Here is a 56,048-nt window from a genome sequence, read left to right as displayed (position 1 = left end):
CAGGCCCATACGCTGGCCGCGTCCCACCGTCAGCAGGGCGTTAATGGCGCGCACGCCGGTGTCCAGCACATCGGTAATCGGGGTCCGCTGCAGCGGGTTGAACGGCGGGGTGATCAGCGGCGCGCGGTAACCGGTATCCGGTGACGGCAGGCCATCCAGCGGGCGGCCACTGCCGTCCAGCACCCGGCCCAGCAGCTGCGGACCCAGCAGCAGTTGCTTACCGGCCTGCGGGTTTTCACCGTTCTGCAGTGCGTATACCCGCGCGCCGGGTAAAATGCCGTCGACTTCTTCCAGCGGCATCATCAACAGCTTTTGTCCGTTGAATCCCACCACTTCGCTTTCAATCTCGCTGATGGTATTGCCATTATTACGTTCAATGATGCAGGTTGCGCCGAGCGGTAACTGCAGGCCCGTTGCTTCCAGCACCAGACCGGTTGCGCGGGTCAGGCGACCATAGCGGCGCACCGGCTGAACCTGAGCAATTCGCTTTTCAAACGCGTCGAGCGCGCCCAGCCAGCGGTTGAGGCGAGTGGTCATTACACTTCTCCTGGCGCGGCAAGGCGGCACAGTTCCTGCCAGCGCGTCGCCACGCTGGCATCCAGATCGCCATCTTCGGCGCTGAGTTTACAGCCGCCAGGATGCAGGGTGCTGTCCGCCAGCAAGCGCCAGCCGTGCAGGTCAAGCGTCGGACCAAGCGTCTGCTCGATACGTTGCAGATCGTCCGGATGCACCCGCAACTGCGGCTTGCCGTTGAACATCGGTTCCTGCTGCAGTAATCCCTGAATCTGACGCAGCAGGGCGCTGCCATCGACCGCGGTCGCCTGGCCAATCACCGAGCGGGCAGCTTCAAGCGCCAGCTGCATCAGGCGCGAGGCGATAACGCTGTCCAGCGACTCCAGCGTGTTCTGGAACTCGGTGACCAGCTGCTGCATCCGCGCCTGTAACGGCGCCTGCTGCTGCTGAGCATCGGCCAGCCCCTGCTGAAATCCGGCTTCATAACCGCTTTTCTGACCTTCGGCAAAACCCTGCTGCTGACCTTCGTTAAAGCCCTGGGCCTGCGCCTCTTTACGCATCTGCTGTTGCTGGCGCTCAAGCAGCAACTGCTGCTCGTCCACCCCTGAATCAGGTTCGGTGATCTCGGGCAGCGGCTCCGGTTCAGGCTGGTCGAAGCGGCTTAAATCGGTCGGCTGCCACAGTTGCCATGGGCGAGCAGAAAATGCATCAGACATAAGTTTCCTCGCCACCACCAATCACCATCTCGCCCGATTCGGCTAAGCGGCGCACCACCAGCAGGATTGCTTTCTGCTCGTTTTCCACTGCCGACATCCGCACCGGGCCACGGTTGGCCAGATCGTCGCGCAGGATATCGGCCGCACGGGCTGACATGTTTTTGAGGAATTTTTCGCGCAGCGGCTGTTCGGCACCTTTCAGTGCAACCAGCAGCTGCTCGGACTCCACTTCCTGCAACAGGCGCTGGATGCTGCGGTCGTCCACTTCCACCAGGTTTTCGAACAGGAACATTTCGTCGATAATTTTCTGCGCCAGTTCGCCGTCGAAATCGCGTACCGCTTCGATAACCGCTTCTTCCTGCTGTGTTTTCATCAGGTTGATGATCTCGGCTGCGGTTCTCACGCCGCCCATCTTCGCGCGCTTGAGGTTGGTACCGTCCAGCAGGCCGTTGAGCACTTCGGTCAGTTCGGCCAGCGCTGCTGGCTGAACACCGCCAAAGGTCGCGATACGCAGCATTACATCGTGACGCAGACGTTCGTCGAACAGCGCCAGAATATCCGCCGCCTGGCCACGCTTGAGGTGGACCAGGATGGTGGCGATGATCTGCGGATGCTCGTCGCGGATCAGGTCGGCAGCCGCCTGCGGCTCCATAAAGTTGAGCGTCTCCATGCCGCTGGTGGTTTCGCGGGTTTCGAGAATATCTTCCAGCAGGCTGGAGGCGCGCTCTTCGCCCAGCGCTTTGATCAGCACCGAACGCAGATAATCGTTGGAGTTGAGGCTCAGCGCCGCAAACTGCTCGGCATCGGCTTCAAACTCGCGTAACACTTCAGTCAGCTGTTTGTGCGAGACCTGACGCATATTGGCCATCGCGGCGCTCAGGTGCTGCACTTCACGCTGGTTCAGGTGTTTGAAAACTTCCGCTGCGCGCTCTTCGCCGATGGTCATCATCAGGATGGCGCTTTTTTCGGTTCCGGTCAGACTCATAGCTCTTTACTCATCCATTCGCGAATTACCAGCGCAACAACGCGCGGATCGTTTTCAGACATGTCGCGGATGCGTTGACTCATCACTTCTGCGCTCATGCGGTTGTTAGACTTACGTTCCTGATCCAGCTCATCTTTGCTGAGCTGAACGCTATAGGCTTCTTCTTCTGCCGGTTCAGCGGCACGGGCAGCAGCAGCTTCCGCAGCGGCTTTCTCTGCAGCCTGCTTACGCACCAGATGCGGACGGACCAGCTTGCGATACAGAATGAAGGCGACCAGGGCAACCAGCAGCCACTTACCGGCATTCATCAGCTGATCAAAGAACGCTTGCTGCTGCCAGAAGGGCAGGTCACCGGTCGTCGGTTCGGTGGTATTGAACTGCGAGTTCACCACGTTCACGCTGTCGCCGCGGGTCTGGGAGTAGCCCATCGCCTCACGGGTCAGGTCTTCAATCTGCTTCAGCTGCTGTTCGTTCAGCGCAACCGCTTTACCTTTATCGTCTTCGCGATAGTTGACCACCACCGCCACCGACAGACGCTGGACATCGCCGACGTTGAGCTTGGTATGACGAATGGTGCGGTCCAGCTCATAGTTAACCGTGTCATCACGACGTGAGTTGGTCGGCGTGCTGCTGGCCGCGGCGGTGCTGGTGGTCTGGCCGGCATTATTCTGGCCGTTAGCATTCTGACCATTGGCGTTCTGCCCGTTAGCATTCTGGCCGTTAGCCGCTGCTGTATTGACCGGCGCGGTGTTGGCTGGCGCAGGCTGGTTGGACAATGCACCCGGCACGCCGCCCGGATAAGGGCTGCCTGATTGATCGCTGGTGCTGGTCTGACGCGAGCGAATCGCGGTAGCAGACGGATTAGCATTTGGCTGATATTTCTCATCCGTCTGCTCGCTGGTGTCGAAGTTGATCTGCGCGGTAACCTGCGCATGCACGTTGCCCTGGCCCAGAATCGGATTCAGGATCGCTTCGATACGTTGCTGATAACGGGTTTCAACATCCGAGGCATACTTCAGCTGGGCATCGTTCAGATCGCGGCCGACGCTGTCGGAACGGGTCAGCAGGCGACCGGTTTGATCAACCACGGTAACGTTACCCGGCGGTAAACCGGCCACGCTGCTCGACACCATGTGGGCGATGGCCTGAATCTGACCTTCATCCAGCGCACGTCCAGGCTGCAGGGTTAAGGTGACCGACGCCGACGGCGCTTTCTGCTCACGGACAAATAGGGTGGGTTTGGGCATCGCCAGGTGGACGCGGGCGGTTTTTACCGGACCCAGCGATTCGATGGTGCGCGCCAGTTCGCCTTCCAGCGCGCGCTGATAGTTGACCTGCTCGCTGAATTGGCTGATACCGAACTTCTCTTTATCCAGCAGTTCGAAACCGACCGAGCCGCCTTTCGGCAGACCCTGCTGTGCCAGACGCAGACGCAGCTCATGCACCTTCTCATCCGGCACCATCAGCGCACCACCATTCTCGGCGAAGCGATAGGGGATGTTCATCTGCGTCAGCTGCGTGACGATTTCACCGCCATCTTCATTCGACAGATTGTTATAGAGAACGCTGTAGCTGGGCGCTTTGGCCCACAGCACCATCGCAATCACGATAGCGATAACGGCGGCGGCGGCGACGACTAAAGGAATACGCGGATTTGCGCGCAGGCGAGCGAGAAGGTCACCGAAGCCTTTCTTTTCTTGATCTTGTGTGGCGGCTGCACTCGCATTCATGACCGATTCCTGCCTGACGTAATTGACCGGGTTAGTTGAGATGGCAAAACAGACTCCCTGACCTGCGTAGATAAAATTTCCACTTCAATGCCAGGCATTATTTGTTGAAACCAAAAATTCGATGGCTGGATAAGCCGGGTTTTTTGCTGTCATTTAGCGCCTTTGTCTCATTGACAACGTGTTAGATTTTTGAACACAGAAAAACCCACCCGTTTATATGAGGTATCGTTAATGACCATTCAGGCAATCGACGGCGTACTGCAACAGCTTCAGATCACCTCGCTGCAGGCGAGCAACCGCAGCAGCGAAGCCCCAAACCAGATCGATTTCGGCGCCACCATGAAAGCCGCGCTGGATAAGATCAGCGAGACGCAAACCACCGCTCGTAGCCAGGCGCAGGATTTTGAGATGGGGAAACCCGGTATCGCGCTGAACGATGTGATGGTCGATCTGCAGAAATCGTCTATCTCAATGCAGATGGGGATTCAGGTCAGGAACAAGCTGGTGTCGGCGTACAGCGATATTATGAATATGCAGGTTTAGTGGGTAACTGTCTGAAATTGTTAAGGTTTACCATGCTGCCACTTTGGTGGAGCACGTATGTAGCACAACATCGCTCATTTTCGTGTTGATGAGTGATAGCTGGTCCGTGTTGTTCTTTGACATCCAGGCGCCATAAACCCGGTACACCCTCTGCGCATCGGAGTGGCCCATTTGTGATGCGACGTAGTTCGGGTTTGCGCCTGCTGAGAGAGCCCAGCAGGCGAACGTATGACGTGACTGATAGGCTTTCCGGTGACGCAGGCCTGCACGCCTAAGTGCGCCAGTCCATATCTGACCGAGAGACTCTGTAGAGTAATGTGCGCCCGACCGGCCATTGACAGCGTTCACGCTGGGGTTGAACACGAACGTCTTCTGCTCCTCTATCCGCTCACCATATTCCCTGGTGTGAAAGGTGAAGGATGTCTGAGGGTGCATTCGGGTCAGCTCCCTTTGATCACGCAGAATAGCAACGGCTGCATCTATCAGGCATGTGACCCGGTTTCCCGCTTCCGTCTTCGGCGGCGTGAACAAACCCTGTGGTGTGAGGTTACGGCTGACTGTCAGCTTCTTCGCTTCAAGGTCAATGTCCTCCCATGCCAGCGCGCATATCTCCCCGTGACGCAACCCCGTCAGGATAGCGAGTGACCACATGTTGGCCGTCTGACGCGTTGAGCATGCTGCGATGAGGCGAGGGTACTCCTCCCGCGTTATCGGGTCCGGCCGCTTATTTGACTTCTTCAGCGGCTTGATGCCGGTCATCGGGTTTGCCTCTATACCCATTACCGTGAGCAAAGGCGAAAATGGCTTTCAGGTCTGCCATGCTGGAGTTCACCGTGGCCGCTGTCCTGCCTTTCTTTTCTATATTCATCTTCCTGCCGGTAAAGTAGCTGCCGCTGAGAAGCTCAATACGCAGATTAAGCAGGTGCTTCTGCATAATTGACCTGATCTCCTTTCCGCTGCCGATGATATCCAGCGTCACTCTCACACGACGTTCTGTCGTGACATAAGAGCTATTGGCCCAATCCGGCTTTTTGAGTTTCAGTCATAAATCAGCAACCTCCCTGATAGCTAGCGACTTTAACTAGCCAGTCTGGTTCTTAAATAATGGTGAATCCGGAAACTCACTTCGGTAATCAAACGTCCCTGTCTTAAAGCGGTAGACGATATTGCTACGTAACTCGCCAGCCATCTTTCTGTTTTTGGGTGTATCAGGAACACCGATCGTCTCCCACCTTCTTTGCCGCTCATACATGAACCAGATTCTCAGGTGGTTCTTGTTGGGGGCCACTCCTGTCAGATGGCGGTGGTGGTATTTATACCTATACCTATGCCGGAGCGAATGGAGGGAATGGCGACGCAGGCTCTTGTGGAATTGCGATAATTTAATGATGATAAAAATAACCAAAGAATTAAAAGTTATGCACTAATTAACAAAAAAATACTGTCTGGAGCTTGTTAGTTTGGGATGGTAGTTCTTCAGTTAATTTTGGCGAAGAAGTAACTGCCGTTGAAGTGCAAGAAGGAATGTTTATTAATACAGGATTTACATAGAGTAACGGAGGGTTTGTCGCTCCTGCGGCTACCGAAGAAAAACAGCAGCAGACAGAACAACAGTTAATTACGTCAAACTTAGGTCTTAACAAAAATATGATCGAAGAAGCCGTCTTACGCATCAGCTTTTTGCAGGGTGCGGTTGATCTGGATATGGCAACGTCGGAAGAAGTCGAAGCACTAACAGAATGGGAGAAGTTTAGAGCTTTGCTAAGCCGGAGCGACGCCAATACGCCTGACAAAATCGAGTGGCCAATCATGCCATAATTTTAAATGGCTGATAGTTCCCAAAAATACGCCCGCGGCAAAGCGGGCTATCCAATCATTGTTACTTCATCTCTAATCCTGATTGCGACAATACCTTCTTAAATTTTGGTCCTAAGTAAATGGCACCCTCACGCGTAAGGTGAACCTGATCAAAGAAAATAGGATCGAATTTATCAGTAACAACTTCACAAGAGTTTTTTTTCTGACAAACAACTTTCATCATGTCGACGAATGTATATCCACTCATTTGAGAGATTTTTTTATTTATCTCTTCCGATATAAAATCTCTGTTTTGTGCAGCAAATTCACTTATGCCACTCACTCTTCCAAATGTATTGACTAAATCAATACTGCTTTTTGCCAGGTTTTTATTACCAAACAGGAATATTTTTGCGTTAGATCTTTTTGTTATAACTTCAATAGCTTCCTTCATTTTTGGTAATGACTCATCTCGCCATTTCATAGCAATGAAGATCACATCAGATTCCTTTAATATATGAGGATCTGTCGCTTCGTTCATTTGTTTGTCGCACATCGGAATGAACTCCGGAAGAGCCATTGTCCCTCCATTCTCTTCATTCCAATACCTTTCTCTCTCATTTTGATTTACGAAAATTGCCCTACATCGCGTATTGACCGGTCGGGTGATTGCATCAAATTTATCGAGAAAACCGTTCTCTTTCATGATGTTTGAGATGTCAGCAGACTGTGAATCACCAATAATGAGCAATCTTGGTTTCCCATTGTTTGCAAAATCACTATGTGCTTTCAGCACATTTTCAGTGTTGGCAACATATTGTTGCATTGAAGTAATGTCCAGACTGTTGATTTTCTGTATTTGCTCAGGAAGACGCCATACCCAACCTTTGTCAGCCCAACTTGTTGAAGCCGGCACCATAAAGGCCATTGCTATACCTGAACATGACAGACAGAACGCCGCGCCCGATAACTTCAAGGCATCAGGCTTGCGCAATGGTTTTTCAATGAAACGGTGCATAGGAATTGCGAGAACGAAGGAGGCTGCAATAAGCAGTAAACCTGAAGCACCAGAGAATTCTTTAACGAGAATATACTGGGAAAATACAACAACAGGCCAGTGAACAAGATAAAGCGAGTAACTGATTTCGCCAATATAGCTTGCCGGACGTGATGCCAGCACATTCCCGGCCAATGTTCTATCACCAGACAGTATTATCATCATTGATCCAATCACTGGCATAATGGCATTTAATCCAGGAAATGTCGTACTGGTGGAGTATGTAAATACTGGATACAGAACGAGGGCGATGCCCATCAGACAGATCAATCCATGAAGCGATGACAGCCTGTTAAAAAAATCGGAACGTCTGAAAAGGAATGCCAGACCACCAGCTGCAAACTCCCAAAAACGATACTGAGTTAAATAATAAGCACCAGTAGAGTCGTACATTATGGCGTATAAAGAAAGTGCAAAGCCAGCCGCCGTCAAAAGTATCACACCTGTTGCTACTGCTATACGACCTAATTTGGCCAGCAGAATGATCGCAATAGGCCAGACAAGGTAAAACTGCAATTCTACGCTTAACGACCAGGTGTGCAGCAAAGGCTTCAGGATTGATGCTGAATCGAAATAGTCAGCGCTCATCCAGAAATAAAAATTTGAAATTCCTGTCAGCGCAAAGACAGTCGATGCCGACATCTTTTCAAAATCTGTAGGCGAAAACGCCAAAAAAGCGACTGCATATGAAATAGCGATGGTGCTTAACAGCGCCGGGAACAGCCGCCTTGCTCTTCGGGTATAGAATTCAGAGAAGCTAAAATCATGATGTGAGTTTTCTTTTAATATCCCACCCGTTATCAAATATCCACTGATAACAAAAAAGACATCCACTCCAACAAAGCCACCAGTGAACGGCCAGACAGAGAAGTGATACATCATTACCGAAATCACTGCTATAGCACGTAGTCCATCAATGTCACCACGGTAAGCTTTTACCGTCTTTGCGTTATTAACTTCACTTAACATTGCTTAATCCATTCACGTGGCTGATTAGCCTTTATCTGATTGTATGCCTTGCCGGGCATGAGTATATGACAGTTTCTTTTAAGCATTCCATACAAAACCCATTAAAACTTTTTCCCCGCCAATCTCTTTGCAAAAACCTACCTTAATCGGCTTGATCAAAACCACTGATTGATATTGCTGTTTATCCATACAGTGTTTGTTAAGGTAGGATTTAGCATGCCACGCGACTACGAAATCAAAGGTGCCTTTTTACAGGCCATAAGCAGAGACGGCAGGGGCCGGCAGGTAGTAACCACCGGAACATTCCTGCGAAAACTTGAGGCGTTCAGCCACATATGGACGCTGCAACAGTGCAATCAGTGGATACGGCGCGAACAGCACATGTTCAGAGAGCTGGTAACTATTGGCGGCGATAACCGCACTTACGCACTGATAAACATGGGATATGTGAGGTAACTATGGGCTTTCCATCTCCTGCGCAGGACTATGTTGAGCAGCGGCTTAACCTGAACGATATTCTGATGCCGAACCCGGCCAATATGATACGTATTGAAACGCCGGAGGGGTTCGTGCTGATTGACCGTTCCGCCCGGATGAAGCCAGGTGTAGTGGCACACTGAATTTGGCCATCTGAACAGAGGTGATTTTCTCACCCCAGAACAACACAGGTGCACTAATGAAAAGAAAAAGTTGTAGTCCAGAATTCAGACGTGCATCAGCCCAGTTGGTTATCGATCAAAATTACCCAGCCGCTCAGGCAGCGAGGTCATGCACGTTGGCCTTTCTACGATGCCGAAGGGGCTGGTCAGTTGCCAGCAGCTGACTCATCGATATAAACGTGGCGGTCATGAACACCTCGCTATCCCGAATCATCCTGAGCGGCAGTTTGCAATGACAGAATCAAATCAGGTGCGGTGACGTGACGTATATCTGGACAGGTAAGCGCTGGGCATACCTTGCAATTATTCTCGATCTGTTCGCGAGGAAACCGGTGGGCTGGCAATATCGTTCTCTCCGGATAGCAAACTGACGGCTAAAGCGCTGGAAAACTCGCGGCAAGCCAGACGGCGTGATGTTCCACTGCGATCAGGGCAGTCATTATACAAGCAGACAGTGCCGGCAGTTACTGTGTCGATTTCTGTCAGCAATTCGCGCCTTGATGGGGTAGCTGATCACAAAAAACTTTCACCGGCAATGGCTCTTTTACGGTTCCCTGGTGGTATCAAAACAATCTATGTCTCTGGCTGCGCAGGTGGTGGTGATGGCGCTGGGCAAGCAAATATCAAGGTTCCTTACAACGTAACACCCGATCAGGCTATTTCTGTTACTGTTGGTTTGGCGGGAACGGCGGGGGCTAGAAGTTCATCGGGCTGCACTGGAGGCCATGGTGGCAATATAATAGTCGGTAGTCTTGTCGCATTGACCGGCGGTGCAAACGGTAGCGGAGGCGCTAACGCAACTGCTGGAGCTGGCAAAGCCGCGGCAGGCGGCGACTCTGGCGCTGGTGCGCCTGGGGGCACATCAGGTCAGGATGTCATTGCAGGAACGCCTGGTGGTTCCGGTGGTGCCGGCGCGTCAGGCCCATTCGGTGGCGGGGCTGCACGATCCAGCAATGCTGAAGCAACCGCCGCCGACGGCAGGTCGGCTTATGGTTATTGAGGTGGCGGGCGGTATACCACTTCAGACAGCACGACTGATGGTAATGGCAGCGCTGGTTCAGGCGGGATTGTAATTATTGAATGGTGATTGAAATGGGTGATGAAGCATAAGTGCGAAATTGGGCGCTGATTAGCAAAAAAACAAATATTGTTGAAAATCGGGTGATTTGGGATGGTGAACCCAGGTTGATTTTGGCGATGAGTTGACTGCTGTTGAAGTTCCTTAAGGTGCATATATCAGCACGGGATTCACCTTCAGCAACAGTGAGTTTGTCGCACCACCGCCGACCCAATTAGAACAGCAGCAGAACAAAGAACAGTTAATCGCGGCCAATGTGGCAACAAAACAAATGCTATTTGATACTGCTACGTTGCCATGATGAATACTCCCCTCCATGAGGGGAGTATTTTAGAGAGAATAATGAGAATGATCTTGGGCGCTATTTTTTATAGATAAAATTCCAATGCCAATTATTCGGGCATCGTTGTTTAATCCTACGCTACGAGGTGTAATCGCATCAGGGGTCTCAATAGTTAACATGGAAACCTTTTGGGTTGCCTTGTTTGCCCACTCAAGATTTACTTCATCGATTCCACTTGAAATCTTTTCTTTTATTAGCTCCCCATCAACTTTGAATATAACTCGTTGTGTTGGGTTTTTTGAAGTAGTAAATACATTATATTTTAATGATACTTTATTTGTTTCCGTTTTGCTATTAATAAGCACAGTGGTGAATCTGGCTCCATTCCAATAGCCTAATGGCTCGGAAACTCCCCAGAACCTCGGGAATATAACATATGAATTTAAATTTTTCGGTTTGATTAATTGGCATTTTTCGCAATTTTTCAAATGAGGAGCAAGGACATTTAATCCATCTATCCTATACACATTGTCACCCTTTTTTAGGTGAGCCATATTTACAATATCATCCCGGATAATATATACAGTATCATCATCATACTCGCCATATACAATATCATGAATAATAGATTCATTCATTTCATCCGCTTTAAAATTGCTAAAGCGCGCCATGTAAACTGCGTCTGTCGGGATCTTGTTTTCTAAAGCAATCAATGACACAGTTTGCCAGTGACGACCTCTGTTTTCAAAGGGCACATACCTTATGGCTTTGTAAGATTTAATACCTTCTTTCCAAAAGCTATTGGATAGGTTTTGTTCTGAACCATGCTCGCGATGAAAGTAAAAGTTTTCGCGGGAATAACCCTTACTAATGTCTACAATTTGTAGTAGAGCAAACGATGTAAAAAGAATCATGGCAGTCTTATGACTACATTTCTTAAGAATAACGATCATTGAAGCTGATATCGCAATATAAGTGACGCCCCAAAAAAAACGTGCAGAACCCCGCAATATGGAAAGAGAATCTAGTAGTTTGTAAGGGAGTGGGACAAAAAAAGAATATTTTCCCAATTCAATATTATTTGTTGTTGCTATAACTATAAGTGTAAAGCAAGATGCAGATAATGCGGCTTTCTTCCTGTTTAATTTGGTTCTCTTCACCTCTGGCAGTATTAAAAAAAATGCTATTAAAGCTAGCAGTATAACGCCCAAACCCCAATAATTCATTGACTCAAAAGGCGATGAACCTAGCTTGTTAGTTGAAAGGAATAATGACCAACCAGAGGTCATGATTGGCGAGAGTAAATTATTGTTATATGCACCAAAACCTCCACGATCAGAAACATCATCAACCGTAAAGTAACCCAATGTAAACAAAGTTAGCGCTACCATCACAAAGGTTAAAAGCGCTTCTATTGCTACTGGCTTTAAGGATGTCTCCTTAAAAGCTAATTTTGAAATTAGGTTGTAAAACCATATGATCATAACCATCATTGCTAAATAAAAATGTATGCTGCATGCCAGGCAAATCAGTAAAGGCCACTCAAAAAGATTATTTTTATTCCTTTTCAGTGTTAAATATAAAGCAGCAAGCAATAAGAAATGAGCCATAAGATTTATGTGCGCAACACGATTAATCCATGCTGGAGTAAACATAAAAATAAGAGTTCCAGCTATGCATATAGCATTACTGGATGTATAGATCTTTATTATATTCCATGCAAACAAGGATTGAAGTAAGCAGCAAGTTAATAGCCACACTCCGAAAAACTGAAATGTGTCTGGGAGTATGCCTGAAAATATTTTAAAAAATATTGAAAGTAGTGGGTTGGAGTCCGTAAAAACTATTGAGCTACTAACATCTAAGCCATAGTTCTTTGACAAACCAACAACCGGAAAATTCCAGCCTGAATACCTAAAGAACTCCCAGCCTATATAGTTTTGAAGCCCGTCACCCCCACCAAGCCAGGATATGTTTGTAACGCCTAGCGGCCTAAATCCATAGATATACAAAAAGAAAAAAACACCAAGTAGTACAGGTATAAAATTCATAAATTTAATTCTGTGAGAACTTTTGTAATCAGGTGGAGTACAAGGCTTTCTTAATATTGAATTATTTTCCATTTTTTAAAATATATCTCGGTCTTTGTTTGATCTCAATGTAAATTCTGCCGACATATTCTCCCAATACACCGACCCCAATTAACTGTACACCGCCTAAGAATAATATTGACGCCATTATTGATGGGTATCCTCTGACTGGGTTTCCAAAAATTAATGTGTCAGCAATCAAGTAGGAAGCATAAATAAAAGACATCCCAGCTATGATTAAACCTAAATAAGTCCATACCCTTAGAGGGAACGTCGAGAATGATGTGATCCCTTCCAGTGCCAGATTCCATAGCTTCCAGCCATTAAATTTTGAAGTTCCAGCAACACGTTCTGCTCGCGTGTATTCTACAACGTCTACTTTGCCACCAACCCAAGAAAGAATACCTTTCATGAAAAGGTTTCTCTCTTGAAGCAGTTTTATGCTCTCAACGACATCACGGGACATGAGACGGAAGTCCCCTACATTTTCTTCAATTTTCGGGGAGCTTATTTTATTGTGAAGGTGATAGAACCACTCCGCACTTTTTCTTTTAAGATGACCATCACTTGTACGGTCAGTTCGTTTCGCTAAAACCATATCGGCCCCATTTTTCCACGCCTCTATCATGCGAGGAATAACATTGATAGGGTCCTGCAAATCAACGTCAATAGGGATGACTGCATCACCAGTCGCGTATTCTAGCCCGGCAAAAAGAGCGGGTTCTTTTCCAAAGTTTCGTGTGAAAGATATTGGCTTCACAGAAGGATCAGATATTGCGAGTGCATTGATTATTGCCTCTGTGCCATCACTGCTTCCATCATTCACGAAAACGATTTCAACATCCCATTCTTCAAGAGAGTTCCGGACTTCTCGATAAAAAATTGGAATTGCTTCTTCCTCGTTAAAAACTGGAACCACAAGAGAAATTTTCATGATTTTTCCTTAAAAACAATAAATTTCGAATATATGAATCCGCACAAAAGACTTATGAAGGAGAAAACAACCAGCGTCATGATGGGGTTTGCTTTGGTGCGATCTGCATACAGGCCGACAGCTGACGCCATGCCACCCATGAAGAAGAGGTAAAGCAGGTAACGAATAGTGGTTGCTTCAGCATTGAAGGTCCATTTTGCGTTTGCGAAGAAGGAAAAAGTGACGGCGCAGCAGAAAGCGGCAAAATTCGACAGCGACTGAGACTGCCCATGAGTGTAGAAAGCAGTGAATACAACCCAATGGATTAGTGTGTTTACCACACCTACAGAGGCGTATCGGGCAAAAAGCTTAATCATGTGATGACCTATATTTCAGAATGCGCCGGATCTTGTCATCCAGTTAAAGCTAAGGCAAGTATTGATAAGAGATGTAACAGCATAAAAAAGCCCCGGCGACGGGGCTGAGGTAACCCGCACCTCTCTCCGTAGGCTGCGGGGTATGCCTAAAGCATAGCCACTTTCCGCGGCATCCATCAAAACAACCTGCTTCCATATCAACATCTTAGCTTATGTCTTTTCCGTCTATTTTGGTCGAATTCGTCGATCGATACCGTTGTGTATAAATACAGTATTCATCAGGGGCATCATGCCACACGACTACGCAATCAAAGGTGCCTTTTTACAGGTCATAATCAGAGTCGGCATGGGCCGGCGAGTAGTCACCACCGGAACATTCCAGCGAAAACTTGAGGCGTTCAACCACATATGGACACTGTAACCGTGCAATCAGTGGATACGTCGCGAACAGAACATGTTCAGAGAACAGGTAACTGATGGCGGCGACAACCGCACTTACGCACTGATGAACATGGGATATGTGAGGTAACTATGGGCTTTCCATCTCCTGCGCAGGACCATATTGAGCAGCGGCTTAACCTGAACGATATTCTGATGCCGAACCCGGCCAATATGATGCGCATCGAAACGCCGGAAGGATTTGCGCTGTTGATCGTTCTATAACGCCCAGCCCAGGCGACACAGTTGCGTACCAGCTTGAGGATTACCTGCAGTTTGGGAAACTCTTCCCCTCGGGCATTATCACTCAGGACGGCGCGACGATCGACGGTCAGGGGCTTGATGGGGCAGTGGTGCCCGGGAAGGTGACGACGGAAGTGTTGGCTGTTCATGAGCTATACCGGCCGGCTATCTAAACTCTGTCTATGGGACAAAAAATTGCCGCAACCTTACATAATTTGCGCCAGCGAAGCAGTAATGAATTGCGGCAATGCTCTGTTGGTACGCCATCCTGGCTATCTCTGTGTTAGCTCTAAAATAACTACCAGCGCATTATGAATATGCAGGTGTAGTGGGGCTGGTTGAGTCTGCAATCGTGGGCACCATAAGGCTGGCAGGATGGAGCAGGGCGCTAAGCGCGCTGACCTGCTCACAGCTATTATCGCATGCTGACGGCTGTCGGGCGGAGCAGATGCTGTAGCGGATCGCGTGGCGAGTCGATGTGTAACCGCGACATCCACAATAACATTCATCAGTTATACTGCTGGCAGACGAGGAGCGAGTCGACAGTATGCGCAAACCCACTGCCTGCTGCTTCCCAGCGTTCAGATTTCATCAGCCATCAGCAGGTCGCCGCGACAATGATAAAAACGTTCATCTGGTTACTTTCATTAACATCTCTTTCTGCTTCGGCATTTACCACACTGCAATGCGGACCGTTCGACCTGAAAGCCGACCAGAAGGGGACGGTTACGGTTAACGGCAACAGTGCGAAGATTAACAGCTCCACCTTTCTCAAGGCTAAAGACGATTACGATAACGTGAAGCAGCACTGGCGGGTCAAAAACGCCAAAGCGCCAGGCATGATCGATATGGATCTGGTGACTCGTGAGGGAAAATCGTTACTGGATGCGGAGATTGTCCGCACCAGTCAGAGTCAGATAAGGATCCGCGGCAGCTACGATTGCGAAAAGAAATAACGGGGCGGCAGGCAGTAAAAAAATAGCATTGCCGCCTGCGAGAATGAGCTGTTCGCATAAGACGGTAGCGGTGATTTTTCATCGCCAGCGCGGCCAGGATTGCGGTATTTCATGATAGGTTGCAAACAACCACCTGAACCCTACGCCAGGGAACTGAGGGCAGACAGAATTTAATCGGCGCTTTTACACTCAGCAATCATCGTCGCTACTGCAGCGCGGATATTTGTCGCCTGTACGTCATAGTAAAAATTCACGCTGGTTTCGCGATGATTGAATTTATCTGTTTCGATCCAGGCAATAACGGTTCCGTCACCTTGCTCAAGGTTATAGCGTTGCGCGCCACCGGGCAGCGGATCATCCCGTTCAAGCGAAAGATGCTGATTAATCGCGGCTGAAAACAGGCAGGACTGCACCTGAGAAGGCTGCGCATCAAAATAGGCGGTTTGCAGATGCGGCTGTAAACCAACCCGGCCGGTATCTACGCAGCCGGCTGTCACGACCATTATGAGCAGTAATATAATTTTCTTCATCGACGCAAACCCTGTCAGTTTCTTAAACATCTCATTTCTTTTTACAGGACGATCCGCAAGCGACATGCGGCGCGAAAATAAGCGTGCCCGCCACGGCGCGAATTCCGCTCAGGGTAGTCTGAACTATACTTATCTTTTTTTCTGACAGGAGGGCGAAATGATCAATCTTCGAGAGATGAATGAGAAAATTCATCAGGTGCTGCAGGCTGACGAACCGTCCGGATTCACTGAGCAAACCGCTGAGCGGGTGTTAGCGGTAGTAAAATCGTACTGGCAGGACGGCGATGAGACGATAAGAAACGACATCACGCAGAAGCTGTCGCGACTGGAACATTCTGGCGTGCCATTCCCGGAAAATTATCTCGATACGCTGTAACGTGGTCACGATAGCAGTGCGCCCCTGAATGGGGCGCGTTGCCGCAAATTAACTCGCTTTATACGGATCTTTTTTATCATCCTGACTGTCGTCATTCTTGCGTGGCACTTCGCCGTGATCTTTTGGCGCGTCTGTGGCGGGATGATCATCCTCTTCATACGCATTGCCAACGTGCGGGGCCGCTTCCGGCAGGCTTTTGCTCACTTCACCTTCGTGTTTACGTTCTTCATTGGTTTTATGTTTAAACATGGTTAACTCCTTTTGTTCAGTGTCTTAAGTCTAGACCAGCCGACGCAACCCGGCAGGGCTGAGGTTTCTGAAATAAAAAAAGCCCGCGCGAGGCGGGCTGAATCGGAGTTTTCTCTCGTGTATTGCACGTCATTATTCGTTGCGTGTCTGTGTGTAGCAGGACCATGCTAACGGTGCCAGCCGAAGGCGTGAATGGACAATTCTGTTATCTCGCGTGCGGCAGGTCACAAAATAATCGATTAATAAATTCGATTGAACGGATTAATAAAAGGCATATAGTGACCTGCGTTACCAGGAGATAGAAATTATGTTACGAGACTATTTAAAGATTGAAGCTGAAGATCGACTGATTAAAAACGGCACTGTGAGCCTGAAAAATCGCGGACAGGAAGACGTGACCGAGTGGACCATCGTTAACCCGCACGGGGTTAAAAAAGGCGGCGTGACCCTGTTCGACAAACTGAGCAACCGCCGCTCATGGTGTGTCGGCTATCGCATCACACAGACCGATCTGCACGGCAACGTGGTAGTGGATAAGCTGACTGACGCATTGTAAGTTGCCTGACTTTCGCCGTAGTTATTCGCCGTAGTTATTTGCCGTAGTTATTTGCTGTAGTGATTGGTGAAGTTAAGAGCCTGATTTGAATGGATTGACCCGCCTCGCAGCGGGTTTTTTTATTCAGCGCTGACGGTAACGGCGAAGTTCAACCAGTGTGCCGGCCAGCCTGATGCCATCGCGACCGGAATGCAGCAGGGGAAAATCGACGTTAACCGGTGCCAGCTCAAACTGCATAATATTGCCTTCAGGCGCGCGCTGCCGGTAAGTGCGCAGCAGCGCAACGTTCTGCTGCAGCGCCAGTACGCTGTCACCGGGCAAAGGTGACACCGCCGGATCAACGATCACCACATCGTCACGCACAATGGCAGGTTCCATTGCCAGCTCCCCGACCCGCACAGCAAAACTGCGCTGAGAAAGTGCCATATCGTTATGCATCAGAAAATCGCATTTCACCGTGCTGGCATCTTTTAGCCACGACACCACGTCGTGCTGGTTCAGCAATGGAATCTGATGCAGTCCGGCAAATCCGCTTTCGCTGAAAACAGGTCCATCGCCATCTATCAGATAGGCCGGTGCGCAGCCCAGCGATTCTGATAGCCGCAGCAAATTCTCACCGCGCGGTAAGGTCTCTTCTTTCTCCCATTGCGAGATTGCCACATGGGACACTTTTACCTGCTCCGCCAACTGCTTCTGCGTTAATCCCAGGTTTTTCCTTCGGTGGCGAATGCGGTCGCCCAGCGTTTCGTTTTTCATCTGCTTGACATTCAGGTTAAGAATGACTTAAGTATACTTAACCCTGGTATTTAAGCAATCTTAAATTTCAGGCAGGGGACGTGCCTGTTGTAGCACGCCGTGGTGTTCCAGTGACCTTACCGGGTAGAGGGGTGCGGCATGGAAAGTAGTTTAATTACCAGTATGGGTGCGTTGGTTTTGGGTGGGGGCGCGGCGGCACTGTTCTGGAAGCCGTTATTAGCGGGCATTGCGTCAATCGTGACCAGTAATCGGGCCGGCGGCGAGATTATAACCAGTTACAAAGAGCAGGTGGTGTTGTTAAAGGAGAGCAACCTGTTGATACGTGAGGAAAATGATGAACTACGCGAGCGACACGATAAAAATTTGCGGCGTATCTCAATGCTCGAAACCGACCTTCGGCTGATCAAAAATGCGTTAGGCATTTTGCTGGCCATGACCGAGACCGATCATAGCGATAAGTTCCGTAATGAAGTCGATCGCCTTATCTCAACTCTGGAGGATCGCAGCGATGGTAACGATAAATAGTCCGGTGACACCCATGCTACACAAGCGCAAGGTTATTCTCGGCAGCGTGATGCTGGGCTGCTCAATGATCTGCGTGCTGATGACGATTCTTTTTCTCTACGTGAATAATGCCGCCAACAAGCGGGTGGAGGAGATCCGCAAGGATTACCGCAATGTCGCCGCTAAGCGTGATGCCCGGGTCGATTTGCTGACCGATCAGGTGAGTGCTTTACAGCATAAGCTTGATGCGTTACCGGACCGCACCGCGATCAAAACGGTCGATAAGGTGAAGGAAGTGGTGATTGAAAGTGAGGGGCCTGCGACGCATTCCGGACGTAAACCGTAACTTCCGATTATTCTTAGTGCGGCTTCGCTATTATCGACTAGATTTAAATCTCCGGGCGACATTTTCTTTCGAGGTTTTCGCAGGAAAGGCGCCCGCAGGTTGGCCGGTTGATGAACCGCTACGCCAAATCACTTTGGATAACTGACCAGAAGGACATTTAGCATGAGCGATTCAACAGAAACCAAGACCAAAAACGATTATCTGCGTGACGTGACCTCTCAGCTAAAAGAGATGCGACACTACGCGCAAACCAACACCGAGACCCTTTCAACGCATTGGTTAGCCTTCGATGCGGGTGAATACAAAGATAAGGTCAACGCCGATCGTATCGATGCGCTACTCAACAAGCAGGGTAAGATGCTGGAAGATCTGGATGCCGCTATTCAGGACATCGAGATCGAAATTAATCACAGTGAGCAGGAGAGTTAATTGACCTCCCGCTAACTGATGCGGTGGCCGTTAAGGGATTAATCGGCCACCAGCCACATTTCCGCTTCGTCGAACATCTCTTCAACTATCCGCGCAATCGTCGCTTTATCGTTCTTACTCAAATCAGTATCAATCGCGTTACGTTCCATCGGCTTGACCTTAACTTCAATGTCAGGGAACACCCGATGCACCCGTTTTTCCAGCTCTTCGAGAATCATCTCGCGAGCACCCGGCAAACCGGCTACGTTTCGCTTGTCATAAATCAACTCAACAAACATGATGGCAATCCATTCAGGGCAAAATCGCAGGGATATAATACTGTAAATAAAAACAGTGGCAAGGCGGTGCGCCCGATTCTGGCTAATTTTTTTATGTCACGCCGGACTGAATCCTGCTCTGGCTTATTTCGGCATCATCGCGACATAATGGCACTCCATACATCAGGAGAAGTGCGATGCGACAACTGGTCATTGATATTCTGCTAAAACTGGCAAAAATGGACGTCGACGCGAAAGAGCTGACCGCGCAGCTTGAAGCGCAATCGCTGCTGGTTGCTGCGTTGCTGGTGCAGGCCAAACAGGACAATACGCTGACCATTACCGAGACGGTACAGGATGCGATTGTCACCGCTTCACGTTCATCGACCGAGTTTTTGCAGTCCGACGTTGACCTGCTGCTGACGCACATTAATCGTCTGCTGGCGGTGGCGCAGTATGTGGAAGTTAAAGGAAAGATGGCAGAAGAAGAGTAGCGACGGGAAAAAAAATCGCCTCTGGAGGTGGAAATCCAGCAACACCTCCAGAGGCAGTGCAAAAGCACTATTCGTTCAAGGACAATCACGACCGAAGTCGTAGAATGAAGTTATACACTTTCCTCGTCCTTGTACAACTTTATTGGTGGTAAAACCACTGGTTGGAGGTGTATGAAAAATACACCTTACGGTTCCAGCCGGTCAGAGTTCGTTTTTAATGCAAAACTCTTCCCAGCTCATCCCCAGCGATTCAGCATGTGCTTTGAGATAGCTCTCGATTGCCTCGGCCGCCACGGCTTTGTCGGGCTCAGCCAGCTGAATCGAAAAGATCATCCCATCCAGATTCTTCTGACGTAAAAAGGCCGCATAGATGCGTTCAGCGTGCCATTCACGCAGCTGGCGCAGGGAAAGATTGGCAGCGCGGGCATCGCTTTCGGTCAGCTCATCAAGCGCCGCCTGGAAATCGGGGTGGGCGGTAAAGAACATTTCGCGCGCCTGCGCGTAATACGCTTCCGGAGTTTTCATAGCCAGGTTCCTGAATGTCTGTTGCAGCGCGCCAGTGTAGCGGGTTGCGCCTGACTTGTCAGGACGCGCGCAAGCAGACAGGCGCGTTAGCGGATAAATGTCGCTTATCATCGGCTGAGATTGCGTGAGTTGCGCGGCAGCGCTAAAAAAACCGCGCCCGGCGCGGTTGGATCAGCCAGATACCTTGCGCACCTCAGGGGAAAAATTATAACGTAGCCGCCATTGATGCGATCTTAGGGATTAAACATGAAAAAGTGGATGCTGATGGCCGCGCTGGCGCTGAGCGGATGTGCACAAATCAACGACTATGACAGTGCGGTTCAAACCCCGGCGCCGGCTAATCTGCAGGGTAACTGGCAAACGGTCGGTCCGCAGCGTGGCCTGATTAGCGATCAGGCGACAGGCAGCCTGATTATCAACGCGGATGGCAGCACACTGGATTGCCGTCAATGGCAGCGGGTTATCGCCAAGCCGGGCAAACTGACCTTGCTGAGCGGCGATTATGTCAACGTCACGCGTCAGGTTCGGGTGATGCCGCTGGTAGTTGATAACGGTGAACTGAATTATGACGGGCTGACGCTGCGTAAAGTGGCACGTCCAACCGTGGAGTGCCAGCAGGCGCTGGACGAAGTGGCGAAGCAACCCAAGGCCAGTGTGATTCAGAATATTGAGCCTCAGCTGTTGCACACCCGCATCACTGAAAACAATGCGGCGGCATTAGCGCAATAAGTGACGCTGGCAGGGCGTCAGCCCTGCCAGATCCTCTGTTTTAAGTCTTAGTCTGCGACCACCCAGACGCTGACGCTGCCGGCGTTACAGACAAACACCGCATTACCCTGATCATCGGCGGTAATGGTCTCTTCGCGGTTCGCCAGATAATCGCGCCACACCTTACCGGCATAGCCTTCGCCCATCGCCACGCTTTTCTCACCCGCATCGCCATTCGACATAATCACCACACAGCCGGGCTGGGTTTCGGTGCCGCTACGGCTAAAGGCGACGCAGTTGGGATGGTCGAAATAGTCGGTCTGTGCGCCCCAGCCATACTGCTGACGCGCGCGGATCAATCCTTCCAGCTCCGGGATCACCGGCATCTCAATCTTATGTTTCTCGCCGTCGCCGCCGGTATCTTCATAACTGGCACCGAACAGATCGGGATAGAAAATGGTCGGCACTCCCTGTTCACGCAGCAGAATCAGCGCGTAGGCCAGCGGTTTAAACCAGGCTTCTACCGGCGCTTCCAGCGACTGCAGCGGTTGCGTATCGTGGTTGGCGACGATCGTTACCGCATGCCAGGGGTCGGCGACCACCAGCGAGTTAGCAAAGATCTGGCTCAGGTCGTAAGCGCTGCCGGCGGTGGAGGCCTGATGGAAGTTCATGTGCAGTGGGGCATCAAACAGCATGGTTTTGCCTTCCACCTGATGCACATACTCCTGCAGTTTATCGGTTTCGAACGACCAGTATTCAGCGACGATAAACATCGGCTCTTCAGCCACTTCCTGTATGTGATCGATCCAGTCTTTATAGAACCAGGCCGGAATGTGTTTAACCGCATCAAGCCGGAAGCCGGTGCACGGCACCTGTTCCATCACCCAGCGCGCCCAGTACTTCAGCTCTTCGCTTACCGCGTTATTACGGAAATCGATGTTCGCGCCCATCAGATAGTCGAAGTTGCCCAGCTCATTATCGACCTGATCGTTCCAGCCTTCGGCGGTGTAATCGTTGATGATTTTGAAGACGCCGTTTTCATCCGGGTTTTCAATATGGTCTACGCCGCTAAAGCATTTATGATCCCAGACGAATTTTGAATATTTTCCGTTGCGCACCGGAAAGGTGAATTTGGTCCAGGCTTCACATTCGACCACCTCGTCATAGATTTCGTCGCGATTGTCCGGGTTGACGCGGTTGATGCTGATCTGCTCTTTTTCATCGGCACCCATTTTATGGTTAAGCACCACGTCCAGCACTACCCCGACGTTGTGGCTGCGCAGCGCCTCGGCGGCTGCCAGTAACTGCTGCCTGTCGCCATATTTGGTGGCAACGCTGCCTTTCTGATCAAATTCACCGAGGTCAAACAGGTCATAGCTGTCGTAACCGACAGAATAGCCACCCGATTCCCCTTTATAGCAGGGCGGCAGCCAGGCCATGGTTATGCCAATTTCACTGAGCCAGGCCGCACGATCGGCGATTTCCGGCCACAGTTTGCCGCCATCCGGGTAATACCAATGGAAAAACTGTAATAACGTCGGGTTTTGCATCTACTGCACTCCAGGGGAATGATGAGAATCAAGTATGGAGTAAGCGGCAAAAAAGAGACGCCGCGCTGAAAAATAAATCTCAACGCGGCGGGAGAGGGCAGATTATCAGGAGAGGGTTTCGCGTGGCACCATCACCACACCGCCCTGGTTACCGTAGGCGGAAAGCACCGATTTCTGGCGGGCGTTCTGGCCGACCAGCGAAGCCAGTTCATCCATCCGCGCCTGCAGCAGGCGTTTCACTTCACTTTCGTTATCCAGAATATGGCGCAAGACCGGGCGAAGTTGCTCCTGAACCTGAACCGATGGGGCGGCAGCCTCTGTCGATTGCGCTAATGATTGCACCGCGCTGACATACTCCATCTCCCGGCTGATCAATTCATCCCATTCGCCCTGCGCCGCGTGACGCAGCATTCCCTGGCTGAGATCGAGTAACTGTTGGTAAACGGCAATCAGATGCGGTGCAATAATCATTAAACGGCGTCCTGAATCAGGTTAGGTTGAACCACTTCTTTCCACGCGTCCGCGATGTTGCGCAGTAAGCCTTCGACTTCTTCGACAGCTTCAACATCGTTGTGCAGGTTGGCCTGCAACAGGCGGCGCGTCATGTAGTTGTAAAGACCCAGCAGGTTATCTGCCAGTTCGTCACCACTGTTTTCACTGAGGCCCTGTTTCAGACCTCCTTCAATGATATTGATGGCTTTAGAGATGGAATTACCTTTGCCTTCAATATTGCCATCCTGCATAAACAGACGAGCGCGAATCAGCGCGCTGAGCGCGCCGTCGAACAACATCACCACCAGCTGCTGCTGGCTGGCGCTCATCACGGCGCTTTCCACGCCGATTTTTGCATAGGCTTTGGTGCCTGTAGCACTGTACATGGTCACTCCTTACGATTTGGAACTGCTTGACGTCATATTGTCAAACTGCTGGGTCAGGTAGCTACTGGTGCTGTTGAGTGAACTCATCGTCACATCGAGCTGGGTAAATTGCGCCTTATAGCGGGCAATCAGGTTGTCGATGCGAGTGCTCATTTTGTTGTACTGATCGGTCAGGCTGTTGAGCGTCTTGCTCACGCCATCCTTCGCCGCCTGAATGATGCCGGTTGATGAGAGCCAGCCGGTCAGGTTGGTGGCGATTTTGGTGGTGATGCCGGTGGTTTTCCCATCGCCGATCATCATCTCTTTAATGCCTTCCGGATCCTTATCCAGCGCGGTTTTCAGCGCTGCAGAGTCAAGTTTAAGTGCACCGGTGGTCGGGTCAGAAGAGATACCAATCTGCGACAGGGTTTTATAGTTGGATGAACTCGCTGCATTGGTCAGCAGACCTTTTAACTGTGTCTGGATGGTGCGCAGCGTACTGTCGCCGACCAGCGCGCCGTTGCTGGAGTCCTGCGCATCCGCACCAGCATCAACTGCGGTATATTTGGTCAGGCTGTTGAACTGATCGAGCAGGGTATTGTAAGCATCAACAAAGTCAGACAGCGCAGTCGTCACCTTGCTGGTGTCTTTGGCGACGTTCAGGGTCTGGCTGCTGCTGGTGACATCCTTGAGATTAAGGGTAATGCCTTCTAATGCATCACTGATGGTGTTGCTGCTGCTGGTGATAGCAACATTATTCACCGTCAGTTGAGCATCCTGCGCCGCCACGCTCAGATCCATTGGATTGTCTGCATCGCTTTTGCTGGCATCGAAGCCGACAATGCTTTGCAGCGTATCGTCGCCGGTCACGGTGACTGAAGAGACCGCATATTTCTCACCGGTCTTCGCCGCTGTTAATGAGAGACGATATTCACCATCACCCGACTTAATGATGCTGGCGTTTACTCCGGCACCCGCTTTGTTAATTGCGTCACGCATACCGGTCAATGAGGTCTGATCGCTGGTCAGCGTAATGTCTTTACTGGTGCCATCTGCCAGCTTGATAGAGAGCGTACGGCTGGCCGTTGAGCTGTCGCCGAGTATGGCAGTATTGCTGCTTTGCACGCCGGAGGTCAGAGTCTGTGCCTGAGCCAGTTTCGACACGCTAATAGTGTAGCTTCCGGCAACGGCACCGGCAGTGGTGGTGGCGCTAAATGCGCTGCCAGTACTGGTGGCGGTGGTGGAGCTAAACAGATCGGCGCTGTTCAGTGCGGTATTCGCAGTCTGAAAGGTCGTCAATGCGCTGGAAAGCGTGCCGTAAGCGCTGAGCTTTGCGGTATAGGCGCTCTGCTGCGTAGAGATAGGTTTTAAGGTGGCTTTTTCTGCCGTTTGCAGACTGTCGAGAATATCGCTTAATTTAAGACCTGAACCGACACCCAGGTTAGAGACGCTAGCCATGTTGTTTCCTTTATATGGTCGACACGGAGTTTGAATACCTGAGTTATCGGCCTTGATTAACTAAAGTTTAAAATTATTTGCCTTAGGGTAATGAGGTAAATAAGCACTATAGAGAAGGGTATTTCAGCGACTAGAAAATTAATCAATTAAGTCTAAAGAAGTGCGGCAGGGTGGCGATAACCAAAAGCGTGACAGGTTGAAGCAAAAAAATTCGCCTGGTACTAAAAAAATTCTAAAGGTTGTTTAACGGCAGACGATAACAACTTTGACGGCGCTGAAGCCGGCGGGTTGAAGCCCACACCTTAACCGAAAGACTTGATTAACAGGAAAATTTATCATGGCCCAAGTCATTAATACCAACAGCCTCTCGCTGATCACTCAGAACAACATCAACAAGAACCAGTCAGCTCTGTCTACTTCTATCGAGCGTCTGTCTTCTGGTTTACGTATCAACAGCGCAAAAGATGACGCTGCTGGTCAGGCGATTGCCAACCGTTTCACCTCTAACATCAAGGGCCTGACTCAGGCTGCGCGTAACGCCAACGACGGTATTTCAATGGCTCAGACCACTGAAGGCGCACTGTCAGAAATCAACAACAACTTACAGCGTGTTCGTGAGTTAACCGTTCAGGCCACCACAGGTACTAACTCAGATTCCGACCTTACTTCAATTCAGGATGAAATCACTTCTCGTCTGGATGAAATTGACCGTGTGTCAGGTCAAACTCAGTTCAACGGCGTGAACGTACTGTCGAAAGACGGCTCCCTGAAAATCCAGGTCGGTGCCAATGATGGTCAGACTATCTCAATTGACCTGCAAAAGATTGATTCTTCTACTTTAGGTCTGTCCAAGTTTAACGTACAGAACGCACAGACCATTGGTAAGACAACAATAACTAATACCTTCGCTGACAGTGCTACCAATATCGATACCTCAGGCTTAGTTACTGCTCTGGATACTGGTGCTACTGCTGCCCCTATTACTTTCGATAATACTAGCGGTAAGTACTACACCACCGTTTCGGGTTCTGCTACCGGAAGTCAAAACTCTTCATATGAAGTGAACGTTGCTGCTGGCGGTGCTGCTACTCTGGGCACGGCTGTGGGAAGCATTCCGGCAACCGCTAATGCGAATGTTACTAAAGTACAGACTGGCACAGCGATCGACACTACTGCTGCAGCAGCAAGTTTGGCTGCAGCTGGCGTAACTGGGGCAACTGCAGGTAACACCTCATTGGTTAAACTGACCTCAACTGATTCAAGCGGAAAAGTGTCCGATGCGGGCTATGCCATTGCTAATGGCAATAAACTGTACAAGACCGACTATAACGGAACTACCAATACAAACGTTGATGCAACAACTGTTAACTACACCGATAAAACAGGTGCTACCGCAAAAGGTGCCGTAGAACTGGGTGGTGTTGATGGTCAGACCGCTATCGTTACTGTTGATGGCAAAAGCTATGCCGCGGACAAAGTAAACGGTCACGATTTTAAAAATGGTTCAGAGTTGAGCGAAGTTGCCAGCGCGGCTAGCACAGATCCACTGGCTAAACTGGACGCAGCTATCTCCCAGATTGACAAATTCCGTTCAAGCCTGGGTGCGGTACAGAACCGTCTGGATTCAGCGGTTACTAACCTGAACAACACCACCACTAACCTGTCTGAAGCACAGTCTCGTATTCAGGATGCTGACTACGCAACTGAAGTTTCAAACATGTCTAAAGCGCAGATCATCCAGCAGGCGGGTAACTCAGTGTTGGCTAAAGCTAACCAGGTTCCACAGCAGGTTCTGTCTCTGCTGCAGGGCTAATCGCCTTACCTCTGAACATAAACCCCGCTTCGGCGGGGTTTTTTTATGCCTGCCATATATCCTTTTTGCCGTTAGCTTGACTGAATCAATCTACAAAGAATCCAGCCAAAAAGTAGCTAAGTCAGCGCTAAGCATTCGTTACTTTTTCAGCCACAGCGCGATGAGCCGTTTCTGCCAGGCAGTGTTTAAAAGTAAACAAGACAAACTTTAACCCATGGTTATCACCTGGGTGTGCAGCCTCTGTTGCGCTTTTGATTTGAGTTTCTGATGAAGAAAAAGGTATCATTTCATTCATGGAAATATTTTGTTACCTGGATGAAATGAATCTACATGCAAACTTTCATTATCAATCTCGATTCTTCAACTGAACGGCGCGCAACGATTGCTAAACAATGTGAAACTGCAGGGATTCCCTATCAGTTTATTTCTGCCGTAAATGGTAAGCAGCTGAGCCAAAAGGAAATTTCTCAGCATACCCGCTCGGTCAACTATGCGTTTAAACCGGGTGAAATAGGCTGTGCGTTGAGTCATCTGAAAATTTACCAAAAAATAGTTGATGAAAATATTGCGCAGGCATTGATTCTGGAAGACGACGCCTTATTAACCGAACAGTTACCTGAAGTCTTATCCAGCCCTGCAATGCAACTTCCTGTAGATAAGCCTGTGGTGGTGCTTTTATCGCAGGTTAATAAATTTGTTAATAAGGTTGTCGCACCAATAACGCCAACCACCGGTCTTTATCCGGTATACAGTGCCACTACCTCTCATGCCTACGTGATTAATCTCGAAGCCGCCAGACGACTGCTGAAGCTGCTTTACCCGGTCTGGATGGCCGCTGATAAATGGTGTCTGTTCGAGGAGCATGGCGCATTCCGGTTATTGGCTGTCTATCCTGCGCCGGTGTTACTGCATGACGTGGCGCAACATACCACCATTCAGCAGTTTGATGATGTTGACAATCACAACAAACAAAAACGGGCGATTTGGACCAGCATAATGGCGAAACGGCCACTCAGCGCAAAAGTCCGTCAGCGTTATCGCCGGGCGGTGGTACCGCTTCTGAACCCGATTGTTGATGTCAAAGCCCGGCTAAAAGAGTCGGGCCAGTAACACCCCCAGTTTTCAGAGGTGCAGGCATAGCTTTCCAGCAGAATTAACCCCCCGCGCCACTATGTAGCCATGCCGGCACAGTTGCTGAGATCCCTGAAAGCAGAGCCGGCGCAATGTCTGCAAAAAATACACTGCGCTGCGCTTATTCACCCCCCCGGTTACAGTTCCCCTCCAGCCTGCCGATAACTCCTTGCAGAACAACATCACTTTTGATCCATTTTCCTTATTTTGTGGAGTGTCTATGCGCTTCAATTATGACTTGTTACCGGGTGAGCGGCTGACCTTTGAGGAGATCGCGCTGCGCTATGCCCAGCAATATCCTGAGGAGAAGGAGCTGACGGCGCGCGCGCTGCTCAGCCCGTCAACCAGCTTTCGCACCCTGAAAATCCGTGCGGTGTTCGCGCAGGAAGAGAGCAACAGTCCGCTGGAGGATCTGCTGTTCATCGCCAATGATAACGAACGTAAAAATTACCTGCGCCGCTTTGAGCACTACCTCAAGCAAAACCTCTCTTTCCTCTATTTTCGCCGAAGCGAAAAGGAGAAACGCGACAATCTGTGGAAGGTGATGGGCAGCAGTCAGGTGTTCGCGATGATCGATCCCCATTCTGCTACCGCCCAGAACCTGCTCAACAGCCGCGGCTATAAGCTGGTGCTGATGTATCAGGATGAGGAAGAGACCTACTGGCAGCTGTTCAACCCGCAGGCTAACCCCTGTTTCCCCCAGTCACGCCGCATCCAGTTCATCGTGGTGCTGAGTACGCCGCAGCACAAAGTGCCGGCCGCAGTGATGCCGGGCACTGAAGTGGGACGGCGGGTGAAGGCAAGAGTACTGCAACGCGCCGGGCAGGCGGAGTTCAGCGCCGGCGTCAAAGCGCGCTACGGTGCCTGCGTGATGACCGGAACCCGGCTGACCGATCGGCATAACTGGCCGTGGGTAGAAGCCTGTCATATCGATACGCAGGAGAACGATGAAGGGGGGCTGGCGGATAACAGCATCGACAACGGCTTATTTTTGCGTAGCGACCTGCAACGGCTTTTCCTCAACCGACTGATAAGCATTGATGGTGAGTCAGGGCAGATCCAGGTGCACCCCGGCGACGAGGCGCAGGCCAACATAAGCCCTTATTATCAGGAGTTAAATGGCCGTATCTGTAGCCTGTGGTCGGCGGTGCCACCCGCGACGCGCCAACGGCTGCGGGCGCGACGTTAGCCACGGTGAAGGGAGGCGAAGGATCGGCTCCCCTGACATCACAAAAATGAAATAACCTCGTTTTACCCCGCCTATTCCCCCAATCAATAACCCTACAGAATTGGATAATCATGCCGATAACTTCATTAACGCAGGGTAGTCAACGTGAACGATCTCTATACCGCCGAAGGCGTGATGGACAAGCATTCGCTCTGGCAGCGCTACGTGCCGCTGGTGCGCCATGAAGCGCTGCGCCTGCAGGTCCGTCTGCCAGCCAGCGTTGAGCTGGACGATTTGCTGCAAGCCGGAGGTATCGGTCTGTTAAATGCCGTGGAGCGTTATGACGCGCTCCAGGGGACAGCCTTTACCACCTATGCCGTGCAGCGTATTCGCGGCGCAATGCTGGATGAGCTTCGCAGCCGGGACTGGGCACCACGCAGCGTTCGTCGTAACGCGCGCGAGGTGGCCGGGGCAATGCATAAGGTGGAACAGACGCTGGGTCGTGCTGCCTCCGAGCAGGAAGTCGCGCAGCAGTTGAATGTTTCGATGGAGGAGTACCGGCAGATCCTGCTGGACACCAACAATAGTCAGCTCTTTTCCTACGACGAGTATCGGGAAGAACATGGCGACAGTGCGGAACTGGTGACGGAAGGGCATGAAGAGGCCAACCCGCTTCATCAGTTGATGGAAGGGAGTCTGCGTGAGCGCGTCATTGAAGCGATCGAAGCGTTACCCGATCGCGAAAAGATGGTGCTGACACTGTACTACCAGGAAGAACTGAACCTGAAAGAGATTGGCGCGGTGCTTGATGTGGGGGAATCCCGTGTCAGCCAGCTGCACAGTCAGGCGATTAAACGCCTGCGGGCCCGGCTTACGGGAGCGCGCTAGCAGTATCAGTTCCTGGCGATTCAAAAATATAAGAAACCGGGGACTCAGCAATGGGAGCCAAGACCAAGGCCAGACCGTTAAGTCGTTATCTTAAAGACTATAAACACAGCCAGAGCAACTGTTCACACTGTGGCAAGGTATTAGATCGAATGGCGCTCGTTTTTCGCGGCCAGATCATCAATAAAGAGGCCATCGCGCGGATGGACCAGATGATTGATGAGCAACTGTGGCTGAAACTTCAGCCAGAACTGACTGCGCTCTGTCGCTTCTGTAGCGATATTTTTTGTAATACCCATCCTAATTATTTCGACATTATGGCGTTCAAACAGTATTTGTTCGAACAGACAGAGATGAGCCCCAGCACCATACGGGAATACGTGGTGCGGCTGCGTCGGCTGGACGACATGCTGAAAGCAAAAAATTTCCCGGCCGATCGGCTGCAGGGCAATAGCTGGCATCAATGTCTGGAAAGCGACCTGCCGGATGCGGGCAATAATAATTACCGTATTGCCCTGCGCAAATACGATCAGTTCTTAGGGTGGCAACAGGGCTAACGCCCCGCTGTGCACCCATTGCTCCCCCGCGTACCGTTGGTACGTCCCCGCCAATTTCACGCTGCTGAAAAGGGCGGGACGGGGGAGCACGCCTGTTTTACACGTTACCGCATCTCCCGCCACCTGAATCAGGGTGATCCTTTTCGCATCTTCTGCAACACTGTAAGGATAATTTCCAATGCCCGAATGGAGGCAGCGTTGTCTTTACATCTTTTACACCAGTTTCCCCGCCTTGAACTGCTGGGCGCGCCAACCCCGTTAGAGCATCTGCCACGACTCTCCGACTATCTCGGCCGCGATATTTTCATCAAGCGCGATGATGTCACGCCGGTGGCGATGGGCGGCAACAAGCTGCGCAAGCTGGAGTATCTGGCGGCCGACGCGCTGCGCGAAGGGGCCGATGTGCTGCTGACTGCCGGGGCGATTCAGTCCAACCATGTGCGCCAGACCGCAGCCGTCGCGGCCCGTCTGGGCCTGAAATGCGTGGCCCTGCTGGAAAACCCAATCGGCACCCATGCAGAAAACTACCTGAGCAACGGTAACCGGCTGCTGCTGGATCTGATGGACGCCGAGGTGATTATGGTCGAGGCGCTGTACAATCCGGCTGAACAGCTGGCGGAACAGGCAACACGGCTTGAGGCGCAGGGTTTCCGGCCTTATATCGTGCCGGTCGGCGGCTCGAATGCGTTGGGTGCGCTAGGCTATGTCGGCTGCGCGCAGGAAATCGCCCATCAGAGCGAAGAGGTGGTCGATTTTGCCGCCGTTATCGTCGCCTCAGGCAGCGCTGGCACCCATGCCGGGCTGGCGGTTGGACTTGAACAGCTGTTGCCGGATACCGAGCTGGTCGGGGTGACCGTTTCCCGTCAGGCTGAGGCCCAGTTGCCGCTGGTGGAGCGCCTGCGCCAGTCGCTGGCGACCCAGCTTGAAGTGCCCGCTACCGCGCCGATTACGTTGTGGGATGAATATTATGCACCACGCTACGGTGAACCGAACGACGAGGGCATGGCGGCGGTGAAGCTGCTGGCGCAGCTGGAAGGCATTCTGCTGGACCCGGTCTATACCGGTAAGGCGATGGCGGGGCTGCTGGACGGCATCAGCCAGAACCGTTTCCGCCGGGAAGGCCCGCTGCTGTTTATTCATACTGGCGGCGCGCCGGCGTTATTTGCTTATCATCCTTCGGTCTGAGACAAGCAAAAAAAACAGTTTAAAATCTTGCCGTTATCACGATGGACCGGCAGTAATGTAGCGGCGTTGCCGTTATAAAATACACACAACACAATCAATAATGGGGTGAATATGACCTTTTCTCTGGTACGTCGCCAGTTGGTGATGGGCGTAATGGCCGTGGCGCTGGTCGCGGGCGTCAACGTTAAAACCTTCGCAGCTGAAAACCTGCTGAATAAAATCAAAGAGCGCGGCACGCTGCTGGTGGGACTGGAAGGCACCTATCCGCCGTTCAGCTTCCAGGATGAGAACGGCAAGCTGACCGGCTTTGAAGCGGAGTTCGCGCAACAACTGGCGCAGCACATGGGCGTTAAGGCCAGCCTGAAACCCACCAAGTGGGACGGCATGCTAGCCTCGCTGGATGCGAAACGGATTGATGTGGTGATTAACCAGGTCACCATCTCTGACGAGCGCAAGAAGAAATATGACTTCTCTACGCCGTACACCATCTCGGGCATTCAGGCGCTGACCATGAAAGCCAACGCCGCTAGCATCACCAAACCTGAAGATCTGGCAGGCAAAAAGGTCGGCGTCGGTCTGGGAACCAACTACGAACAGTGGCTGCGTGAGAACGTGAAGGGCGTTGATGTCCGTACCTATGATGATGACCCGACCAAATATCAGGATCTGCGCTCAGGTCGTCTGAACGCCATTCTGGTTGACCGCCTGGCGGCACTGGATCTGGTGAAGAAAACCGGCGATACCATGGCCGTCGCGGGTAACGCTTTCTCCCGTCAGGAGTCTGGCGTGGCGGTGCGTAAAGGCAATGACGACCTGCTGAAAGCGATTGACCAGGCTATTGCAGAGATGCAGAAAGATGGCTCACTGAGCAAGCTGTCTGAAAAATGGTTTGGCGCGGACGTGACTAAATAATGCAGGAAAGTCTTCAACTGGTGCTGGATTCAGCACCTTTTTTATTAAAAGGCGCGCTGTTTACGCTGCAACTCAGCATCGGCGGAATGTTCTTCGGCCTGGTGCTGGGGTTCATTCTGGCACTGATGCGGCTGTCACGCTTCTGGCCGGTTAGCTGGCTGTCGCGGATCTACGTTTCGATCTTCCGCGGTACGCCGTTGATCGCCCAGCTGTTTATGATCTACTACGGCTTACCGCAGTTTGGTATCGAGCTGGACCCGATTCCCTCCGCCATGATTGGCCTGTCGCTGAATACCGCGGCTTATGCGTCGGAATCACTGCGTGGCGCGATCTCGGCGATTGAGCGCGGCCAGTGGGAAGCGGCGGCCAGTATTGGCATGACGCGCTGGCAAACGCTGCGCCGGGTGATATTGCCGCAGGCGGCACGCACCGCGCTGCCGCCGCTGGGTAACAGCTTTATCAGCCTGGTCAAAGATACCTCGCTGGCGGCGACCATCCAGGTGCCGGAGCTGTTCCGTCAGGCGCAGCTGATCACCTCGCGTACGCTGGAAGTGTTCACCATGTATCTGGCTGCCTCGCTGATCTACTGGGTGATGGCGACGGTGCTGTCTGCCCTGCAGAACCGGCTGGAACAGCATGTTAATCGTCAGGATCAGGAGTCGAAATGAGTGCCATCGAAGTCAGAAAGCTGGTGAAATCCTTCAATGGCCAGACGGTGCTGCATGGTATCGATCTCGACGTAGCGGCAGGCGAAGTGGTGGCGATTATCGGTCCAAGCGGTTCGGGTAAAACCACGCTGCTGCGCAGTATCAACCTGCTGGAAGTGCCGGACAGCGGCACCATCCGGGTGGGGGATATTACCGTCGATGCGGCGCTGGCGCAGAGTAAACAGAAAGAGCAGGTGCGTCGTCTGCGTCAGCAGGTTGGCTTTGTTTTCCAGAACTTCAATCTGTTTCCCCACCGTTCGGTGATGGAGAACATTATTGAAGGGCCGGTGATCGTCAAGCGCGAAGACAAAGCGGATGCGGTGGCACGCGCCCGTGAGTTGCTGGAGAAAGTCGGACTGCATGGCAAAGAACAGAGTTACCCGCGCCGTTTGTCAGGCGGTCAGCAGCAGCGGGTGGCCATCGCCCGTGCGCTGGCAATGCGGCCGGAAGTGATCCTGTTTGATGAGCCGACCTCGGCGCTGGATCCGGAGCTGGTTGGCGAGGTGCTTAACACCATCCGCGCCCTGGCCGAGGAGCAACGCACCATGGTGATCGTCACGCATGAGATGAGCTTTGCCCGCGACGTGGCTGACCGCGCTATCTTCATGGACCAGGGCCGCATTGTGGAGCAGGGTGAGGCGAAAGCGTTGTTCAGTAACCCGCAACAGCCGCGAACCCGTCAGTTCCTCGATAAATTTCTGAGTCAGTAAATCCGCCGCCTTCCTGCAGGAAGGCGGCGTTACCTGCTTAAAAAACGGTTTTTTTTAGCTAAATAATCCACAGCTAAGGTTTGTACGCGCTGAAATTAATCGCTAGCATATATTTTTAAATCTCCGTTAAACCTTTTGCCACATCTGACAAAACTTTTCCCTTCATCGTTTATTAAATGGTTTTTATGATTGCCACTTCCTCTTATTTAAGTCTCTGTGACTCTCCAGTAATATTATCTTTTACGGCTCTGTCGGGGTAAATAAATCCACTGGCTGGGGCTTTATTGATAAGTGTAAGGAAACGTTCGGCTCGGTAAATAACTGTAGCATCAGGGCCATGCGCTATTTTTTAAGACTTTCGCTACATTCACCATCGGTTCAATGACGAATAATCGCTGGATAACCATAAAAGCAATACTGATTTCCTCGCTTTTACTTTCAGCATTCAGACCTACACAGCAGGAGTCATTGAATGAACAACACCAAGCCAGAGCAAATAATGTGGGTGAATACCCTGAAGGGGGCCTGTATATTACTGGTGGTCCTGTACCACACGGTGCTGCCGGGTTTTGAAGGGACGCTGAAGTATCTCTCTGCCGGATGGCTACCCGCTGAAATATGGGTGCAGTTTAATACGGTCCTGTCGCCATTACGTATGCCAGCGTTTTTCTTTGTTTCAGGCCTGCTGGCTACTAACGGTATTATTAACCGACCGTGGAAGCAGGTATTTACCAGCCGGATCACCAATCTCTTTTATCTCTATATTTTGTGGGGCTTTATTCAGTGGTGGTCAATTCTTGGCATCTCCACCGAAATTACCGGTCAGCGTATTTCTCAGAACCTGAATGCGGCCTATGCCGGCTCGCTATTTGAATTCCTTAAACTGACGTTTATGGCCATGAGTACTTCATGGTATCTGTACGGGCTTGGCCTCTATTTCCTCTGCGCCAAACTGTTTCGCCAATATAAACTGGTGCTGATGGTGGCGGCGATTGTGCTGAACTATCTGGCGGTTGAGAAAATAATTCCCTACTGGGGACCACAAAGTCTGGCGCAATACTTCCTGTTCTTCCTGTTGGGGGCTTTCTGGAGTCAGGCCATGCTGCGCCTCAGCGAGTGGCGGCGTGAAAATCTGATGCCGTGGGCTGTGCTGGCCGCACTGGCGGGTATTCACATTATTTTTGGTCTGGATAAGAGCCTGTTCCTGTGTATTCTGGCGGTGCTGTTCAGTATTGCGGCCTGTCGCTGGCTTAATCAGCATTTCAGCATGCGTTATATGAACTGGATCGGCCGCAATACCCTGCAGATTTATGTGATACACCGCATTTTCATTGAGTTTTTCGGCATGTCAGCGATTCTGTTCGCCCAGCGTCACCACCTGTTTAATCAGGCGTGGTTTTCATTCCTCTGGGCCTGTTTCTATCCGGTGGCGATTGTCGGGATCTGTTCGCTCTGTTCGGTAGCGCTCTGGTCGCTGACTAATCGTGGATTGGGGCAGTCGCTGTTTGTGTTCCCGACGCTGATGAAGCGGGAGCGGGCCAGTGGGGCTTGATGAATGCGCTTAGCAGGGGGAGAGGGTGCGCCCGGCGGCTAAGTCTCGCAGCCGGCACGGGCGGTGCAGAGGGGATTACGCCTGGCGGCGGGCTGGTATGGAGCGAGTTACGCTTGCTGCGGGCTGGCATAGAGCGGGTTACGCCCGCCAGGCGGTGGGGAGTTTCAGGTTGCCTGAGCAGGCGGACGCGTCAAGGGGCGGACGCTCGCCCCTTAACAATCCCGGCGTCCGGCGGCCTGCGCGCCACGCTTCGCGCGGTGCCTTCGTCACTCCCTGCGGCCGACGGACCGGCCGGACGCGCCTTCCCTGGCGCGATCCATCCTTTCGCCGACCTCCTGTCGGCTCTCCTGGCCTCCGCTCACTCCTCAGCGCTGCGGACGCCTCTGGTAAAACCTCGCCTGTAAACTTTCTTTCTTGTATATGGACTGGTGTTGCCTGATGGCTGGCGGCGGTGCGCTTGCACTGGGTATACACTGTGCAGCGTTACGCCTGCTGGAGTCTTGCAAAGGGAGCAGGTTACGCCTGGCGGCGGGCTGGCATTAAGTGGGTTACGTCTGGCGGCGGGCTGGTATGGAGCGGGTTACGTCCGCCAGGCGGTGGGGAGTTTCAGCCTGCCTGAGCAGGCGGACGCGTCAAGGGGCGGACGCCCGCCCCTTAACAATCCCGGCGTCCGGCGACCTGCGCGCCACGCTGCGCGCGGTCCCTTCGTCACTCCCTGCGGCCGACGGACCGGCCGGACGCGCCTTCCCTGGCGCGATCCATCCTTTCGCCGACCTCCTGTCGGCTCTCCTGGCCTCCGCTCACTCCTCAGCGCTGCGGACGCCTCTGGTAAAACCCCTGCCTGCAAACTTTCTTTCTTGTATATGGACTGGTTTTGCCTGAGGCAGGTGGCTGATGGCTGGTGGCTGGGATTACGCCTGACGGCTGTATGGATACTTTCTTTTTTTTCACGACTAACGGTCCTGAATGCAGAAAAAGCGCTAACAGTGATAGTGCTCACTCATCACAGCGACGAAGCACTAAACAAAGAAAAAAGAAATAACAGCGAGAAGTTAAGAGGCCGTCAGAACCGCTGAGCGGATGAGGGATTTCAGGACGAGCGACAGGGATGTCGCGAAGAGGCGGGATCGCGCCAGGGATGGCGCGTCCTGGCGGTCCGTAGGAAATCCGGAAGAGGTGAAGGGACCGCGAAGCGGCGGTGAAGCAGGCCGGAGCCCGGGGTCAAGGGGGCGCGGCGACTGGCGGCCCCTTGTCGGTCGCCGGCAGCGGCGAAACTGAAACTGCCGCTACCGCCCAGCGAACGAAACCTTCTCAGTGCCCGTTCGCGCAGCGAACCCCAGCCCTGACGGGCCAGCGAACGAACCCCAGCCCTGACGGGCCGGCGAGCGAATATCCAGCCCTGACAGGCCAGCGAACGAAACCTTCTCAGCGCCGTTCGCGCAGCGAACCCCCAGCCCGCTGCCAGGGCAGCCCCTTACCCGATCGTCATCAGACTGGCATTCCCGCCGGCAGCGGCGGTATTCACACTCAGCGAACGCTCAATCAGCAACCGCTCCAGCAGCAGATTGGTCTCACCGCGAGCGAAGCCCTGCACCGAAACAATCGCGCCTTCGCGTGCGGCAATTTGCTCACACAGGGTGCGCAGCTGATCGGCATCACCGTGATAAATCACCGCATCAAATTCTGCCGCTAACGGATCACGCGCCAGGGTAATACGCGCTTTCACCGCGTCTGGCAGGGAAGTCAGCAGGCGACGATGCAACTCATCATCCTGCCACAGCGCCTTGCTGCCCACGCTGGTGACGGCGGCCAGCTGCACTAATGCATCCTGCTCATTGTCAGCAAGACAGAGCACCTGATCACGCGGCAACAGTGAGAAGGTGTTGCGCTCGCCGGTCGGACCGGGCAGCAACCGCACCACGCCCGCCTGTGCCAGATCGGCATAGTGCTGACATAACGCCGCCAGTTCAGGCTTCTCTTTAGCCCAGCCCGTCAGCGCCTGATGAGGCGCCAGCAGCGCCTGACGCAGGGTGCTGTCGGCAGGACGCTCGGCATCCTGACGATCAAACGTCAGTCGCAGCGCGCCGTCCGGACGATGCGCCAGCAGACGATAGAGATAGAGCGGTCCGCCGGCTTTCGGGCCGGTACCGGATAATCCTTCGCCACCAAACGGCTGCACGCCAACCACCGCGCCAACCATATTCCGGTTGACGTAGAGGTTGCCGACTCTGGCATTCGCCGTCACCTGAGCAATAGTCTCGTCGATGCGGGTATGTACACCCAGCGTCAGGCCATAACCCGAGGCGTTAATCTGTTCAATTAACTGCGGCAGATTATTGCGGGTGAAACGCACCACGTGCAGTACCGGGCCGAACACCTCTTTATCCAGATCTTTAACCTGATCCAGTTCAATCAGGGTCGGTTTGATGAAGGTGCCGCTGCTCCACTCTTTGCTGTCGTGTGGATTCTCCTGCACCGCCTGATAGACCGTGAAGCCTTTATTGCGCATCGCCTGAATGTGACGCTCAATATTGGCTTTGGCTTCAGCATCGATCACCGGACCAATATCGGTCGACAGGCGCTCCGGATTACCCATCCGGCATTCCGCCATCGCACCGCGCAACATCTTCAGGGTGTGGTCGGCAACATCTTCCTGAATGCACAGCAGACGCAGGGCAGAACAGCGTTGACCGGCGCTGTCGAAGGCCGACGCGACGATATCAATCACCACCTGCTCAGTCAGCGCGGAAGAGTCGACGATCATCGCATTCATTCCGCCGGTTTCAGCAATCAGCGGCGTCGGGCGACCCTGCGGATCGAGACGACCGGCCAGATTACGTTGCAGCAGCGTCGCAACCGCGGTTGAACCGGTGAACATGACGCCGCGCACCCGATCGTCGCCGGTCAGCTGCGCGCCAACCGTTTCACCCAGACCCGGCAGCAGTTGCAGCACGCCAGCAGGCACACCCGCATCCAGCAGAATCTGTACCGCCTGCGCCGCAATCAGCGGTGTCTGCTCCGCCGGTTTGGCCAGCACGCTGTTACCCGCAGCCAGCGCCGCAGCAATCTGACCGGTAAAGATCGCCAGCGGGAAGTTCCACGGGCTGATACAGACCACCGGACCCAGTGGGCGATGGGTTTCGTTATCGAAATCATCCCGCACCATGCCAGCATAGTAATAGAGGAAATCGACCGCTTCGCGCACTTCAGCGATGGCGTTGTTGTAGGTCTTACCGGCTTCACGCACCAGAATGCCAATCAGCTGCTGCATCTGGCCTTCCATGATTTGTGCCGCGCGTTCCAGAATTGCAGCACGCTCCTGAGGCGGCGTGGCGAACCAGATCGGGCCGCTGTTAACCGCCGCGTCCAGCGCCTGAGAGACTTCCTGCTCAGTCGCTTCGCGTACCTGCCCGACAATATCGTTCGGCGCAGCGGGGTTAACCAGAGTGCGGCTTTCGCCTTCGCCCAGCTCACCTTCAATCATTGGCTGGGCCAGCAATGGCTGCGCGGCACTGCTCAGCAGGGCGCTGGACAGTGAGGCCAGACGGTGTTCATTGGCCATATCCAGACCGGCCGAGTTGACGCGGTTAGCCCCATACAAATCGCGCGGCAGCGGAATTTTAGGATGCGGCAGGCCAATCGCCCCTTCGCTGGCACCCAGCTTCTCCACCGCCGTCACCGGATCGGCGACCAGCTCATCAATCGGCAGCGAGGTATCGGCGATACGGTTAACGAAAGAGGTGTTGGCACCGTTTTCCAGCAGGCGACGCACCAGATAAGCCAGCAGCGTTTCGTGCGTACCGACCGGCGCATAAATACGGCAGGGACGGTTAAGTTTGCCGTCCGCCACTTTGCCCACCACCTGCTCATACAGCGGTTCGCCCATGCCGTGCAGGCACTGGAACTCATACTGCCCCGGATAGTAATTGTTGCCGGCCAGCTGATAAATCGCCGCCAGCGTATGGGCATTGTGGGTGGCAAACTGCGGGTAGATCAGGTTCGGCACCGCCAGCAGTTTACGGGCGCAGGCCAGATAAGAGATGTCGGTGTAGACCTTGCGGGTATAAACCGGATAGCCCTCCAGCCCCTCCATCTGGGCGCGTTTGATTTCGCTGTCCCAGTAGGCACCTTTAACCAGACGGATCATCAGGCGACGGCGGCTCCGTTGCGCCAGGTCGATCAGTTCGTCAATCACAAACGGACAGCGCTTCATGTAGGCCTGGATGACAAAGCCGATACCGTTCCAGCCTTCCAGTTCCGGCTCGAAACAGAGTTTTTCCAGCAGGTCGAGCGACAGCTCCAGCCGGTCAGCTTCTTCGGCATCAATGTTGATGCCGATGTCATAGGAGCGAGCCAGCAGCGTCAGCGATTTCAGAATAGGGTAGAGCTCCTCCATCACCCGCTCATACTGAGCGCGGCTGTAGCGCGGATGCAGCGCCGACAGCTTGATCGAGATGCCCGGACCTTCATAAATGCCGCGGCCATTGGACGCTTTGCCAATCGCGTGGATCGCCTGCTGGTAGGAGACCAGATAGGCTTTGGCATCGCTGGCGGTCAGCGCTGCTTCACCCAGCATGTCGTAAGAGTAACGGAATCCTTTCTCTTCCAGCTTGCGGGCGTTAGCCAGCGCTTCAGCAATGGTTTCGCCGGTGACGAACTGCTCGCCCATCAGGCGCATCGCCATATCCACGCCTTTACGGATTAGCGGCTCGCCACTCTTGCCAATAATGCGGTTCAGCGATCGCGACAGATTGGCTTCGTTATGGGTTGAGACCAGACGGCCGGTGAACAGCAGGCCCCAGGTGGCGGCGTTAACGAACAGCGACGGGCTGCGACCGAGATGCGACTGCCAGTTGCCATTGCTGATCTTATCGCGGATCAGCGCATCGCGGGTCGGCTTGTCAGGAATACGCAATAACGCTTCGGCGAGGCACATCAGCGCCACGCCTTCCTGCGAGGATAAAGAGAACTCCTGCAGCAGGCTTTGCACCATGCCAGCGCGTCCGGTTGCTCCTTTTTGGTGCCGCAGCTTGTCGGCCAGCTGGTAAGCCAGCTGATGGGTTTTCTCCGCCAGCCCCGCAGGCAGGCGTGCCTGCTCCAGCAGCATCGGCACCGCGTCGGTCTCCGGGCGACGCCAGGCGGCGGTCACGGTCGAACGGGTCACCGACTGCGGCAAAATCTGCTCTGCGAAGTCAAGGAACGGCTGATGCGTCTCGTCGGTCAGCGCCTCATCAGCCTCCACTGTCGCCAGGCTGGATAACGGGATTTCAGGCAGCGAATCGCCCGACTCAAGCTGGCCGAGGTAGTTAAAGATCGCCTGTTTAATCAGCCAGTGTGGCGTGCGATCGATACGCTGCGCAGCCAGTTTGATGCGCTCACGTGTCGCGTCATCCAGTTTTACCCCCATGGTGGTTGTACCCATGACTCCAGTGCTCCTTATAGTGGTTCGATACGGCGTGGCTGCACTATCACTTAAGTTGCAACTTTGTGCAACCGTGTTAAATGTGAGCCAGTTAACACCCTTTTAACGCCGTTAATTGTTAATTTTTGCAATGCGGCACGGATATTGCTGCAAGATCCTCGCCAACCTGACGGACCTGGCAATGCGCGGTTTATGTGAGGTTGCGCCGGGTTGCAACCGACGTTATGTGAGCGAGTGCAACCTCTGAACACTTTTTCGCAATCGGTTAGTGAAATCGCTGTAACGCCTGTGTTAAATCCATTGTGCGCCGAACGCCTTTCCGGCAGGATACCGCGCCGCAGGGAAATGGCTAACGCCCTGACGAGGATAATCGGTCCGTTTTGCCCCGTTCCGGCAAGCAGGCAGCTGGCGATTTCTCTGGGATATCAAATAATAAGTGGAGAGACAGATGAGTCTAAGTACACCGATGCTGGTGACCTTTGTAGTTTATATTCTTGGGATGGTGCTGATTGGTTTTGTGGCATACCGCTCAACCAAAAACTTTGATGACTATATCCTCGGCGGCCGCAGTCTCGGCAGCGTGGTTACGGCGCTGTCTGCCGGTGCGTCAGACATGAGCGGCTGGCTGCTGATGGGATTACCCGGTGCCATTTTCATCTCCGGCATCTCCGAGAGCTGGATTGCCATCGGCCTGACGATTGGTGCCTGGCTGAACTGGAAAATTGTTGCCGGTCGCCTGCGGGTACAGACTGAGCATCACAATAACGCGCTGACGCTGCCGGACTTCTTCACCAGCCGCTTTGAAGATCACAGTAAAATCCTGCGCATCATTTCGGCCATGGTGATCCTGGTGTTCTTCACCATCTATTGTGCTTCTGGCGTGGTGGCCGGCGCACGTTTGTTTGAAAGCACCTTTGGCATGAGTTACCAGACGGCGCTGTGGGCGGGCGCGGCTGCGACCATTCTGTATACGCTGGTTGGCGGTTTCCTTGCGGTGAGCTGGACTGACACGGTACAGGCCAGCCTGATGATTTTTGCGCTGATCCTGACGCCGGTGTTTGTCATTATCGCAGTCGGCGGCTGGTCCGATTCATTGGCGGTGATTGAGGCAAAAAGCCTCGAAAACCTCGACATGCTGAAAGGTCTGAACTTTGTCGCGGTGATTTCACTGCTGGGCTGGGGACTGGGCTACTTTGGCCAGCCGCATATCCTGGCGCGCTTTATGGCGGCCGACTCCCACCGCTCAATCCGCACCGCACGCCGTATCGGTATGACCTGGATGATCCTCTGCCTGGCCGGTGCGGTCGGCGTGGGTTTCTTCGGTATCGCTTATTTCCAGAACAACCCGACCCTGGCGGCGGGCGTCAATGACAACGCGGAGCGGGTATTTATCGAACTGGCGCGGATCCTGTTTAACCCGTGGGTGGCCGGTATCCTGCTGTCAGCGATTCTGGCGGCGGTGATGTCGACCCTGAGCTGTCAGCTGCTGGTCTGCTCCAGCGCCCTGACGGAAGATCTGTATAAAGGTTTGCTGCGTAAAAACGCCAGCCAGAAAGAGCTGGTGTGGGTCGGACGTCTGATGGTGCTGCTGGTGGCGTTAATCGCTATCGCGCTGGCATCTAATCCGGAGAACCGGGTGCTGGGCCTGGTAAGCTACGCCTGGGCGGGCTTCGGGGCAGCGTTTGGTCCGGTGGTGCTGTTCGGGGTGTGCTGGAAGCGCATGAACCGCAACGGCGCACTGGCAGGCATGATCATCGGCGCGTTAACCGTGCTGGTGTGGAAGCAGTATGGCTGGCTGGGTCTGTATGAAATCATCCCGGGCTTTTTGTTCGCCAGTATCGCCATCGTGGTGTTCAGCCTGCTGGGACGTGAACCTTCAGCCGCAGCGCAACAGCGTTTTGCCGCAGCGGAAGCGGAGTTCCAGACTAAATAATCCGGCTGCCGTCAGAAAAGCCCGCCCGTTAATCGTGGCGGGCTTTTTTTGTTACAAAGATAAACCACTCAAATGCGAAATTATCTCATCCGGCAACTTGTTTTTTTCGTGGCGATAATGATAATCGGTATCGTTTACATTTTACCTGATTTTACTTTTATTGACGCTGCTTAACATTCAAGAGGTTGGCGATGTTCGTTCCGTTTCTCATCATGCTGCGCGAAGGCTTAGAAGCCGCACTGATTGTCAGCCTGATAGCCAGCTACCTGAAGCGCACCCAGCGCACCCAATGGTTTCCTGCCATGTGGGCCGGGGTGGTTATCGCTGCGGCGCTTTGCCTCGGGCTGGGGCTGTTCATCAACGCCACCACCGGCGAGTTTCCGCAGAAACAGCAGGAACTGTTTGAAGGGCTGGTGGCGCTGGTGGCGGTGGTTATCCTCACCTCAATGGTGTTCTGGATGCGCAAAGTGGCGCGCAATATCAAAGTGGAGCTGGAGCAGGCGGTAGACCAGGCGCTGCAGCGCTCAGGGCGCGGCGGGCTGGCACTGGTAGTCATGGTGTTTCTGGCGGTGGCGCGCGAAGGGCTGGAGTCAGTGTTTTTCCTGCTGGCGGCTTTTACCCAGGACGTTGGCTATGCGCCGCCGATTGGCGCGGTGCTGGGGCTGGCGACCGCCGTGGTGCTGGGCATGCTGCTTTACTGGGGCGGCATTCGCCTTAACATGGCCCATTTTTTCCGCTGGACCAGCATTTTCATTCTGTTTGTTGCGGCGGGCCTGGCGGCCGGAGCAATTCGGGCTTTCCATGAAGCAGGACTGTGGAATCGCTTTCAGGATGTGGCGTTTGATCTCAGCAACACCTTATCGACCCATTCGCTGTTCGGTACGCTGCTGGAAGGGGTGCTCGGCTATCAGGAAGCCCCCAGCGTCAGCGAGGTGGTGGTCTGGGGCCTCTATCTGGTCCCCGCTCTGATTCTGTTTTTTATGCCCGCGCGTCCCACCGCGTCGGCCACTGTGCGCTAAGCCATTTATCGGGCGCGCCTGCCGCGCTCAACAACGTGATAGGGAAAGAAACATGACAATGCGTTTCCGCCGCAAGGCACTGCTGGTTCCTTTGCTGGCGATCTCCGCCTCCGCTGCCGCGGCGGTGCCTCAGGTGACCGTCAGCGTTAACGACAAGCAGTGTGAACCGATGACCTTAACCGTTAAGGCCGGTAAAACTCAGTTCCTGATCAAAAACAACAGTCAGAAAGCGCTGGAGTGGGAGATCCTGAAAGGGGTGATGGTGGTTGAAGAGCGCGAAAACATCGCACCCGGCTTCAGCCAGAAGCTGACCGCCACTCTGCCGGCAGGCGAATATGAGATGACCTGCGGCCTGCTGAGTAACCCGAAAGGTAAGCTGGTGGTTGAGGCCGGTGACGCCGCAGCGAAAAGCGCACCGTCCGAGCGGATGCAGCTGGTCGGCCCAATCAGCGCCTATAAAGTCTATGTCACTGAGCAGGTGAATCAGCTGGTGAGCGGGACTCAGGCCTTTACCGATGCGGTTAAAGCTGGCGATGTTGAAAAAGCCAAAGCGCTGTTTGCCCCGACGCGTCAGTATTATGAGCGCATCGAGCCGATTGCTGAACTGTTCTCCGATCTCGACGGCAGCATTGATGCCCGCGAAGATGATTATGAGAAGAAAGCGGAAGATCCAAAATTCACCGGTTTCCACCGGCTGGAAAAAGCGCTGTTTGCCGATCACAGCACCGAAGGGATGGCGGGCTACGCGGATCAGCTGAATAAAGACGTTAAAGATTTGCAGACCCGCATCAGCGAGCTGGCCTTCCCGCCAGCCAAAGTGGTCGGCGGCGCGGCAGGGCTGATTGAAGAGGTCGCCTCCAGCAAAATTTCAGGTGAAGAAGATCGCTACAGCCGCACTGACCTGTGGGACTTCCAGGCCAACGTAGACGGCGCCCAGAAAATTGTCGAACTGCTGCGGCCGATGGTCAGTCAGGCTAACCCGCAGTTACTGGCAAAAATCGACGGCAACTTTAAGAAAGTGGATGCGATCCTGAGCAAATATCGCACTAAAACCGGTTTCGAATCGTATGAGAAACTGACCAGCGCCGATCGTAATGCGCTGAAAGGACCGATTACCGCCCTGGCGGAAGATCTTTCATTACTGCGTGGCACCCTGGGTCTGGATTAATCATGAGTCGTCAGGAAGATGACGCGCAGCCCGCGCGTCGTCGTTTATTAAAAGGTCTGGGACTGCTGGGTGGGGCGGCCGCGCTGGGTGGCGGTTGTCCGTTTCACGCGGCCGCCGCCGACAGCTTTTCACCGGGCACGGTAACGCCGCAGGCGCGGCAACAGGCGCAGCCCTTTTATGGACCGCATCAGGCGGGCATCGTGACGCCACAGCAGGCGTCAATGATGCTGGTGGCGTTTGATCTGCTGAGCAGCGATAAAGCAGAGCTGGAGCGGCTGTTTCGTCTGCTGACCCAGCGCATCGCTTTTCTGACCGCGGGCGGTCCTGCGCCGCAGGTGACCAATCCGCGTCTGCCGCCGATGGACTCCGGCATTCTGGGTGCCACTATCGCCCCGGATAACCTGACAATTACCGTGTCAGTAGGGGATTCGCTGTTCGATGAACGTTTTGGTCTGGCAGCGCACAAGCCGAAAAAACTGCAGCGGATGACCCGTTTTCCGAATGATTCACTGGATGCTGACGCCTGCCACGGCGACCTGCTGTTGCAGCTGTGCGCCAATACCCAGGATACGGTGATTCATGCCCTGCGCGACATCATCAAACATACGCCCGATCTGCTGGGCGTGCGCTGGCGTCGTGAAGGGTTTATCTCCGATCACGCGGCGCGCAGTCAGGGGGCGGAGACGCCGATCAACCTGCTGGGATTCAAAGATGGCACGGCCAATCCGGATACCCACGATCGCGCCCTGATGAATCAGCTGTTATGGGTGACGGACGATCAGGATGAACCGGCCTGGGCGCGGAACGGCAGCTATCAGGCGGTGCGGCTGATTCGTTTTCACGTTGAGATGTGGGACCGCACGCCGCTGGGCGAGCAGCAAACCATTTTTGGCCGCGATAAGCTGAGCGGGGCGCCGCTGGGGATGCAGCATGAACGCGACATTCCGGATTACCACAACGATCCGGATGGTGAGGTGATTGCGCTGGATTCGCACATTCGTCTCGCCAACCCGCGAACCCCGGAAACCGCCAGCAGCCTGATGCTGCGTCGCGGCTACAGCTATTCGGCAGGGATTTCCGCTTCAGGTCAGCTGGAGATGGGGCTGCTGTTTGTCTGTTATCAGCACGATCTGGAAAAGGGCTTTATTACCGTCCAGCAGCGTCTGAATGGTGAAGCGCTGGAAGAATATATCCGGCCGTTTGGCGGGGGATACTTTTTTGTTCTGCCCGGCGTCGCCGATGCCAGCCATTATTTAGCCCAGCCGTTACTCGAAGCCTGATTAAATTTCATCCACTTCGCTCTGCCTGGCCTCAGGCGGAGCGTTTTTTGGTCTGATAGCGGCCAGAAGCATTTTTTCGCTCAGTTTTAGCTGAAATTTTAACGCGATTTTAAGTGTGACAAAATAAAATAAATTATTGAAAAATAATAAATAATTGGTGTTTCTCTGCTGAGGCGTTAACACCCGATTCGCAATTACTTTGCCATGAAGTAAAATTACTGTTGCAAAGCGCCAATAAAATGGTGCACTTTATCCAGTAAGCGTAATCAGACGTGTTGATGTATCACACTGGAGTTCGCGCATGGGTCGATTCTTTTATGGAAAGTCTGTCTCAGTAAATAGATTGCGCTTAACCGCGAGGGCTATTCTGCCTCGTAACATCCTCCTCTCTCCAACGTTCTCTCTGGTCATTTCGCATCCCTTTTTTACCGGTATACAGCAACGCTGTGCTGCTGCTGCATGCCTGATTTCATGGCCTGTCACGGCTCTAAAGGAAGCCAACTGAAACCTCTAAAGCGTTCACGTAATCGCAACGGGCCACTGGCCTGACGCGGGAAATGAAACCAACTGTAAGGTGCCACTATGGGAAGACAGAAAGCAGTGATCAAAGCGCGTCGGGAAGCAAGACGAGTGCTTCGCAATGACTCCCGGAGTCATCGTCAGCGTGAAGAAGAATCGGTCACTTCGCTGGTGCAAATGGGTGGGCTGGACTCGATTGGCATGGCGCGCGATGTGCGCGACCGGGGACCGATAGAAGCCCGTAATGAAGCTCAGGCACACTATCTCACCGCCATAGAAACGAAACAGCTGATCTTTGCCACCGGTGAAGCCGGTTGCGGCAAAACCTGGATCAGCGCTGCGAAAGCGGCAGAGGCCCTGATTCATAAGGATATTGACAGGATTATCGTTACGCGCCCGGTGTTACAGGCCGATGAGGATCTGGGATTCCTGCCCGGTGATATCTCCGAGAAATTCGCCCCTTATTTCCGACCGGTTTACGACATTCTGGTTAAACGTCTTGGCGCGTCTTTTATGCAGTACTGTCTGCGTCCGGAAATCGCCAAGGTCGAAATCGCCCCGTTCGCCTATATGCGCGGCCGGACCTTTGAAAATGCCGTGGTTATTCTGGATGAGGCGCAAAACGTGACCGCCGCCCAGATGAAAATGTTCCTGACCCGACTGGGCGAAAACGTCACGGTCATTGTGAATGGTGATATTACCCAGTGCGACTTGCCCGCTGGGGTGCCTTCCGGTCTCGCAGACGCGCTGGCGCGTTTCGAAGAGGACGAGATGGTTGGCATCGTACGTTTCGGCAAAGAAGATTGTGTGCGTTCTGCGCTGTGTCAGCGCACCCTGCACGCCTATAGCTAGCGTTTGATTGAGTAGCAGTGTAGCGCCCAAACCCGGCTTCGGCCGGGTTTTCTTATGGTGGGGCGGGGCTTCTTACCGTCGCTGAACTCTGCACAAAACTCTGCATAAAACTATGCATAAAAAAAAGCCTGAACTTTCGTTCAGGCTCTTCTTTGAATGTGGCGGTGAGAGGGGGATTCGAACCCCCGATACGTTGCCGTATACACACTTTCCAGGCGTGCTCCTTCAGCCACTCGGACACCTCACCACATTTTTTCCATTGACCGCGCCGGGTCAACGGAGCGCTACTATAGGGAGTCGGCTGAAAAGGGTCAAGCACTATTTTTCTCTTTTGTTCTATTCGCTTAAGCTCTGAACGAATCGATTTAGCGTTGCCCACTCCGCCGGTTTTGTCATCAAACTGAAATCTCAGTGACACAAAAACATCACCCGATCGTCGCAAAATTAACGCCTGAAATCATTGGTATTTTTTGCTTACAAGGATCGAATAATGAAAAAGCTTCCTCTGTTTACCCTCTCTCTGCTCGCCTCCGTGATCGCCACCCCGGCCCTGGCGGATGTCGACCTCGTTTCCCGTGCGGCGCAGGGCGATCTCAGCCAGCACGGCGGAGCACGTCGGCTGACCGGTGACCAGACTGAGGCGTTAAAAGCCTCGCTACGCAATAGCACCGCCAAAAACGTTATCCTGCTGATTGGTGATGGCATGGGTGACTCTGAAATCACCGCGGCGCGTAATCTGGCAGAAGGCGCAGGCGGCTTTTTTAAAGGTATCGATGCGCTGCCGCTGACCGGCCAGTACACCCATTATTCGTTAGATAAGAAAACCCACAAACCTAATTACGTCACCGACTCGGCCGCGTCAGCCACGGCCTGGGCAACCGGCACCAAAAGTTATAACGGTGCCATCAGCGTCGATGTTAATGGTCAGGATCAGATGACGCTGCTGGAGCTGGCGAAAGCAGCGGGCAAAGCCACCGGCGATGTCTCAACCGCTGAACTGCAGGATGCGACGCCCGCAGTGCTGTTCTCGCACGTAACCTCGCGTAAATGCTACGGACCGGAGAAGACCAGCGAACTCTGTCCGACCAACGCCGCAGAGCAGGGCGGTAAGGGATCGATTAGCGAACAGTTATTGAAAACCCGTCCCGACGTAACCTTAGGAGGCGGGGCAAAATCGTTCGCCGAGGTAGCGAAAGCCGGCGAATATCAGGGTAAAACGCTGAATGAGCAGGCGCAGGCGCTGGGCTATCAGCTGGTCAGCGACTGGCAGGGGCTTAACGCCGTCACCGTGGCCGATCAGCAAAAACCGCTGCTGGGTCTGTTCTCTGCAGGCAATATGCCGGTGCGCTGGCAGGGGCCGAAAGCCAGCTATCACGGCAATATTGATAAGCCGGTGGTGACCTGTGAAGTCAATAAGGACCGCCCGCTGTCAACGCCTACGCTGGCGCAGATGACCGCCAAAGCGATCGACCTGCTGCGTAACAATCCAAATGGCTTCTTCCTGCAGGTAGAAGGCGCCTCGATTGATAAGCAGGATCACGCGGCCAATCCTTGTGGTCAGATTGGTGAAACGGTGGACCTGGATGAAGCGGTCCAGCAGGCGCTGGCTTTTGCCCGTGAAGAGGGCAATACCCTGGTGGTAGTGACGGCAGATCATGCCCACAGCAGTCAGATTGTCGAGAACGGCACCAAAGCGCCGGGGCTGACGCAGGCGCTGACCACCAAAGACGGCGCGGTAATGACCATCAGCTACGGTAATTCAGAAGAGGATTCGCAGGAACATACCGGATCGCAGTTGCGGATTGCAGCCTATGGCCCGCATGCGGGTAACGTGGTGGGACTGACCGATCAAACCGATCTGTTCTTTACCTTAGGCAATGCCATGGGGCTGAAGCTGCCTGGCCAGTAAAAGACGATGCGGGGCGGTTGACGCCACCCCGCACACAACCTTAGCTCTTCACTTTATTGGCGAAGCTTTTGCGCAGCTTTTGCAATTTCGGTGGGATCACTGCCAGGCAGTAACCGTTACGCTGACCGGCACCGTCCCAGTAATCCTGATGATAGGCTTCGGCCGGATACCACTCTTTCAGCGGCTCGATGGTGGTCACCACCGGCACATCGTGATCGGCCTGGACGCGTTGAATCGCCGCACGGGCTTCTGCTTCCTGTTCGGCATTAGCCGGGAAAATCGCTGAGCGATACTGGGTGCCAATATCGTTGCCCTGACGATTAAGCTGGGTCGGATCGTGGGTCACAAAGCTGATATCCAGTAAATCGCCATAGCTGACTTTCTCCGGATCAAAGCCGATGCGGATCGCTTCTGCGTGGCCGGTGGCACCGCTGCAGACCTGTTCGTAGGTCGGATTAGGACGGGCACCGCCGGTATAACCGCTTTCAACGGACTCCACGCCGATCACATCCTTAAATACCGCTTCGGTGCACCAGAAACAGCCACCCGCGATCACTGCATATTCGATTGCCATAATGATTTACTCCTGTCAGGTCGAAAGAGGAAAATGGGGACGAAACCCGCCGCTTTCAACTAAATCAGCATCTCTGGTTTAAAGTCTTTGCTTTTATCCAGCAGTTTATCGCTCATCACGCTGAAGCGGCCTTCACCGGTGTAGTGCAGCGTAGTGGGATATTCCGGCTGTTCAGCGACGTGGGCTTTGACAATTTCAAAGATGAACAGGTTGTAATTATCGACCATTGAATCGTCATACAGCTGGCATTCGAAGCTGGCGAAACATTCGGCGATCATCGGTGCGCGTACCACCTGCGCCGGTTCAGCCGTCAGGCCAAAAGCCTCAAATTTATCCAGCTGGTCGCCGTGGCTGTTACCAATCGCCACCACCTGATCAATCAGCGAGGCTGAAGGCACGTTGAGCACGCACTGTCCGCTGTTGCGTATCAGCTCATGGCTGAAGTTCATGCCGGCAATCATACAGCCGACCAGTGACGGGGAAAATTCAAGCACGGTGTGCCAGCCGAGGGTCATGATGTCGTGCCGATCCTCAAACTGCGAGCTGAGCAGCAGCACCGGGCCCGGCTCGAGATATTTACGCGCTTTGCTGACCGGAAAAGCGTATTTGTGCATGCGTTGACTCATGGCGGAACTCCCTGAACGGAATGTAGCCATTAAGTGTAGAGCACCACGCCGACGCAGCGCGGGTGTCAGTCCGCAGAATCAGCAAAAGCGCTGCCGGACGCGGTTCAGCGCCCGGCAGCCGCGGCTCTTAACGGCCAACCCGCGCCTGTAGCGCCGCAGGATAGCGGTCGCCTTGTACCTCAACAGCAGCCAGCGCCTGGTTGATGCGCTGCAGATCTTCGGCGCTAAGTTGCAGCGCCGCAGCCTGCAGGTTTTCCTTCAGGCGGTGCAGTTTGGTGGTGCCCGGAATCGGTACAATCCACGGTTTTTGCGCCAGCAGCCAGGCGAGCGCGATCTGTGCCGGGGTGACGGCTTTATCCTGAGCGATAGTGGCGAGCAGATCGATCAGAGCCTGATTGGCGGCCAGCGCCTCAGGAGAAAAGCGCGGAACCTGACTGCGGAAATCGTCGCTGCCAAAGGTGCTGTCAGGCTGAATCGCGCCGGTCAGGTAGCCTTTTCCCAGCGGGCTGAACGGCACAAAGCCGATACCCAGCGCCTCCAGCGTTGGGATCATCTCTGCTTCCGGCTCACGCCACCACATCGAATATTCACTTTGTAGCGCGGTAACCGGCTGGACCGCATGAGCACGTCGCACGGTCTGCACCCCGGCTTCGGATAAGCCAAAGTGTTTCACCTTGCCTTCAGCGATCAGATCGCGGATGGTGCCCGCGACATCTTCAATTGGCACTTCGGGATCAACCCGGTGCTGATAATAGAGATCGATCACCTCGGTTTTTAATCGGCGTAGCGATCCTTCTATTGCCCGGCGAATCTGCTCCGGCCGGCTGTTAAGGATCTGCTGTTTGTTATCCTCGCCAAAGGTGAAGCCAAACTTAGTGGCGATGACCACCCGATCGCGAACCGGAGCCAGCGCCTCGCCGACCACCTCTTCATTCAGCCACGGGCCATAAACTTCAGCGGTATCGAAAAAAGTGACGCCCTGATCGACGGCGGCGCGGATTAGCGCAATCGCCTGCTGCTTATCGGTTGCCGGACCGTAACCGTGGCTCAGTCCCATGCAGCCGAGACCGAGGCTGGAGACTTCAAGCCCTGACTGACCTAATTTGCGGGTTTGCACTGTTGCTCTCCTCTGAAAACGTTGCGGGGAATGCCTGAGAATAGAGCACGGCGCGCGGGCTGATTAGTGGCTTAAAAAGAGATGGGTTTATGAGCACTGCTCATAAATAGCCGGGGAGAGGGCGTTTATCTGATGCGATCAACACGAGCTTAAGGTTTCCTTAATGTGGCGCGAGGATACTCCGGTTTCAACATGAGGAGAATGCCATGAAATCTGCTACCACTGCGGTAATTACTGCCCCTGTCCGGCCTGTCAGTGAATATGCCGCGCTGCTGATCGCCGCGACGACGGTGATCCTGTTTCTGGCGGCATGGTTTAGCGCCTGATTCGGCAGCCATCAGAATTTAATTACCGCCCGGCAGCCACTGCGGTCGCGGCGGTTCTCTAAAAAGAACTGAAAACGATGCAGCTGCACAATGCGGCTGACGATGCTTAATCCCAGCCCAATCCCGCCGTAACGACTGTCCATGCGGATAAACGCTTTACTCAGTTCACCACTTTTACTTTCGTCAATGCCAGGACCTTCATCTTCTACCGTCAGGGTCGGTTGTTCGCCCGATGCCAGCCGCAAAATGATTGCACTGTTTTTAGGGCTGTAGCGATGGGCGTTCTCGACCAGGTTACGCAGCAACATTTTCAGCAGCGTTGCGTCACCGCGCACAAACACGTCCTCTGGCAGATCGAGCGTCAGGGTTTGCTGGTGTGCATCCAGCATGCTGCTCAGTTCCGCTTCCATCGGCAAAATCACATCTTCAATCAGCGCCACGTTCTGATAGGTGCCGGAGGTGAAGGACTGTCCGGCGCGCGCCAGCTGGAGCAGCTGCGACACGCTGTTGGTCATCTGATCGAGCCGTTGCAGTAATGGCTGAACCCTGACGTCGCTGTTGCGTTCAATCAGTTCCAGATGCAGCCGCAGGCCGGCCAGTGGCGTACGCAGCTCGTGCGCCACATCGGCGGTAAACAACCGTTCGCGCTCCAGACTGTTATTCAGCCGCGCCACCAGCTGGTTAATCGCCTGGGTCACCGCATCAATCTCCTGTACCGGACTGTGGCAGGCTATCGGGTCGAGGTTCTCTTCGCTGCGGTTTTCCAGCTCACGCTGCAGCTGATACAGCGGGCGGGTAATCCATTTTACCGCCTGATAGCAGAGCAGTAGCGTCAGGCTGATCATCACCAGGCTGGGCACCGCCAGGCTGGCCACCGCTTCATGCACCTCGCGTTCGACATGACGATCCATGTTGCGCTTTTGCAGCTGCGCTTCGACCAGAAACTGAATTTGCTCTTTGCTCTCATGCCACAGCCAGGCGACGCTGATCACCTGGAACACCAGCAGAATCAGGCCAATGGTCAGGATCAGGCGAAAGCGCATACTGCGATGGTCAATGCGGGATTTCATGGTACCTCGCGAATCACGTCAGCCGTCACCAGCGCATAGCCAAAGCCGCGCACCGTGCGGATGGCGCTTTTGCCAATTTTGTCACGCAGGTTGTGAATATGAACCTCCAGCGTATTGGTAGACGGCTCGGTTTCCCAGTTATAGATATCCTGATAGAGGATTTCGCGGTGCACCGGATTGCCCGCTTTCAGCATCAGGCGGGAGAGAATCGCATACTCTTTCGGCGTCAGGTCCAGCAGCGTGCCGCCCAGCGTTATCTGGCGATGTGTCATATCCAGCGCCAGTGCGCCGACCATCAGCTGGCTGTCGCCCTGGTTCACGTGACGGCGGATCAGGGCGCGAATGCGCGCCAGCAGTTCATCCAGCGAGAAGGGCTTGATCAGGTAATCGTCGGCACCGGCGTCCAGCCCGGCGATACGTTCGCTGATGGTGTCGCGGGCGGTAAGGATCAGCACCGGCGTCATTTTCTTCTGCCGGCGCAGGCGCAGCAGAAAATGCAGTCCGTCTTCATCCGGCAAACCCAAATCCAGCACCACCAGGCTATACAGGCCAGTGGAAAAATGCGCTTCGGCATCCCGCACCGTGGTGACGCCATCACAGACGTAGCCTTCGCCCTCCAGCGCCAGCATCAGGCCCTGCAGCAGCAGCGCATCATCTTCTACAATCAGAATTTTCATTGTGGTCGGCTCCGACACATCGTCAAAATGTCATCCGCGGGCAGATATTCATGGGTCGCGGTGCCGGTTAAACCCAGCATGGTGGAAAACAGATTATCCTGCGAAAAATCGTCTGTCGCCGCCAGTTTAGTCAGACAACCACGATTCACCGCATAACGCTGCTGATAATCATCGGACAGCCAGATCAGCATCGGCACATGTTTCTGGGTATCGGGGGCGATAGCGTAGGGCAGACCATGCAGGTATTCGCCATTTTCGCCCAGCGATTCGCCGTGATCGGACAGATAGACCAGGCTGGTGGTAAAACGGTCCTGATGGGCACGCAGCACGCCAATCGCCTTGTCGACGATGTGATCGACATTTAATAAGGTGTTGTCGTAGGTATTGACCAGCTGCTGCTGTGAACAATCCTGGATCTGATTAGTGTCACAGGTCGGGACAAACTGACGCAGCTGCGGCGGATAGCGATGGCTGTAGGTCGGGCCGTGGCTGCCGATGGTGTGCAGCACGATCACCGCATTACCCTTGAGCTGATTAATGTAGTCATCCAGGCCGTGAAACAGCACGTCATCGTAACACTCACCGTTAATGCACATGCCGGGCAGGTTCAGGCTGGTCATATCCTGATGCGGCACGCGGTCGCAGGCGCCCTTACAGCCGCCATCATTTTCATTCCATAACACGCTGATGCCGGCGCGCTGAATGATATCCAGCAATCCTTCCTGATGGGCGGCCAGCACGTCGTCGTAATGGGCGCGCGGCATATTCGAAAACATGCAGGGCACGGACACCGCCGTCGCCGTACCGCACGAGATAGTATGCGGGAAATAGATCACATTATCTTTAGCCAGCAGCGGATTGGTCTGGCGGGCATAGCCGCCCAGCGAGAAATTCTGCGCCCGCGATGTTTCGCCAACGATCAGGATGGTCAGATTCTGTTTACCGCCGTTAAGCCGCTCAGGCAGCTGATGGGCATCTTCGCCGATTCGCACCAGCGGCAGGTTCTCCAGCTGCTGATGCTTATACCACGACAGGCTGGCGGCGATGCTGTTGGACGGACTCAGCGCCTTCACCAGTTCGCGATTATTGCGAAACAGCGAGGCGTAATCTTTATAAAACAGCAGGGCGACCAGCAGAATGATCGCCACCGAGATCGCTATGCTGAGCAAACGCTGCATCGCCCCGCGCCAGTGTTGCTTTTTCAACCGCGGCCAGAACACCAGCAGCGCCATCAGAACGCCGGAGGTCAGCAGGGTAAACAGCAGCTGCGGCGTGATCAGGGCAAACGATTCGGAGGCGGTGGTGTCCATCATATTGGTGATCATCGAGCGATCGACCACGATGTTATAGGTCTGGATAAAAAACTGGGCGGTGGCAGAAAGCAGAATAAACAGCGCAATCAGGACCCGATCGAGCCAGAGAAACGAGGCAAGGGTGATCACAATGTTGATTACGCTGAACGCCACCAGCGGCATCGACAGGAAGACCAGCGTGGCGTGCAGGCTGGTCAACGGCATCAGGGCCAGAACCTGACGGTAATAGGCCAGATTAAGGAAAACCGCGATATAGACCGCAGCAAGGATCAGCAGAGTAAGGCGGCTGATGACCGGCCTGTTGAATGAAAACGCCATGATCAAAAAAGTCCGAATATCAAAAGTGTGCTGAGAGTGCACTTTCAATATTAGGAATACCTTAAGAAGCTTAAGCTTGCTCCGGTTTCAGCGGTTCAGGCAGGCTCAGCTGGCCAGGCTCCAGCCGGCGCTGGCGCGAAAACACCGCAGCGGCGCCGGCGGGCAACCGAACACCTCAGGCGGGTTGTGCTCACTTAACCGCAGCGGCTGGCATGAAACATGCATCTTTCTGGCATAAACCCTATTTCCGTCTACACTTAATCGGTAGATGTTCTCAGTCAGCCAGTATTGTCAGTAATGAGCTTGCAAGTTTGAGGAGAGTGACCTGTTAAATCGCCCTGTTTTGCCCCTCAATCGCCACGT

At 53.4% G+C, this 56,048-nt stretch carries 57 protein-coding genes, 1 tRNA gene and 1 pseudogene (1 of these 59 only partly in view); 30 read left to right on the top strand and 29 right to left on the bottom strand.

Annotated elements, in window-relative coordinates:
• The 4 genes in view from fliI to fliF are tightly spaced (each overlapping or abutting the next) and all read right to left on the bottom strand, a layout consistent with a single transcriptional unit that may run on beyond the window.
• Window positions 1-537, bottom strand: partial view of a flagellar protein export ATPase FliI gene (gene fliI / locus AC6I8I_RS11370; protein ID WP_312760629.1) — the beginning only. Its footprint begins 825 nt before the window's first position; 537 of the gene's 1,362 nt are visible here — the first part of the coding sequence; it begins with the start codon at window positions 535-537; its stop codon lies off the left edge, out of view.
• A complete protein-coding gene (gene fliH, locus AC6I8I_RS11365; RefSeq protein ID WP_312056509.1) occupies window positions 537-1,229 on the bottom strand; it encodes a flagellar assembly protein FliH in 693 nt (230 codons plus the stop codon). The genes fliI and fliH overlap by 1 nt, the downstream gene beginning before the upstream one ends.
• Window positions 1,222-2,214, bottom strand: a complete 993-nt coding sequence (gene fliG / locus AC6I8I_RS11360; RefSeq protein ID WP_031377087.1) for a flagellar motor switch protein FliG — start codon at window positions 2,212-2,214, stop codon at window positions 1,222-1,224. The genes fliH and fliG overlap by 8 nt, the downstream gene beginning before the upstream one ends.
• Complete coding sequence (gene fliF, locus AC6I8I_RS11355) at window positions 2,211-3,944, bottom strand: flagellar basal-body MS-ring/collar protein FliF (protein ID WP_312056508.1); 1,734 nt, start codon at window positions 3,942-3,944, stop codon at window positions 2,211-2,213. Before fliF ends, fliG begins: the two co-directional genes overlap by 4 nt.
• A gap of 231 nt (window positions 3,945-4,175) precedes the next feature.
• Between fliF and fliE the strand changes: the two genes are divergently transcribed.
• Window positions 4,176-4,487 (top strand): flagellar hook-basal body complex protein FliE, encoded by a 312-nt coding sequence (gene fliE, locus AC6I8I_RS11350; RefSeq protein WP_312056507.1) that lies wholly within the window; start codon window positions 4,176-4,178, stop codon window positions 4,485-4,487.
• Window positions 4,488-4,514: 27 nt separating this feature from the next.
• On the opposite strand, the gene AC6I8I_RS11345 is transcribed toward fliE, so the two are convergent.
• From AC6I8I_RS11345 to AC6I8I_RS11335, 3 genes are all read right to left on the bottom strand, one after another.
• Window positions 4,515-5,246 carry a site-specific integrase gene (locus tag AC6I8I_RS11345; protein WP_312056505.1) on the bottom strand — a complete coding sequence of 244 codons (732 nt, stop codon included), beginning with the start codon at window positions 5,244-5,246 and terminating at the stop codon, window positions 4,515-4,517.
• Entirely contained in the window at window positions 5,212-5,472 is a 261-nt protein-coding gene (locus AC6I8I_RS11340; protein WP_497827855.1) for a hypothetical protein, read from the bottom strand. The genes AC6I8I_RS11345 and AC6I8I_RS11340 overlap by 35 nt, the downstream gene beginning before the upstream one ends.
• Window positions 5,473-5,568: 96 nt before the next feature.
• On the bottom strand, window positions 5,569-5,739 hold the full coding sequence (locus AC6I8I_RS11335) for an Arm DNA-binding domain-containing protein (RefSeq protein ID WP_312056503.1): 171 nt from the start codon (window positions 5,737-5,739) through the stop codon (window positions 5,569-5,571).
• Window positions 5,740-6,104: 365 nt separating this feature from the next.
• Between AC6I8I_RS11335 and AC6I8I_RS11330 the strand changes: the two genes are divergently transcribed.
• Window positions 6,105-6,305, top strand: a complete 201-nt coding sequence (locus AC6I8I_RS11330) for a tail fiber assembly protein (protein ID WP_497828655.1) — start codon at window positions 6,105-6,107, stop codon at window positions 6,303-6,305.
• A 61-nt stretch (window positions 6,306-6,366) separates the two neighbouring features.
• On the opposite strand, the gene AC6I8I_RS11325 is transcribed toward AC6I8I_RS11330, so the two are convergent.
• Complete coding sequence (locus AC6I8I_RS11325; RefSeq protein ID WP_497827854.1) at window positions 6,367-8,310, bottom strand: acyltransferase family protein; 1,944 nt, start codon at window positions 8,308-8,310, stop codon at window positions 6,367-6,369.
• 458 nt (window positions 8,311-8,768) lie between these two features.
• Here AC6I8I_RS11325 and AC6I8I_RS11320 point away from each other — a divergent pair, with 458 nt between their 5' ends.
• The 3 genes and pseudogenes from AC6I8I_RS11320 to AC6I8I_RS11310 all read left to right on the top strand — a co-directional run bounded on the left by AC6I8I_RS11320 (window position 8,769) and on the right by AC6I8I_RS11310 (window position 10,042).
• A complete protein-coding gene (locus AC6I8I_RS11320; RefSeq protein WP_312056501.1) occupies window positions 8,769-8,930 on the top strand; it encodes a S24/S26 family peptidase in 162 nt (53 codons plus the stop codon).
• 178 nt (window positions 8,931-9,108) lie between these two features.
• Window positions 9,109-9,448 (top strand): annotated as a pseudogene (locus AC6I8I_RS11315) (DDE-type integrase/transposase/recombinase); the annotation flags it as partial.
• Between the two features lie 291 nt (window positions 9,449-9,739).
• On the top strand, window positions 9,740-10,042 hold the full coding sequence (locus AC6I8I_RS11310; RefSeq protein WP_312056500.1) for a hypothetical protein: 303 nt from the start codon (window positions 9,740-9,742) through the stop codon (window positions 10,040-10,042).
• A 335-nt stretch (window positions 10,043-10,377) separates the two neighbouring features.
• On the opposite strand, the gene AC6I8I_RS11305 is transcribed toward AC6I8I_RS11310, so the two are convergent.
• From AC6I8I_RS11305 to AC6I8I_RS11295, 3 genes are all read right to left on the bottom strand, one after another.
• Window positions 10,378-12,381 carry a DUF6311 domain-containing protein gene (locus tag AC6I8I_RS11305; protein ID WP_497827853.1) on the bottom strand — a complete coding sequence of 668 codons (2,004 nt, stop codon included), beginning with the start codon at window positions 12,379-12,381 and terminating at the stop codon, window positions 10,378-10,380.
• Window positions 12,382-12,442: 61 nt separating this feature from the next.
• Window positions 12,443-13,354, bottom strand: a complete 912-nt coding sequence (locus AC6I8I_RS11300) for a glycosyltransferase family 2 protein (protein WP_312056497.1) — start codon at window positions 13,352-13,354, stop codon at window positions 12,443-12,445.
• A complete protein-coding gene (locus tag AC6I8I_RS11295) occupies window positions 13,351-13,710 on the bottom strand; it encodes a GtrA family protein (RefSeq protein ID WP_312056496.1) in 360 nt (119 codons plus the stop codon). Before AC6I8I_RS11295 ends, AC6I8I_RS11300 begins: the two co-directional genes overlap by 4 nt.
• A gap of 531 nt (window positions 13,711-14,241) precedes the next feature.
• Here AC6I8I_RS11295 and AC6I8I_RS11290 point away from each other — a divergent pair.
• The gene (locus AC6I8I_RS11290) at window positions 14,242-14,373 is read left to right on the top strand and encodes a hypothetical protein (protein WP_312056495.1); all 132 of its coding nucleotides are present in this window, start codon (window positions 14,242-14,244) and stop codon (window positions 14,371-14,373) included.
• A 635-nt stretch (window positions 14,374-15,008) separates the two neighbouring features.
• Window positions 15,009-15,347, top strand: a complete 339-nt coding sequence (locus AC6I8I_RS11285; RefSeq protein WP_497827852.1) for a hypothetical protein — start codon at window positions 15,009-15,011, stop codon at window positions 15,345-15,347.
• 170 nt (window positions 15,348-15,517) lie between these two features.
• Here the strand turns inward: AC6I8I_RS11285 and AC6I8I_RS11280 are convergent, their stop codons facing one another.
• Window positions 15,518-15,943: a hypothetical protein gene (locus AC6I8I_RS11280; RefSeq protein WP_497827851.1), complete on the bottom strand. Its 426-nt coding sequence runs from the start codon at window positions 15,941-15,943 to the stop codon at window positions 15,518-15,520.
• Window positions 15,944-16,034: 91 nt separating this feature from the next.
• On the opposite strand from AC6I8I_RS11280, the gene AC6I8I_RS11275 reads away from it, so the two are divergent.
• Window positions 16,035-16,253, top strand: a complete 219-nt coding sequence (locus tag AC6I8I_RS11275; RefSeq protein ID WP_312056492.1) for a hypothetical protein — start codon at window positions 16,035-16,037, stop codon at window positions 16,251-16,253.
• A gap of 48 nt (window positions 16,254-16,301) precedes the next feature.
• Here AC6I8I_RS11275 and AC6I8I_RS11270 read toward each other — a convergent pair whose 3' ends face one another.
• The gene (locus AC6I8I_RS11270) at window positions 16,302-16,502 is read right to left on the bottom strand and encodes a hypothetical protein (protein ID WP_031375080.1); all 201 of its coding nucleotides are present in this window, start codon (window positions 16,500-16,502) and stop codon (window positions 16,302-16,304) included.
• 307 nt (window positions 16,503-16,809) lie between these two features.
• On the opposite strand from AC6I8I_RS11270, the gene AC6I8I_RS11265 reads away from it, so the two are divergent.
• Window positions 16,810-17,058, top strand: a complete 249-nt coding sequence (locus tag AC6I8I_RS11265) for a hypothetical protein (protein ID WP_312056489.1) — start codon at window positions 16,810-16,812, stop codon at window positions 17,056-17,058.
• Between the two features lie 123 nt (window positions 17,059-17,181).
• Here AC6I8I_RS11265 and AC6I8I_RS11260 read toward each other — a convergent pair whose 3' ends face one another.
• On the bottom strand, window positions 17,182-17,814 hold the full coding sequence (locus AC6I8I_RS11260; protein ID WP_497827850.1) for a helix-turn-helix domain-containing protein: 633 nt from the start codon (window positions 17,812-17,814) through the stop codon (window positions 17,182-17,184).
• A 138-nt stretch (window positions 17,815-17,952) separates the two neighbouring features.
• Here AC6I8I_RS11260 and AC6I8I_RS11255 point away from each other — a divergent pair, with 138 nt between their 5' ends.
• The 3 genes from AC6I8I_RS11255 (at window position 17,953) to AC6I8I_RS11245 (ending at window position 19,093) form a co-directional block, all read left to right on the top strand.
• Window positions 17,953-18,339 (top strand): hypothetical protein, encoded by a 387-nt coding sequence (locus AC6I8I_RS11255; protein WP_312056486.1) that lies wholly within the window; start codon window positions 17,953-17,955, stop codon window positions 18,337-18,339.
• Window positions 18,340-18,352: 13 nt separating this feature from the next.
• Entirely contained in the window at window positions 18,353-18,664 is a 312-nt protein-coding gene (locus tag AC6I8I_RS11250) for a hypothetical protein (RefSeq protein WP_312760646.1), read from the top strand.
• Window positions 18,665-18,826: 162 nt separating this feature from the next.
• Window positions 18,827-19,093, top strand: a complete 267-nt coding sequence (locus AC6I8I_RS11245; protein WP_031375085.1) for a hypothetical protein — start codon at window positions 18,827-18,829, stop codon at window positions 19,091-19,093.
• Window positions 19,094-19,131: 38 nt separating this feature from the next.
• On the opposite strand, the gene AC6I8I_RS11240 is transcribed toward AC6I8I_RS11245, so the two are convergent.
• Complete coding sequence (locus tag AC6I8I_RS11240) at window positions 19,132-19,371, bottom strand: DinI-like family protein (RefSeq protein ID WP_031375086.1); 240 nt, start codon at window positions 19,369-19,371, stop codon at window positions 19,132-19,134.
• A gap of 176 nt (window positions 19,372-19,547) precedes the next feature.
• Here AC6I8I_RS11240 and iraP point away from each other — a divergent pair, with 176 nt between their 5' ends.
• Window positions 19,548-19,844, top strand: coding sequence for an anti-adapter protein IraP (gene iraP, locus AC6I8I_RS11235; RefSeq protein ID WP_031375087.1), 297 nt, complete (start codon window positions 19,548-19,550; stop codon window positions 19,842-19,844).
• Between the two features lie 201 nt (window positions 19,845-20,045).
• Here the strand turns inward: iraP and AC6I8I_RS11230 are convergent, their stop codons facing one another.
• Window positions 20,046-20,369 (bottom strand): DUF6388 family protein, encoded by a 324-nt coding sequence (locus AC6I8I_RS11230; protein WP_312056483.1) that lies wholly within the window; start codon window positions 20,367-20,369, stop codon window positions 20,046-20,048.
• A gap of 246 nt (window positions 20,370-20,615) precedes the next feature.
• Between AC6I8I_RS11230 and yedD the strand changes: the two genes are divergently transcribed.
• Window positions 20,616-21,098 (top strand): lipoprotein YedD, encoded by a 483-nt coding sequence (gene yedD / locus AC6I8I_RS11225; protein ID WP_497820249.1) that lies wholly within the window; start codon window positions 20,616-20,618, stop codon window positions 21,096-21,098.
• A 47-nt stretch (window positions 21,099-21,145) separates the two neighbouring features.
• Here the strand turns inward: yedD and amyA are convergent, their stop codons facing one another.
• The 4 genes from amyA to fliD all read right to left on the bottom strand — a co-directional run bounded on the left by amyA (window position 21,146) and on the right by fliD (window position 24,942).
• Complete coding sequence (amyA, locus tag AC6I8I_RS11220; RefSeq protein WP_497827849.1) at window positions 21,146-22,627, bottom strand: alpha-amylase; 1,482 nt, start codon at window positions 22,625-22,627, stop codon at window positions 21,146-21,148.
• A 105-nt stretch (window positions 22,628-22,732) separates the two neighbouring features.
• On the bottom strand, window positions 22,733-23,098 hold the full coding sequence (gene fliT / locus AC6I8I_RS11215; protein WP_312056478.1) for a flagella biosynthesis regulatory protein FliT: 366 nt from the start codon (window positions 23,096-23,098) through the stop codon (window positions 22,733-22,735).
• A complete protein-coding gene (gene fliS, locus AC6I8I_RS11210; RefSeq protein WP_031375092.1) occupies window positions 23,098-23,505 on the bottom strand; it encodes a flagellar export chaperone FliS in 408 nt (135 codons plus the stop codon). Before fliS ends, fliT begins: the two co-directional genes overlap by 1 nt.
• Before the next feature lie 9 nt (window positions 23,506-23,514).
• Complete coding sequence (gene fliD, locus AC6I8I_RS11205; protein WP_497827848.1) at window positions 23,515-24,942, bottom strand: flagellar filament capping protein FliD; 1,428 nt, start codon at window positions 24,940-24,942, stop codon at window positions 23,515-23,517.
• Window positions 24,943-25,279: 337 nt separating this feature from the next.
• Here fliD and AC6I8I_RS11200 point away from each other — a divergent pair, with 337 nt between their 5' ends.
• Window positions 25,280-26,755, top strand: a complete 1,476-nt coding sequence (locus tag AC6I8I_RS11200) for a flagellin N-terminal helical domain-containing protein (protein ID WP_497827847.1) — start codon at window positions 25,280-25,282, stop codon at window positions 26,753-26,755.
• Between the two features lie 127 nt (window positions 26,756-26,882).
• Here AC6I8I_RS11200 and AC6I8I_RS11195 read toward each other — a convergent pair whose 3' ends face one another.
• Entirely contained in the window at window positions 26,883-27,050 is a 168-nt protein-coding gene (locus AC6I8I_RS11195; protein WP_497827846.1) for a hypothetical protein, read from the bottom strand.
• 35 nt (window positions 27,051-27,085) lie between these two features.
• Here AC6I8I_RS11195 and AC6I8I_RS11190 point away from each other — a divergent pair, with 35 nt between their 5' ends.
• The 9 genes from AC6I8I_RS11190 to AC6I8I_RS11150 all read left to right on the top strand — a co-directional run bounded on the left by AC6I8I_RS11190 (window position 27,086) and on the right by AC6I8I_RS11150 (window position 35,562).
• Complete coding sequence (locus AC6I8I_RS11190) at window positions 27,086-27,865, top strand: glycosyltransferase family 25 protein (protein ID WP_497827845.1); 780 nt, start codon at window positions 27,086-27,088, stop codon at window positions 27,863-27,865.
• 241 nt (window positions 27,866-28,106) lie between these two features.
• Window positions 28,107-29,075 (top strand): HNH endonuclease signature motif containing protein, encoded by a 969-nt coding sequence (locus tag AC6I8I_RS11185; protein ID WP_312760657.1) that lies wholly within the window; start codon window positions 28,107-28,109, stop codon window positions 29,073-29,075.
• Window positions 29,076-29,219: 144 nt separating this feature from the next.
• Window positions 29,220-29,942: an RNA polymerase sigma factor FliA gene (locus tag AC6I8I_RS11180; protein WP_031375096.1), complete on the top strand. Its 723-nt coding sequence runs from the start codon at window positions 29,220-29,222 to the stop codon at window positions 29,940-29,942.
• 50 nt (window positions 29,943-29,992) lie between these two features.
• Window positions 29,993-30,496 (top strand): flagella biosynthesis regulatory protein FliZ, encoded by a 504-nt coding sequence (gene fliZ / locus AC6I8I_RS11175; protein ID WP_031375097.1) that lies wholly within the window; start codon window positions 29,993-29,995, stop codon window positions 30,494-30,496.
• A gap of 198 nt (window positions 30,497-30,694) precedes the next feature.
• Window positions 30,695-31,681 (top strand): D-cysteine desulfhydrase, encoded by a 987-nt coding sequence (locus AC6I8I_RS11170; RefSeq protein ID WP_312056469.1) that lies wholly within the window; start codon window positions 30,695-30,697, stop codon window positions 31,679-31,681.
• A 111-nt stretch (window positions 31,682-31,792) separates the two neighbouring features.
• Window positions 31,793-32,593 carry a cystine ABC transporter substrate-binding protein gene (tcyJ, locus tag AC6I8I_RS11165; protein ID WP_312056467.1) on the top strand — a complete coding sequence of 267 codons (801 nt, stop codon included), beginning with the start codon at window positions 31,793-31,795 and terminating at the stop codon, window positions 32,591-32,593.
• Complete coding sequence (gene tcyL / locus AC6I8I_RS11160) at window positions 32,593-33,261, top strand: cystine ABC transporter permease (RefSeq protein WP_031375100.1); 669 nt, start codon at window positions 32,593-32,595, stop codon at window positions 33,259-33,261. The genes tcyJ and tcyL overlap by 1 nt, the downstream gene beginning before the upstream one ends.
• The gene (tcyN, locus tag AC6I8I_RS11155; RefSeq protein ID WP_312056466.1) at window positions 33,258-34,010 is read left to right on the top strand and encodes an L-cystine ABC transporter ATP-binding protein TcyN; all 753 of its coding nucleotides are present in this window, start codon (window positions 33,258-33,260) and stop codon (window positions 34,008-34,010) included. The genes tcyL and tcyN overlap by 4 nt, the downstream gene beginning before the upstream one ends.
• A 472-nt stretch (window positions 34,011-34,482) precedes the next feature.
• The gene (locus AC6I8I_RS11150; protein ID WP_312760663.1) at window positions 34,483-35,562 is read left to right on the top strand and encodes an acyltransferase family protein; all 1,080 of its coding nucleotides are present in this window, start codon (window positions 34,483-34,485) and stop codon (window positions 35,560-35,562) included.
• A gap of 1,474 nt (window positions 35,563-37,036) precedes the next feature.
• Here the strand turns inward: AC6I8I_RS11150 and putA are convergent.
• Entirely contained in the window at window positions 37,037-40,984 is a 3,948-nt protein-coding gene (putA, locus tag AC6I8I_RS11145) for a trifunctional transcriptional regulator/proline dehydrogenase/L-glutamate gamma-semialdehyde dehydrogenase (protein WP_497827844.1), read from the bottom strand.
• A gap of 448 nt (window positions 40,985-41,432) precedes the next feature.
• On the opposite strand from putA, the gene putP reads away from it, so the two are divergent.
• The 5 genes from putP to phoH all read left to right on the top strand — a co-directional run bounded on the left by putP (window position 41,433) and on the right by phoH (window position 47,755).
• The gene (gene putP, locus AC6I8I_RS11140) at window positions 41,433-42,917 is read left to right on the top strand and encodes a sodium/proline symporter PutP (RefSeq protein WP_312057313.1); all 1,485 of its coding nucleotides are present in this window, start codon (window positions 41,433-41,435) and stop codon (window positions 42,915-42,917) included.
• 191 nt (window positions 42,918-43,108) lie between these two features.
• Entirely contained in the window at window positions 43,109-43,936 is an 828-nt protein-coding gene (gene efeU, locus AC6I8I_RS11135; protein ID WP_312057315.1) for an iron uptake transporter permease EfeU, read from the top strand.
• A 52-nt stretch (window positions 43,937-43,988) separates the two neighbouring features.
• On the top strand, window positions 43,989-45,104 hold the full coding sequence (gene efeO / locus AC6I8I_RS11130) for an iron uptake system protein EfeO (RefSeq protein WP_312057317.1): 1,116 nt from the start codon (window positions 43,989-43,991) through the stop codon (window positions 45,102-45,104).
• Between the two features lie 2 nt (window positions 45,105-45,106).
• Complete coding sequence (gene efeB / locus AC6I8I_RS11125; RefSeq protein WP_497827843.1) at window positions 45,107-46,384, top strand: iron uptake transporter deferrochelatase/peroxidase subunit; 1,278 nt, start codon at window positions 45,107-45,109, stop codon at window positions 46,382-46,384.
• A gap of 582 nt (window positions 46,385-46,966) precedes the next feature.
• Window positions 46,967-47,755 (top strand): phosphate starvation-inducible protein PhoH, encoded by a 789-nt coding sequence (gene phoH / locus AC6I8I_RS11120; RefSeq protein WP_312057319.1) that lies wholly within the window; start codon window positions 46,967-46,969, stop codon window positions 47,753-47,755.
• Between the two features lie 159 nt (window positions 47,756-47,914).
• On the opposite strand, the gene AC6I8I_RS11115 is transcribed toward phoH, so the two are convergent.
• A tRNA-Ser gene (locus AC6I8I_RS11115) sits at window positions 47,915-48,002 on the bottom strand.
• A 243-nt stretch (window positions 48,003-48,245) separates the two neighbouring features.
• Here AC6I8I_RS11115 and phoA point away from each other — a divergent pair.
• Entirely contained in the window at window positions 48,246-49,664 is a 1,419-nt protein-coding gene (phoA, locus tag AC6I8I_RS11110) for an alkaline phosphatase (RefSeq protein WP_497827842.1), read from the top strand.
• A gap of 40 nt (window positions 49,665-49,704) precedes the next feature.
• On the opposite strand, the gene msrA is transcribed toward phoA, so the two are convergent.
• From msrA to eptA, 6 genes are all read right to left on the bottom strand, one after another.
• A complete protein-coding gene (gene msrA / locus AC6I8I_RS11105; protein ID WP_497827841.1) occupies window positions 49,705-50,238 on the bottom strand; it encodes a peptide-methionine (S)-S-oxide reductase MsrA in 534 nt (177 codons plus the stop codon).
• Between the two features lie 59 nt (window positions 50,239-50,297).
• A complete protein-coding gene (locus AC6I8I_RS11100) occupies window positions 50,298-50,864 on the bottom strand; it encodes a flavin reductase family protein (protein WP_312757298.1) in 567 nt (188 codons plus the stop codon).
• Window positions 50,865-50,991: 127 nt separating this feature from the next.
• On the bottom strand, window positions 50,992-51,981 hold the full coding sequence (locus AC6I8I_RS11095) for an aldo/keto reductase (protein WP_312757296.1): 990 nt from the start codon (window positions 51,979-51,981) through the stop codon (window positions 50,992-50,994).
• 337 nt (window positions 51,982-52,318) lie between these two features.
• A complete protein-coding gene (gene pmrB / locus AC6I8I_RS11090; RefSeq protein WP_497827840.1) occupies window positions 52,319-53,377 on the bottom strand; it encodes a two-component system sensor histidine kinase PmrB in 1,059 nt (352 codons plus the stop codon).
• On the bottom strand, window positions 53,374-54,054 hold the full coding sequence (pmrA, locus tag AC6I8I_RS11085) for a two-component system response regulator PmrA (protein WP_312057327.1): 681 nt from the start codon (window positions 54,052-54,054) through the stop codon (window positions 53,374-53,376). Before pmrA ends, pmrB begins: the two co-directional genes overlap by 4 nt.
• Window positions 54,051-55,685, bottom strand: a complete 1,635-nt coding sequence (eptA, locus tag AC6I8I_RS11080; RefSeq protein WP_497827839.1) for a phosphoethanolamine transferase EptA — start codon at window positions 55,683-55,685, stop codon at window positions 54,051-54,053. Before eptA ends, pmrA begins: the two co-directional genes overlap by 4 nt.
• Window positions 55,686-56,048: the final 363 nt, after the last annotated feature.

The sequence above is a fragment of the Pantoea sp. X-Soil-YNGN-775 genome (assembly GCF_059730575.1).
The sequence above is the reverse complement of the archived record's forward strand: the minus strand, read 5'-3'. Positions and strand labels throughout refer to the sequence as shown.

Coding starts and splice junctions, on each gene's coding strand:
- fliH (WP_312056509.1), bottom strand. CDS start 1,229: ATGTCTGATGCATTTTCTGCTCGCCCATGGCAACTGTGGCAGCCGACC.
- fliG (WP_031377087.1), bottom strand. CDS start 2,214: ATGAGTCTGACCGGAACCGAAAAAAGCGCCATCCTGATGATGACCATC.
- fliF (WP_312056508.1), bottom strand. CDS start 3,944: ATGAATGCGAGTGCAGCCGCCACACAAGATCAAGAAAAGAAAGGCTTC.
- fliE (WP_312056507.1), top strand. CDS start 4,176: ATGACCATTCAGGCAATCGACGGCGTACTGCAACAGCTTCAGATCACC.
- AC6I8I_RS11345 (WP_312056505.1), bottom strand. CDS start 5,246: ATGACCGGCATCAAGCCGCTGAAGAAGTCAAATAAGCGGCCGGACCCG.
- AC6I8I_RS11335 (WP_312056503.1), bottom strand. CDS start 5,739: ATGTATGAGCGGCAAAGAAGGTGGGAGACGATCGGTGTTCCTGATACA.
- AC6I8I_RS11325 (WP_497827854.1), bottom strand. CDS start 8,310: ATGTTAAGTGAAGTTAATAACGCAAAGACGGTAAAAGCTTACCGTGGT.
- AC6I8I_RS11320 (WP_312056501.1), top strand. CDS start 8,769: ATGGGCTTTCCATCTCCTGCGCAGGACTATGTTGAGCAGCGGCTTAAC.
- AC6I8I_RS11305 (WP_497827853.1), bottom strand. CDS start 12,381: ATGAATTTTATACCTGTACTACTTGGTGTTTTTTTCTTTTTGTATATC.
- AC6I8I_RS11300 (WP_312056497.1), bottom strand. CDS start 13,354: ATGAAAATTTCTCTTGTGGTTCCAGTTTTTAACGAGGAAGAAGCAATT.
- AC6I8I_RS11295 (WP_312056496.1), bottom strand. CDS start 13,710: ATGATTAAGCTTTTTGCCCGATACGCCTCTGTAGGTGTGGTAAACACA.
- AC6I8I_RS11290 (WP_312056495.1), top strand. CDS start 14,242: ATGGGCTTTCCATCTCCTGCGCAGGACCATATTGAGCAGCGGCTTAAC.
- AC6I8I_RS11285 (WP_497827852.1), top strand. CDS start 15,009: ATGATAAAAACGTTCATCTGGTTACTTTCATTAACATCTCTTTCTGCT.
- AC6I8I_RS11280 (WP_497827851.1), bottom strand. CDS start 15,943: ATGTCGCTTGCGGATCGTCCTGTAAAAAGAAATGAGATGTTTAAGAAA.
- AC6I8I_RS11275 (WP_312056492.1), top strand. CDS start 16,035: ATGATCAATCTTCGAGAGATGAATGAGAAAATTCATCAGGTGCTGCAG.
- AC6I8I_RS11270 (WP_031375080.1), bottom strand. CDS start 16,502: ATGTTTAAACATAAAACCAATGAAGAACGTAAACACGAAGGTGAAGTG.
- AC6I8I_RS11265 (WP_312056489.1), top strand. CDS start 16,810: ATGTTACGAGACTATTTAAAGATTGAAGCTGAAGATCGACTGATTAAA.
- AC6I8I_RS11260 (WP_497827850.1), bottom strand. CDS start 17,814: ATGAAAAACGAAACGCTGGGCGACCGCATTCGCCACCGAAGGAAAAAC.
- AC6I8I_RS11255 (WP_312056486.1), top strand. CDS start 17,953: ATGGAAAGTAGTTTAATTACCAGTATGGGTGCGTTGGTTTTGGGTGGG.
- AC6I8I_RS11250 (WP_312760646.1), top strand. CDS start 18,353: ATGCTACACAAGCGCAAGGTTATTCTCGGCAGCGTGATGCTGGGCTGC.
- AC6I8I_RS11245 (WP_031375085.1), top strand. CDS start 18,827: ATGAGCGATTCAACAGAAACCAAGACCAAAAACGATTATCTGCGTGAC.
- AC6I8I_RS11240 (WP_031375086.1), bottom strand. CDS start 19,371: ATGTTTGTTGAGTTGATTTATGACAAGCGAAACGTAGCCGGTTTGCCG.
- iraP (WP_031375087.1), top strand. CDS start 19,548: ATGCGACAACTGGTCATTGATATTCTGCTAAAACTGGCAAAAATGGAC.
- AC6I8I_RS11230 (WP_312056483.1), bottom strand. CDS start 20,369: ATGAAAACTCCGGAAGCGTATTACGCGCAGGCGCGCGAAATGTTCTTT.
- yedD (WP_497820249.1), top strand. CDS start 20,616: ATGAAAAAGTGGATGCTGATGGCCGCGCTGGCGCTGAGCGGATGTGCA.
- amyA (WP_497827849.1), bottom strand. CDS start 22,627: ATGCAAAACCCGACGTTATTACAGTTTTTCCATTGGTATTACCCGGAT.
- fliT (WP_312056478.1), bottom strand. CDS start 23,098: ATGATTATTGCACCGCATCTGATTGCCGTTTACCAACAGTTACTCGAT.
- fliS (WP_031375092.1), bottom strand. CDS start 23,505: ATGTACAGTGCTACAGGCACCAAAGCCTATGCAAAAATCGGCGTGGAA.
- fliD (WP_497827848.1), bottom strand. CDS start 24,942: ATGGCTAGCGTCTCTAACCTGGGTGTCGGTTCAGGTCTTAAATTAAGC.
- AC6I8I_RS11200 (WP_497827847.1), top strand. CDS start 25,280: ATGGCCCAAGTCATTAATACCAACAGCCTCTCGCTGATCACTCAGAAC.
- AC6I8I_RS11195 (WP_497827846.1), bottom strand. CDS start 27,050: ATGAATGAAATGATACCTTTTTCTTCATCAGAAACTCAAATCAAAAGC.
- AC6I8I_RS11190 (WP_497827845.1), top strand. CDS start 27,086: ATGCAAACTTTCATTATCAATCTCGATTCTTCAACTGAACGGCGCGCA.
- AC6I8I_RS11185 (WP_312760657.1), top strand. CDS start 28,107: ATGCGCTTCAATTATGACTTGTTACCGGGTGAGCGGCTGACCTTTGAG.
- fliZ (WP_031375097.1), top strand. CDS start 29,993: ATGGGAGCCAAGACCAAGGCCAGACCGTTAAGTCGTTATCTTAAAGAC.
- tcyJ (WP_312056467.1), top strand. CDS start 31,793: ATGACCTTTTCTCTGGTACGTCGCCAGTTGGTGATGGGCGTAATGGCC.
- tcyL (WP_031375100.1), top strand. CDS start 32,593: ATGCAGGAAAGTCTTCAACTGGTGCTGGATTCAGCACCTTTTTTATTA.
- tcyN (WP_312056466.1), top strand. CDS start 33,258: ATGAGTGCCATCGAAGTCAGAAAGCTGGTGAAATCCTTCAATGGCCAG.
- AC6I8I_RS11150 (WP_312760663.1), top strand. CDS start 34,483: ATGAACAACACCAAGCCAGAGCAAATAATGTGGGTGAATACCCTGAAG.
- putA (WP_497827844.1), bottom strand. CDS start 40,984: ATGGGTACAACCACCATGGGGGTAAAACTGGATGACGCGACACGTGAG.
- putP (WP_312057313.1), top strand. CDS start 41,433: ATGAGTCTAAGTACACCGATGCTGGTGACCTTTGTAGTTTATATTCTT.
- efeU (WP_312057315.1), top strand. CDS start 43,109: ATGTTCGTTCCGTTTCTCATCATGCTGCGCGAAGGCTTAGAAGCCGCA.
- efeO (WP_312057317.1), top strand. CDS start 43,989: ATGACAATGCGTTTCCGCCGCAAGGCACTGCTGGTTCCTTTGCTGGCG.
- efeB (WP_497827843.1), top strand. CDS start 45,107: ATGAGTCGTCAGGAAGATGACGCGCAGCCCGCGCGTCGTCGTTTATTA.
- phoH (WP_312057319.1), top strand. CDS start 46,967: ATGGGAAGACAGAAAGCAGTGATCAAAGCGCGTCGGGAAGCAAGACGA.
- phoA (WP_497827842.1), top strand. CDS start 48,246: ATGAAAAAGCTTCCTCTGTTTACCCTCTCTCTGCTCGCCTCCGTGATC.
- msrA (WP_497827841.1), bottom strand. CDS start 50,238: ATGGCAATCGAATATGCAGTGATCGCGGGTGGCTGTTTCTGGTGCACC.
- AC6I8I_RS11100 (WP_312757298.1), bottom strand. CDS start 50,864: ATGAGTCAACGCATGCACAAATACGCTTTTCCGGTCAGCAAAGCGCGT.
- pmrB (WP_497827840.1), bottom strand. CDS start 53,377: ATGAAATCCCGCATTGACCATCGCAGTATGCGCTTTCGCCTGATCCTG.
- pmrA (WP_312057327.1), bottom strand. CDS start 54,054: ATGAAAATTCTGATTGTAGAAGATGATGCGCTGCTGCTGCAGGGCCTG.
- eptA (WP_497827839.1), bottom strand. CDS start 55,685: ATGGCGTTTTCATTCAACAGGCCGGTCATCAGCCGCCTTACTCTGCTG.